This window comes from Aedoeadaptatus acetigenes (genome assembly GCF_025566985.1).
GTDB lineage: Bacteria > Bacillota > Clostridia > Tissierellales > Peptoniphilaceae > Aedoeadaptatus > Aedoeadaptatus acetigenes.
The window spans coordinates 57,672-106,009 of the sequence record NZ_JAOQJD010000009.1; the positions used below are offsets into that span (position 1 = coordinate 57,672).

The window sequence follows — 48,338 nt, forward strand, 5'->3', positions numbered from 1 at the left end:
TGAATCGCCTCGTATCTGCTGTTTCCTAAAAAGTCCACGCTGCGCTTAATCTTTCCCTCCTCCGCCAACTGATCCAAGGCACTAATGAGCCCTTCCCGCGTAAAGGGCAGGCCCCGCTTCTCCAGCTCCGGCAAGATGGAGAGAATATTGCTCGCCGCGGAAATGGGGAAGAAATCCGCCGCCGCCTTTAAGAGCCGGTCTTGGGAGGCGGTCTTCACCTTTTTCAATTCGTCGAAGGGATTTTCCGTGTGGGGCGAGGTGGTTCTCGCCATGCGAATGCGGGCGAAGGTGGTGCGGCCCAAGTGGGAGGAGGAAATAAACACGTCGCCGGTTTGCAAATAAGGCAGGCGCCGGGATTCTTCCACGCTAATGTCCGTCTCGCCCTGAATGGTGTCGATGTCCTGGGCCCGCACGGTGCGGTAGATCATCTTGCAGTTGAGCTGGGCGGTGATGGTGTCGTCCAAAAGGGTGGGCCGCTGGGTGGCCAGGATCAAAAACACGCCGTACTTCCGCCCTTCCTGGGCGATTTCACGAAGCACGCTCTTCGACGGGGCGGGGATGCCCTTCGGGGCGAAGGTGTGGCTCTCGTCGGTGACCACGAAAAAGGGCGGGAAGTAATCGCCGCCTGCGGGCTGCACGAATTGGGCGTCCTTATAGTCCCGGCGCTTTTTGTAGAGATTGCGAATGAGATAAGTGGCATACATTTGGATAAGCTTCACCGAGCCTTGAATCACGGCGAGCTTCCCTTCGAAGATCGCCTCTTCCACGGGCCTCGAGTCGCCGCGGAAAAGGCCGTCTCGCTCCACGCTCTTGAGCCGCCACAAAATCCCACGCAGGGAAGAAATGTTGGTGGCTTTACCAAAGCGCTCGTAGCGGCTTTGAATCCGCTGCCACTTTTTCTGATCCGGCGAAGGCACCATGGTCATCTCGCGAATCTTGTCCACGGATCCGGCTTCGTGGCCCTCGATTAAATCCTCGAGCACCGTCGTAAAGCCGGTGAGGCCCTTGTCGATTTTAAACAAGAGATCCACCGTGCTCTTCATGGCCTCGGAAAGTTCCGACACGGCGTTTAGGATGGTCTTTAAATCGCCGCCGGTGAGGGAGTTAAAGTCGATGCCGATGTCCACGCCGATTTGAAAGCGTCGGTGGCTTTTTTCGTAGCTCTTTCCCCCTTCCGCTGCATTGGAAAAATCCATTTCGTAGTGGGGATCCAAAACCACGCCGGGGATGTTTTTCTCCATAAGCTCTTCCAAAAGCACCCGCATGCCGAAGGATTTCCCGCTGCCGCTGCCGCCGAATATCCCCATGTGGGGATATTGGTGCATGGCCCGAAGATCCAGAACATAGGGCACGTCCTTTTGAGGAAGCTGCGCCCCGTCTTCGTAAAGCGTAAAAAGTCCCTTGAGATTGTCTTCCATGGCATCGTAAAGGTAATCCGTGTGGCGGATCGCCCCGAGCACCAAGCCTTCATCGGGGGATGTTGGCACGAGGAGGCTCTTGATCTCTGAAAATTTCGGCGGTCTTGCATCGGAGCCCGTCAGGGGCGGGTAGGGGGCCTCGTGCAAAAAGCGCACCTTGGCCACGTAAATGGTTTCGTTGTGAATGTCGTAGCCCAATTGCCGCAAAGAGGCGAGCACCCCGTCGTCCACGAAATCGCCGCCCACGTCCATGGGAATAAAGCGATTGTACGTCTCGGCTTCCACCACTTCCCCGAGGATCGCCCCCTGTACCGGATCTTCGATCATTAAAAATTCCGCCACCCGGAAATTATGATCCCGACTCCCTACGGTCACTTCTCTGGGATTGGTTAATCCCACGACTTTTATTTGCATCACACTCTCCGATCTCTTTCCGATACGAAAAATCGCTCCATCATCTCGCGGTCCATGGCCTCTTCCAAAATCAGGCGCACTTCCTTCTGCTTTACCTTCACTTCCCTGTCCACGATGTCGATCCAAAAGGGCACGCCGCGGCCGTTTTTCGGCGTCAGGGTAAAGAGAAGGCGGGCGAGAAAATTCAGCGCGTCTTTTTGTTCAGTGAGCACGTCCATCCCCACCACTTCCCAGTGACGGGTGGGGCGGTAGAAGGCTCCCACCAGGCCTGCGGCGGTCTTTCCCTTTTCCTCCTCGTCCTCATCCTCTGCGAGAATCAAGAGTTCCCCCACATCCAGCTTGCCGGCCAAGTATTCTCGGTCGTAAAAATCCCGGCCTCGGCCCATGCGCCGGGCGATGTCTCTTGTCTTTATATCTTTGATGGCGCCGACGAGAAGAGTATTTTCGGCGAGGCATAGCCCCCTCAGCTCCTCCCACTTCGCGGGGGAGTTGATGGCGTAGCGCAAAAGGCCCCCGTCCATCATGAGGACCGCCACGTCTTCCTCTTCCACCAAGGCCATAGCCGCCTCAAGCTCCACCTCGGCCAGGTAGCGGTCGTGGAGCTTTTCCGCGCTCACGGCGTCGTCTCCCGCGAGAAGGGGCGTGTAGATGCGGCGAATGCGCCGCTCTTTCTTCTGCATGCTCAAAGCCAGGCCCTGATAAAATTCCACGTAGTGGGGATAGGCGCCGCCTTGGCGAATGACCGAGCCGTCCACGCCGGCCACAGGGCCCACCTTTTGAAGCTCCGCCTCGCTTAAGGGCTCCAGCTTATGAATGATGCCCACGTCTTTCGTGAGATCCTTTTTAAATTCCGCCCCGGACTTTTGAAACAGGGGATCGTACTTCGTCTTTAATGCCTCGCTCAGCGCGTCGATTTCCCGACGAAAGGCCAGCAGATCTTCTTGATTCAAAGCTTCAAACTCTCCTTATACACCACATTCTTCGGCAGATTCCACTCCTTGGCCACCACCTTCGCCGCCTTGGAAGGGCTCATGCCTTCGTCGATCTTTTCCTTCAGAGCCGAGAGAATGTCCACGGTCTCTTCCTCCCGCCGGGGCATTAAGACCACGGCAAATTCCCCCTTGATCGTATAGTCCTCAATATTGGCGAGAAAATCTTCCACGGTGGTTTCGATGCGCTCCTCGTACATCTTTGAAATCTCCCGCACAAAAATCAGCACCCGATTACCCATGGCCTCCATGACATCTTGGGCGAATTTCTCGATGCGATGGGGCGCTTCGTAGAAAATCACCGGCACGGGGAGATCCTTTAAACTTTCCAGAGTCTTCACCCGAGCGCCGTGTTTTTGCGGCAAAAAGCCCCAAAACAGATAGCGGCCCTCCTCCAAATTGGCGATCACCGACGCGCTCACGTGGGCGCAGGCCCCGGGGAGCACCTCGTAAGGTCTTCCCTCTTTTAAAAGGGCCGTCATGAGCACGGCACCGGGATCGGACACTCCGGGCATCCCGGCGTCGGATATGACCGCCACATCTTCGCCGTTATCCAGCCGCGCCAAAATGGCGGCGATTTTTTCCGCCTCGTTAAACTTGTGGTAGCTTTCCATGGGCGTGGCAATGGCGTAGTGATTCAAAAGGGGCCGGGAATGCCGCGTGTCTTCCGCGAAAATCACGTCCGCTTCCTTCAGCACCCTGAGGGTCCTCAATGTAATATCTTCCAAATTGCCGATGGGCGTGGGACAAAAATACACCTTACCTGCCATAATAACCTGCGACCTCCTCGCTGTACGCGCCCTTCTCGTAAACATAGAGGGCGGGCTCCAGAACCATAAAACAACCGCCGCCCGAGACCCCTTCAAAGAGAATGCGCCGGGCGGCCTCGCCCTGCTTCCAATAAACGGGGCGCATGCGCTTTATCGCCACATTCGCCGCGGTGAGATCCGCCATGACTTCCTGAAAGCGGGCCACGTCCACGATGCCGTAGATCCTTCCCCCGGGTTTTAAAAAGCGGGCGGCTTCGTAAAACCAGCGCATGTCCGGATCCAAATGCTTCGCCGCGGAAATGGACGCATCCTCGTTTTTCACACTGTCTCGGTAAAATGGCGGATTCGTAAAGATCACATCACATGGCGGAAGATCCAGATTCCTGAAATCCCCTACCGCCGTTTCGATTTCGACGCCGTTTGCCGCGGCGCTTTTTTCCACCAGCTCCACGGCTTCCTGCAAGCGATCCACCGCCACCACTTCCTCGGCATCTTTCGTGGCCATTAAAGCCAAATAGCCGCTGCCGCAGCCAAGATCCAGCACGCGGCCTCGGCTCTTTCCGTAGGCTGCGAGAAGCACGGAATCCATGCTGAAGGAAAAGACGCCCTTCTTCTGAAAAATACGCATCCCGTTTGCGGGAATATAATCACTGCCCATAAGCCCTCCTTACTTGTATTATACCCTATGTTCTTTGAAGACACGGATCGCCTCCTTTTTTGCGGCAAGAAAAAAGCCGCGAGCGGCCCTTGCCGATCACAGCTTTTTGATGTCGTCGTATATTTCCGGGTCCACGCCGTGGATGCGCTCCACGTGGGCCAGCACGTCGCCGATAAAGGGAATGTCTTCGCCGAAGTATTTCCCCGTAATGGCTTCGATTTCTTTTGCGATGGCGGCCTCTTCTTCCGGTGTTTTCGCCGATCGCACCCGCTTGTAGGCTTCGTAAAGGTAGCGGGAGTCCCGTTTTTTCCGCGCCTTTTGATTCAGAATCAAGGTATATACCACGGCGATGGCGAGGATGAGGGCGTAGAGAATGATCCAAAAGGGCGTCTTAAAGCCCGCGTCCACGGCGCCGTAGAGTTTCAGGGTGCCGAAGAGGAGAAAGAGAAAGGCCGCAAAGTAATTCAGCGTCACTTGGGGAATTTTCTTTCCCACGTATTTCCCCACGAGGATGCCGAAGAGGGAGACGAGAATCATGGAGGAGACGGTAGCGAGAAAAATCACCGCCGGCCGCTCGCTGTTCATGGCCAGGGTCATGGCCATGAGTTGGGTCTTGTCGCCCAGCTCGCCGACGAAAAAGGCGGAGGCCACGGTGAGCACCGGCCCCATGGAGGAGGCCTTCACCGCTTCTTCTTCCTCTTCGTCGTAATCCATCTTCAGAGCCGAGAGGCCGAAGAATAAAAACAGAATGCCGGCGATGATCTGCAAAAAGGTGAGGTTGTTGAAGACGCCGGCGATTAAGACGGCAGCCAAGATGGCCAGACCGTGGTTTAATCCGATCCCCAAGCTCACCCCACTCAGCACCGTTCGCGTAGGGGAAGTGGTGGCGAAGGCCAGGGCCAAGAATTGCGACTTGTCTCCCATCTCGCCGATAAATACCATGACAAAGGCTTCGATGAATTCACGCAAAATAATGCTTCCCTTTCGTATTTCCGAAACTTACTCTCCTTCTTTCTCCCGAACCAAAACGCACAGGGAGATTCCCGCATCCGGATCCACTTCCCCTTGGGCGGAGAAAAACACCGTGCCCGTAATGTAGATCTTGTAAGCGCAGCGGTTCCTTTCCCCTTCCATGGTTAGGTCCTCGGGCTCGATCTCGCCCTTGGTTTGGCGCAAGATGCGGATCTTCTCGCGCACAGCTTTCAGATCCACGTTCACGGAATCCTCGTCGTTTAGATGTACGGTGACGCTACCGCGGATCCGCTCGGTCTTCAAGCCCGAGGTAGCTTCCGGTTCCCCGACGCCGTAGGTGTCGATAAAGTAGGCCTTGTCGTAGCCCGAAATGTCTACGCCTTCTCCCATATCCATGGCGTAATTTAGATCCGTCACCGGCCCGGCGTTATCCGGCGTAAAGCCGTAGATGCGCTCCATGGCCTCCGAGGAATTGGCGTCCCGCAAATAGGCCACATGGGACACGTCGTGGTGACGGGTCAGGTACTCGACGATTTCCTGAATCTCCCGCTTTTCCTTCACGGAAAGATTCCCGGAAGGCACCACTTCCCCGCCCTTTAACATGTGATTGGCGACGAGGATGCGGTCCAGGCGCTTTTTCTGGGAGCGAAAGGCCACGCTGTCGGCGCTGATGGGCCCGCCGAAGACGGAGACCAAGAGCACGGCCACCAAGGTCATGGGGAGGATCATGTGCAGCTCCCGCTTCTGAACGATGAAGTGGACCATGGCGAAGGCCACCCACAGGCCCAGGGCAAAAATCATGTAGCGATTTTCCGTGAGGCCGTATTGATGCACCCGCAAAAACCAGGCGTAGTACATGAGGCCCAGAAGAGGCAGGGCCGCCGGAGGCATGGCTTTTCTGAAGTAGTAGGCGCCGGTGCGGTCCCGGTTGTGGTCTACCATAAAGAGCACGAAGACGGCCAGGGCCATGGGCCAAAGGATGAGGTTCACGACGCTGGTGGTGGGCAGTTCGTGCAAAAACAGAATCTTCGCCATGTACAGGTAAAGGAGCAGGACGTAAAGGCCCAGAACCGGCGCGAGAATATTGTTAAACAAATTGTTGATCACGTGGATGCCCGCGCCGTAGGGGGCCCGTCCCCCTTCCACAGCGCTTAGACGGGAGAGAAAGATAGCCGCCATAAAGGGCATAAAGCAGATCGTAGCCAGATACATGACCGCCGTAGAAAAATCCACCACGCCCAATAAAACATCGGCCCCGACGAGCAAGAGGCACATGGCCGCGAAGAGCACGAAGGCGTAGAGATAGGCCACGGCGATTTCGATGGTGAGAATCAGCACGTAGGCGGGAAAGCGGCGCTCGTCGTGGATCTTTCCGCCGCAAAAGACCATGATCCCCGAGGCGGCGAAAAGGGCCCATGTGGGCATGGCGAAGTAAATGTCCACCCCTTCTTTTCCCATGGAGGCCAGGCGAAAGCCGCTGATCACGAGAAAAAGTAGCACGCCCAACCAGGTGCCCAAAAGCAGGGCGTGGAAATTTTCCTTTTCCCGCACGCTTTCAAGATACAAATAGGCCGCCGCGGTAACGAAAAAACCGATGACGGCGACGGCGGAAAAGAGAAGGGGCGAGGCATTAAACACCGTGGCTTCGTTTCTGTAGAGCCAGATGCACTGAAAGATCGCGGCCACGACGGCAAAAGCCATGGACAGAGGAAAGCGGCGAAAGGCCTCCTTCCCCTGCTTAAGCTCCTGGGCAATAAGGCGTAAAAGTTTCATAGATACCTCCTACATAATCGGGGCGAAGATGCGAAGCACGCGGCCGGCGGCCCGTTGGAAGTAGTTGAATTCCATGCACATGTCCATGGTAAAGGGCGTGCATTCTTTGAGTGTCTCCTGAAAGTCCGCTTCCACTTTCCGGGCCATGGCCTCGTCGTAAAAATAGGCGGCGCATTCGAAGTGGAGAAACAGGGAGCGGTAATCGCAGTTAATGGTGCCCACCACGGCCTTTCGGTCGTCGGAAACGAAGCTCTTCGCGTGGACAAAGCCCGGCGTGTATTCGTAGATCTCTACGCCGTTTCGAATGAGCTCCTTATAGTAGCTGCGGGTCACCCGAAAGACGATTTTCTTGTCGGGAATGTGGGGCGTAATGATTTTTACATCGGTCCCCGTGTGGGCCAGGTGGATCAAATCGCTCTTGGTTTCGTCGTCGAGAATCAAATAGGGCGTCATAATGTGCAGATAATTTACCGCCTGATTCACCATGTCGTTGTAGACCTCTTTGCCCACGCGGTTCTTGCCGTAAGGGTCGTCGCCAAAGGGGATCACGTAGCCCGTCTTCTTGCCTTTGTATTCTTCTTCCGGGGGCATAATGTAGGGCCGGAAACTTTCCGGGTCGTCGGCGTTCACATCCCACATGGCCAAAAACATATTGGTGAAGCTGCGCACCGCTGCCCCGTAGATCGTAATCCCTGTGTCCTTCCAGTGGCCGAAGGGGGCCTTCAGGTTCACGTACTCGTCGGCTAAATTGATCCCGCCGGTAAAGGCCACCTTGTTGTCGATGACCAAAATCTTTCGGTGGTCCCGGTGGTTTTGGTACAGGCTCAATATGGGCACGATGGGCTTAAATACCTTGGTCTTAATGCCCAATTCTTCCATGGCCTTCGGGTATTTGAGGGGGAGCTTCGTAAGCACCGCCGTGCCGTCGTACATAAGGCGCACTTCCACGCCCTCTTGGACTTTGCGCTTCAGTATATCTAAAATGCTGTCCCACATTTCCCCCTGTTGGACGATGAAGTATTCCATGAAGATGAATTTTTCCGCCTTTTCAAGCTCTTCCAACATGCGGCGCCAGTAGACTTCGCCAATGGGATAATAGTCGCATTCCCCGTTTCGGTAAATGGGAAAATCTTCCTGATTCCACAAAAAGCGCGCCGTATTGTAAAAGAGGGGATCTTCCATGCGGGTCTCTTCCAGAATCTCCGGATCTTGGCGGTAGTAGGTAAAGTTTTTCTTCTTGGATGTTTCGAATTTTTCCGAAAACCAGCGGCGCATAATGTCCCATTTGCTCAAGATGTAGAGAAAGGCGCCGAACATGGGCAAAACGATCATGGTAAAGAGAAAGGCCACCTTGTACACCGGGTCGTTTCGTTTGTCGTTGACGATGTGCAGGCCGACGCCCAAGTCCACGACAAAGAAGAGCCCTTGAAGCAGGTCTTCGTGCTCTTTCAGAAAATGCCCCACGGCAAAGATTAAGGCGAACTGCAGAAGAAACAGAACGCCGTAAAGAATCAACGTGGTCAACACCCCGGGCAGGGAGTTTTTTATTCTGAAGCGATTGGTAAAATCCGCGAAGTCATTCATCTTGTCCTCTTCTCTAAATCCCGTACTGAAAGCGAATCGTTTACGAATTTATTATAGCACGCCTCAAATGCCCGTACCAGAAGGGCGGCGGCGGGGATTTCTCAGAAAGTATCTGTGAATTTTCCCGTTTTCGGCAAACCCGCCTCTTCCTTTGCCGCTTCTTCTTCCACAAAAACAGCCGCCGGAGATCTCCGACGGCTCTCTTTTCAGATTTCTGCATTATTTAAGCGGTTAATGGCCCTCAGCAGGGAAAGCTTGGCTTCTTTGTAGCTTTGGCGACTGGTGTCTTCTCCCTTCGACTCAGCCTCTCGCAGCCACGCTTCGGCACGGTCCTTGGCCTTTTGCGCCCGCGTGGCGTCGATGTCGTAGGTCCACTCGAAGGCGGTGGTGGCCACGGTGGCCACATTGTCTTTCATGGACACGTAGCCGCCGTGAACGACGCCGACTTTTACGCCGCCATCCATATAGACCTTCATGGTGTTGTAGGCCAGGGGCGTGACGATGGGCGCCGTGTTTTCCATGAGCATCAAATCACCTAAGATCCCGCGGACGATGACTTTGTCCACCTGTTTTTCAAAGCCGTCGGCGTGAGGGGTCACCAGACGCAGGTCGATCATTGTTCATCCCCTTCTTCCGCTTCGTCTTTTTCCGGCGCAGCTTCCGAAGTTTCCGACGCTTCCGATTCTTTTTCGGCCGCCGCCGCTTTTTCCAAAACTTCGTCGATGCCGCCGACAAAGAGGAAGGCGGATTCGGGCACTTCGTCGTGCTTGCCTTCTAAGATTTCTTTAAAGCCGCGCACCGTCTCTTCGATGGGCACGTACTTGCCGTCGATGCCGGTGAATTGGCTGGCGACGCTGAAAGGTTGCGACAAGAACCGTTGCACCTTCCGCGCCCGGGCTACGGTGATCCGTTGATCTTCGGACAATTCTTCCAGGCCCAAAACGGCGATAATGTCTTGCAGGTCTTTGTACTCTTGAAGCACTTCCTGTACCTTGCGCGCCACGGCGTAGTGTTCTTCGCCCACCACATTGGGATCGAGAATACGGCTCGTGGAGTCCAAAGGATCCACGGCGGGGTAGAGCCCCATACCGGCGATGTTTCTCGATAAAACCGTGGTGGCGTCCAAGTGGTTAAAGGTGGTGGCAGGCGCCGGGTCGGTTAAGTCGTCGGCGGGAACGTAGACGGCTTGCACCGAGGTGATGGAGCCTTTTTTCGTGGAGGTGATCCGCTCTTGAAGGGCGCCCATTTCCGTGGCCAGAGTCGGTTGGTAGCCGACGGCGGAAGGCATGCGGCCCAAGAGGGCGGAGACTTCACTCCCCGCTTGGGTAAAGCGGTAGATATTGTCGATAAATAAGAGCACGTCTTGGCCGGCTTCGTCGCGGAAGTATTCCGCCATGGTGAGGCCCGTCAAGGCGACGCGCATCCGGCTTCCCGGCGGTTCGTTCATTTGACCGAAGACGAGGGCCGTCTTGTCGATGACGCCGGAGTCGATCATTTCGTAGTAAAGGTCGTTCCCTTCGCGGGTGCGCTCGCCGACGCCGGTGAAGACGGAAATCCCCCCGTGTTCCTGAGCGATGTTGTGGATCAGCTCTTGAATCAACACGGTTTTGCCGACGCCGGCCCCGCCGAAGAGGCCAACCTTGCCGCCCTTGGCGTAGGGGCAGAGGAGGTCGATGACCTTGATTCCCGTTTCGTAGACTTCATTGGACGTGTCCTGATCTTCGAAAGTGGGGGCCTTTCTGTGAATGGGCATGGTTTCATCGCCCTTTAAGGCGTCTTTGCCGTCGATGGGCTGGCCGAGGACGTTGAACATGCGGCCCAAGGTTTCGTTTCCTACGGGAACGGAAATCGCCGCGCCGGTATCTTTCGCATCCATGCCCCGCTTCAGGCCGTCGGTGGCGCCCAGGGCGATGCAACGCACCACGTCGTCGCCGATGTGTTGGGCCACTTCCACGGTGAGGACTTCCTCGTCGTTTTGAATTTTAATGGCGTTTAACAGATCCGGCAGGTGATCCTGCTCGAATTGGATGTCTACAACAGGCCCGATGACCTGGCAGATGGTTCCTATATTCTCATGCATACCGATACCTCTTCCTATTGCACAGCATCCGCAGCCGAGACGATTTCGGTGATTTCATTGGTAATCGCCGCTTGTCTGGCGCGGTTGTAATTGGTTTGCAGTTCGTCGATCATGTCGTGGGCATTGTCCGACGCATTTTCCATGGATACCCGTCGGGATCCCTGTTCCGAGGCCGCCGCCTCGATGAGGGCACCGAAGATCGCCGTCTCCACATACATGGGGATCAGGTAGTCCAGTACCGATTCGGGCGAGGGCTCGAATTCGATTTGCGTCCGAGGGGCGGGAGAATCTTCCTTGGCCTTTAAGTCCTCGGAGGGCAAAATGGAGGTGACGCCGGCTTGGTAGCTGATGGTGGAGATAAATTTCGTGTAGACGATGCGAATGGCGTCCACTTCTTTCTCTTCGTAAAGCTCCATGGCTACGGCAGCCAGATCCCGGGCGTTGGAATAGCTCGGATTTTCGCTGAGGCCCGTGTAGGCTTTCACGATGTCGTAATCGCGACGATCGAAATAGTCCTTGGCCTTGTTGCCCACCACCAACAGTTTTGATCGGCAGCCGTCCGCTTTAATGGTGCTTTCGGTCAGGCGCAGCACATTGGCGTTGTAGCCGCCGGCCAGCCCCTTGTCCGAGGTGAGCACGATGTAGAGGACGGTTTCTTTTTCCCGCTTCGCCAGAAGGGGATGGTCCTCTCCCATAATGGAGAGAATGCCTTGAATGTCGTCGACGACGGTTTGGAAGTAAGGTCTGGTTTTGGCAAGTCGAATGCGGGCGCGACGAAGCTTGGCCGTGGAGACCATCTCCATGGCCTTGGTGATTTGCAAAATGCTGTTTATGCCTCGAATGCGCCGTTTAATTTCTCTCGTAGATGCCATAAAAACCTCCTATCGCGTCTGTTTAAACTCGACGAGGCTTGCTTTTATCGCGTCTTCGATGGCATCGGTCATGGTCTTTTGCTCGCGCAAGTCTTTAATGAGTTCGGGATGGTGATTTTCCACATAGAGCAGGTACTCTTCTTCGAAATTCAACACATCGTCCACTTCCACATCCAAGAGATAACCCTTGGTGACGGCGTAGAGGATCAAGACTTGATGCTCCAGCTTCATGGGACGGTATTGGGGTTGACGCAAAATGCGCATCATCCGCTCCCCTTGAGCCAGTGTCCGTTGGGTTTCCTTGTCCAGTTCGCTGCCGAATTGAGCGAAGGAGGCCAGGTCTCTGTATTGGGCCAGATCCAATTTCATGGTGGAGGACACGTTTTTAATGGCCTTCGTTTGGGCGGCGCCCCCGACCCGGGAGACGGAAAGGCCCGTGTTAATGGCCGGCCGTTGCCCCGCGAAGAACAGGTCCGTTTCCAGGAAGATTTGGCCGTCGGTAATGGAGATGACATTGGTGGGAATGTAGGCGGAAATGTCCCCGGCTTGGGTTTCGATAATGGGCAGGGCCGTAATGGATCCGCCGCCGTATTCGTCGCTCATGCGGGCCGCCCGCTCCAATAATCTGGAGTGGAGGTAGAAGACGTCGCCGGGGAATGCTTCACGTCCCGGCGGACGACGCAAAAGAAGACTCATGGTCCGGTAGGCGACGGCGTGTTTCGACAGGTCGTCGTAGACGATGAGCACGTCTTTTCCCTGAGCCATAAATTCTTCCGCCATGGTGACCCCGGCGTAGGGGGCGATGTATTGGATCGGCGAAAGTTCCGCCGCCGTGGCCGCCACGACGATGGTGTGATCCATGGCTCCGTGTTGTTCCAATGTGTCGACGATTTGTGCCACGGTGGAGGTCTTTTGACCGATGGCCACGTAGATACAAATGACGTCGGTGTCTTTTTGATTAATGATGGCATCGATGGCAATGGCGGTTTTGCCCGTTTGCCTGTCGCCGATGATCAGTTCCCGTTGGCCGCGGCCGATGGGGAACAGGGCGTCGATGGCCTTGGTGCCCGTTTGCAGGGGCTCGGTGACGGATTGTCTCGTAATAACCCCGGGGGCGATTTTTTCGATGGGCATGGTTTTTTCGTAGGGGTAGTCGCCTTTGCCGTCGATGGGCGCGCCCAGGGCGTTGACGACGCGGCCCAAGAGGCCTTCGCCGACGGGTACCTGCACGACTTTGCCCGTGGCCTTGACTTCGTCCCCTTCTTTAATGTCGCCGTCGCCGAGTAAGACGACGCCCACATTGTTAACTTCCAGGTTTTGGACCATGCCGTAAATGCCGCCGGGAAATTCGATTAATTCGCCGGCCTTGGCGTCTTCCAGGCCCCAGATGCGGGCGATTCCGTCGCCGACCTCGATGACGGTGCCCACATCTTCCATGACCAAGTCGACATTATAGTTTTTGATCTGCTCCCGTATGACGGCGCCGATCTCTTTTGATCTTAGATTCATGTCTCACCTCTCTATGCGTTTCTTCTCAAGCTGCGCCCTAAATCCTCAAGCTGCCTCGACAGGCTGCGGTCGATGACGCCGTCTTCGGTGATGATTTTCACGCCGCCGATTAAGCTCGGATCGATTTCGACCTTTACCTCCACTTGGCCCGGGCGGTTTTTCCCGTAGGCCTTTCGGATGGCTTCCACTTTTCCGTCGGACAGGGGCATGGGCGCGACGACGACGATCCGCTCGATGTTTTTGGCCTCGTAGCACATGTCTTCGTAGGCGTCTAAAATGCGCACCAGGCGATTCGAGCGGCCGTGATCGGCCACGACGTAGAGCAAATTAAACAAGGGCTCGGGCAATGTGTCGCCAAACACTTTTTTAATTAGCGCGTGTTTTTGTTCCGGGCGAAGCTTCGGATGGGACAGGGCGGTGAGAAAGGCTTTGTCTTTGTATGCCTCCCGCACATCGTCCAGATAATCCAACAGATCGTCGCCGGATGCTTTCTGCACTTCATAGAGAGCGATGCTGTATTTGCTCAGGCCTTCATCATACATGGTTCTTCTCCAAGTCTTCGATGAGGCCGTCTACCAATGCGTCTTGATTTTTTGCGTCAATATTGTCTTGCAGCAGTTTTTCCGCGATCATCACGGCGAGATCGGCGGTTTCTTCGCGCACGTCTTTTAAGGCTTGGGCCTTTTCCAGGGCGATGTCTTTTTCCGCCTTGTCGATGATCTTTGCCGCGTGGGCCTTGGCTTCTTCCTCGGCGGATTTTTCCAGATCGCGGCCCCGTTCTCTGGAGGCTTCGATGATTTCAGCCCCCTCTTTGCGGGCCTGCTGTAATTTATCCTTGTATTTGTCGCGAAGCGCTTCCGCTTCATGCAACAGTTCCTCCGCCTCTTCAATTTCGGAGACGACACTGTTTTGCCTTTTTGTCAAAAATTCGTTCATCGGCTTATAGACAAAGTGGCGAATGACGAGAAACAGGATAAGTGTGGCGCCCCATTGTGCCAACACATTCCACATGTCCGGCACGACAAAAATTTCCATAGGGACAACTCCTTTCGGTTCTCTGCGCCTTTAATCAGCCTAATAAGGGTTTTACGAATAATAAGATAATAGCGATAACCAGACCGTAAATACCCGTGGTTTCCGCAACGGCTTGACCGAGGAGCATGGTTTGTACGATGTCCGCTTTCGCTTCCGGTTGACGTCCTACGGCAGCTGCCGCCTGACCTGCCGCATACCCTTGACCGATCCCGGGGCCGATCCCTGCGATAACTGCTAAACCGGCGCCGATGGCCGAGCAACCTAAGATGAACGCTTCACTGGTGATTTGCATAGTGTTTTCCTCCCTATACACTTTCTATGGTTACGACTGCTTTTTTGCTTTTCTCTCTGCGATTTCTTCCGGAGACGCCATGTCCGAGTTAATGTAGGTCATGGACAGCATGAGGAAGATAAAGGTTTGCAACACGCCGCTGAATACGTCGAAATAGCCGTGTAGGGGCCACGCGACGAGGGGAATGATGAATTTTGAGATCAAACCTAATCCCTGATAGACCAGACTCATGATTAACATGCCGCTTAATATGTTGCCGAACAAACGGAAACTGAGAGAGACGGGATTGGCCAGCTCTCCTAAAATATTAATGGGCGTTAAGATGGCGATGGGCTCGGCGTATTGCTTTAAGTAGCCTCCGATCCCCTTGGTCTTGACGGAGAAGAAGTGGATCATGGCAAAGGTAATTAAAGCGAGTGCCAGGGTGACATTGTAGTCGCTTGTCGGCGGTACAAAGCCCAAAAGCCCGGACAGATTGGCGCATACTAAAAACGCGCCCAAGGAGAGCATGTAGGGCGCAAACCCCATGTTGTGCTCGCCCATGGTCTGCACGGTCAGATTGTTGATCGCCTCGACAGCGATCTCGACGATGTGCAGAAGTCCCGTGGGCTTTTCCTTGAAATCGGCTTTTTTGATTTTCGAGTGAATATACAAGCTGAGAATCCCGAGCACGATCACGATGACGAAGGTCGTGAACAGGGATTCGTGGAGCCATATGGTCTTATCACCTGCGTGAAAGACGATGCCTCGTTTCAAAAGCCCCCTCCTTTCTTACTGCGAAGATAGTCGAACATGTTTCTAAAGAGTATCACGTACTTGACGGATAATAGACCGAAAAACGTCCCCACAAGGCTCAAATACTCCGCCTTGGCCGCCACCACCAAGACGGTAGCGTAGAGGGCGAAGCGAAACAGGTAGTGCATACCCGCGTAGCGCGACGCCTGCGCCTCGGATTTGTCCACGGCGCGGAGCAAGGTAAAGTACATGAGCTTAAACATGGCCATGGCAATCAGCGAGCCGAAGATCCAGCCCAAAACAGCGGGCTTCGGGTCTTTTAAGGCCATAAGAAGCACCCCCGAGACCACGAGCGTAAGCCCTGCGGTGAGGGCGATGTATTCGTTGGTGAAACGATCTTTCATAGCTTCTTGCCCAAGCGAAGGATGTTCATGACGCCGGCGGCGATGCCCAGAAGGGTGAGAAGCAGAAGAAACAATCCGCTTCCGCCCGTTTTTTTGTCTAACCACGCACCGAGCAGCATGCACCCCAATATGGGCAGAAGGACATTCAGTCCCACCTGCGTAATTAAGGCCAAGCCGGTGTAAGGCGACTTTTTCACGGACACCACCTCCCTTTTCTGTCTATTCCCTATTTTATCGGATCCCCATGTTCTATTCAATCTATTTACCCCGTTTGCGGGAATTTTTAAACGATTATCGAAAGACCGGATGGGGCAAAGTGATCACATCTTGGGTATGAATGGGCATTTTCGTATCGTTCAGGAGCCCTAAAAAAGTTATTGCCTCTTCCCCGTAGCGCCGACGAATTGTATAAATGGCCCGGTCCAAATCCTCTTCTTTTTTCTTTTTTTCGTAATCTGAGAAAAAATCCGTCTGCACCGCCGCCTTGCTCGGCACGAGATTCGTGGCCCGAAGGGTCACGGCGCGAATGAGGCGAGCGGGATCCACCTTCTCCGTGTAAAGATCGAAGGCGCTGTCTCGAAGCAAAAAAGAAGAGGCGCCGTCGGTGGGGAGCATGCGCCGAAAGGTCATGCTTCTTAAATCTTTATCCCGCAAATGGATCTCGATGCCCCGGGCCATGAGCTCCCCTTCCCTGAGCCTGCGCGCCACGTTCAGAGCGAGAATCTGAAAGATCCGCCGCACCTCCACGGGGCTCTTTAAATCTTCCCGAAGGGTAATGCCGTTGCCCACGCTCTTTACGGGCAGAAGGTCGTCTCGGTCCCGCACCGGATCTTCCTCCATGCCCCGGGCCTTTTTCCAAAGCTTCTCGCCGTTGATCCCGAGGCGGCTTTTCAAAAGGGCGACATCCGCCTGAGCCAAATCCCCCAAGGTGTGGATCCCCACGGCCCGCAGCTTCTCCTTCGTCTTGCTGCCGATGCCGATCATGGCGTCGGTGGGAAGGGGATAGACCTTCCTCGCCACGTCTTCCTCGGCGATGACCGTCACGGCATCGGGCTTTTTCATGTCGCTTCCCAGCTTCGCGAAAGTCTTTGTAAAGCTCACGCCTACGGAAACCGTAATGCCCAGTTCTTTTTTCATGCGCCGGCGAATGGCGTGGGCGATGGCCTCGCCTGTGCCGAAGAGATGCACGCTCCCCGTCACATCCAGCCAACACTCGTCCAGGCCGAAGGGCTCCACCTGATTGGTGTAGTCGTAGTAAATGGCCCGGGCCCTTCTGGAAAAATCCAAATACACCTCGTAGTGGGGCGCCACCACGACGAGGTTCGGGCATTTGTTTTTCGCCTGCCACAAAGCCTCGCCGGTTTTGATGCCCATGGCCTTGGCCTCCATGGACTTGGCCAGGACGATGCCGTGGCGATCTTCCACGGAGCCCCCCACGACCAGGGCCTTGCCCCGGAGGTCCGGGTTTCTCTGAATTTCAATGGAGGCATAGCAATTGTTCATATCCGAATGTAAAATAACCCGTTTCATGGCGATCCTTTCTTGACAAAAGGCGCAATTCATTTTATGATTTACGCAATTCGATTTCCTATTTGTCTCCATAATACGAAATTCGATTGCATATTTCAAGGTTGTTTTTCCATATACACGCAATTTAATTGCGCACAAACCATTCGAGGTGACCCATGACATTCGGAAAAAAAATAAAAACCCTGCGCAAGGAGCGAGGCATGACACAAAAAGATTTGGCCGAGGCTCTAGGCCTTTCTTTGCGCACCATATCCAATTACGAAACCGGCGGCCTGCGCCCCCGCCACGACGCCACCTACGACGCCCTGGCCGCCCTCTTCCACGTGCCCAAAACCTATTTCTTTACGGAAGAAGACGCCTTTATCTCTGCGGCCGAGGCCCGCTGGGGAAAAAGCGGCGCCGACGACGCCCGTGAATTGGTGGACGGGGTCATCGGGCTCTTTGCCGGCGGCCGCTTGGACGAAGAGGACAAGCAGGCGGTGTTTGAGGCCATACAGGAAGCCTATTTCCGCGCGAAGCTGGAGAACGAATCGAAGAAGGCGGGCGACCCTTATGAACAAGACGAGTAATCGCTACCGCCACCTTTACGACGATGCCAATCGCCTGCGGGCCCGCTACGGCGCAGATCCCAAGGCGGTGCTGGAGGCCCTGGGCGTAGGCCTCGTGGCCATGGCCACCTCCACAAAGCTCCTCGGGATGTACAAAACGGTGTTGAACAAGCCCTTCGTCTTTTACAACGACCGCATGCCGACGCCGATTCAGCGCATGGTCCTGGCCCACGAGCTGGGCCACCACCTCTACCACAGAAACCACGCCGAGGCCGATGCCCTCATCGAATACACCCTCTTCCACTTAACCGACGCCATGGAGCTTGAGGCCAATATCTTCTCCGCCCACTTCCTCCTGGAAGACGAGGCCGTTTACGCCATGGCGCGGGCGGGCTACTCCTACATGGACATGGCCCGAGCCTTTTCCGTGGACGTGAACCTCATGATCTTTAAGCTCAACGAAATGCAGCGCATGGGCTACGATCTGCCGCCCCTGGATCCGGCAGACAATCAGTTTTACAGAAAAATCGACGGACGCAAGCTTCCCGACGATTTGTAACGGGATTAACACCCACAGAAAATCCCTTTTCCAGTACAATGGAAGAAAGAAAGAGGTGTTTCCTTTGAACGTATTTAAAAGGCAATTTGTATTTTTATGGGTCTTGGCCCTCGTGCTTCTCGTGCCCAAAGGCGCCGAGGCCGTCTCCCTAAAAGAAAACGGCCGCACCACCGTCTCCCCCGGCGTCGTGCGCCGCGAGCTTTCCGCAAAAATCGGCGGAAGAAACCACATCGTCGATGTGATCCAAGTGGATCTGAACAATCCCGGGGCGGATCTTCAGGTCATGGCCGGGGCGGGCAACTACACCCGCAAAGACACGGTGAGCCACATGGCCGATCGCACCGACGCCTACGCCGGCATTAACGGCGACTTCTTCAATATGTCCAAGCAAGGCGCCCCCTTCGGCCCCTCTGTCGTGGACGGCAAGCTTCAGTCTTCGCCCCTGGAATCCGTGGGCCTTTTCGCCTTCGGCATCGACAGCGGGAAAAACGCCTACATCGAAAGCTTCACCTTCAACGGCCGCGCCACCGCCCAAGACGGCGCCCACTACAAGATCAGCGGCCTGAACAAAACCGACTACATCATTAACCACACCCAAGTCCCTTCCCACAAAGACAGCATCCAATTGTACAACGACTTTTGGACCGCCCCCTCCCGCGGGCTCAAAGGGAGCGGCGAAGTGTTGGTCGACGGCAATTTCGTCGTGGAGCGGATTTCTTTAGATAAGCCCATTCCCATGGTCACCCCCAAGGGCAAATACATTTTGCAGGTCAACGGACGGGCCAAAGACTTTATTCGAAACCACGTGAAGCCCGGGCAAAAACTGCGCCTGGATTACCGCGTGAGCCCGGACAGAAACTGGCGCTTTTTAATCGGCGGCCACGCCCTCTTAGTCAACGGCGGCCGGCCCCAGCCCTACATTATGGACGCGGCTTCCATCGACGGCTACCGGGCCCGAAGCGCCGCGGCCATTTCAAAAGACCGCAAAACCGTCTACCTCGTGGCCACGGAAGGCCGCACAAAAAAAAGCCGCGGCATGAAGCTGGACGAGTGGGCAGCCACCGTGGCCGCTCTCGGCGTAGAAAAAGCCATTAACTTAGACGGGGGCGGCTCCACCACCTTGGTGGCCCGAGGCCACGGGGATTTTAAAAACACGAAAATCACCCGCCCCGAAAGAAACGGCGCCGAGCGGCGCATCGTCAACGGCATCGGCGTCATGAACAAGGCGCCGAAAACCGCCCTCGCAGCCGGCGAAATCGCAGGCCCCCGCCACGTGGTCTTAGGCGAAGTGGCCACCTACAAGCTGAACAAGGCTTGGGACAGCAACTACCACCCCATTAAAGTCGAAAACGTGGGTTACAGCTTAACGGACAGCACCTTCGGCGAAGGCGCCTGGATCTACAGCCGCTTCCTCTCGCCGAAGATGGGCAAGACCAACATCGTCCTGACCACTACAGGCGGCGTCAAGATCACCCTGCCCGTGGACATTCAAAGCCCCGCCGCATTAAAAAGCTTCACCCTCGTCGCCAAAGACAGCGGCAACACCATTACCCTGGCCCCGAAAGGCGTCACCAAAGCCGGCAGAAGCATCGCCATCGACCCGGCTCAAATCACCTGGACCGTGGAAAAAGGTGCGGCAAAAACGGACACAAGCAGCTGGAAAGCCCCCGGCGCCGGCGTAAAAGAGCCCGCCGCCATCTTCCGCCAAGAAAAGGTGGACGGCGCCTACGTGGCCTACAAGGCAAGCTTCGGCCCCAACACGGCGAGCTATGTGAAGGAATCGCCGGGCTATGCAAAAGTGCGCATGACCGTGGGCAAGAAAAACTTTACCTTCGCCGGCGAAAACCGCACCATGGACACGACGCCGGTGATCAAAAACAACCGCACCCTCGTGCCCCTGCGCTTCTTAATGGAATCCTACGGCGCCGAAGTCACCTGGGACAATGAGGCCCGCACGGCCATGGTAAACTACAAGGGCCACACCATTGCCCTTCCCGCGAACAAAAACGAAGCCACAATCGACGGCAACACCGTCTCCCTGGATGTGGGCGCCACGATCCAAAACAACCGCACCATGGTTCCCCTGCGCTTTATCGTGGAAAACATGGGCATGGAAGTGTACTACGAAAATTCCGATCGCTCCATCTCCATCTTCCAAAAAATCAATTAAAAGAAGCACCCCGATCAGGTGCTTCAAACTGCAAACAAGCCTCGACCATCGGGGCTTGTTTTTTATTTTCACAGACGAAACAACGTCATTGCCACGGAAAACATCCCCCAACGCAAAAACACCGCCACAAAACCATGGCGGTGTTTTTCTGTTCGATTTATTGAATTAGTCTCTTTTTCTTCTCTTTAAGCGTTCCAAACCGACGAGGAGGCCCGATGCAAGGGCGGCCAGTCCCGTGGGAGCGGCGATGCCGGCATCGAAGGTTTGCGGCGCTTTTGCGTCGTCCTTCGCCACTTCAGCGGCAGCTTGATCAGCTTTCGTCCGGTCGACCGTATCGTCGGCGTCCGTCCTCCTGCTCGGCGCCGAACTTTCCGATTCAGTCGGCGTGTTCGGATTCGGGCTTGCCGGATTACTCGAGGTGCTCGGATTCGGGTTTGCCGAACTCTTCGGCGTACTCGAATTCGGGTTTACCGGACTCTCCGGCGTACTCGGATTCGGGGTTATCGGACTCTTCGGCGTGCTCGGATTCGGGTTTACCGAATTGTTCGGCTCACTCGGATTCGAGTTTGCCGGACTATTCGGCGTACTTGGATTCGGGTTCACCGGATTGTTCGGCGTACTTGGATTCGGGTTCACCGGATTGTTCGGCGTACTTGGATTCGGGTTCACCGGACTCTCCGGCGTGCTCGGATTCGGATTTACCGGATTATTCGGCGTGCTCGGCCCTTCCGGAACCGGACACATCTTTTCTGTCGGTTTTGTGCCGACTCTGATAATCTTTTTAACGGCTTCTTTCGTGGTCTTGTCCGACCTTGATTTTTCAACGCTATTTTCAATTACAAGAGTCGTTTCTTTTTCACCGACTACCCCTTCTTGGGTAACCTTGTGGGTTCCTGCGTCCATTGTAGGATCTTCGATGATCTCAACTTCGTAAGGAATTTCAGATTTAACTTTCACTTCCCCTGTCGTCTTGGAGCCATATTCATATTCAGCATTGGTCGGCTCCGTTCGTACGACCTTGGATTCAAGCTTGCCTGTCTCCTTGTTGAAAGTGGTGGTGATAGTAACCTTGCCCGGAGTACCCTCAGAAATTTTATTGATTGTACCGGCTTCAAGGTTTGGATTGTGTTTATAGGTTGAGTCTTGCGGAATAGCCTCTTCCTTAACAACCGGTTTGATGCCGACACGAACGACTCTGTCTTCTTTCGGCGTCAGCACTTTTCCTTCAGAATTGACTTCTATATTGCCATCAATCGAGGTGATGGTCGTGGTCACTCTTTCCTTACCATCTTTTCCTTCATTGTCTACGACTCGATTACCCGCTTCAAGGTTTTCGTCGTAGATGACTTTTGTTTCGTAGGGAATGGCTTTATCGACAACTTTTTCGTTAGTTCCTGTAAGTGCTTTAGTACCTACACGAACGATGTGCTTCGTCGGATTTACAGTTACCTCTTCACCGATCTTAGTCGCTTCACCGACCGCTTCACCGTTTCTAATATCTTGCTTGTAGCTCGTGGTCTTGGATCCGGCCACGCCTTTTTGATCTACGACCGTTTCACCTTTGGATAGAGTCGGGTCTTCGATCACTTCCACTTCAAAGGGAAGAGGGCATGTCTTCTTGTACTCGTAGGTCCCTGTGAAGTCCTTGGTGCCGACGATGACTTTTTGCTTCGCCTTGGTCACAACTTCTTCGGTGCTTTGTTCCACCTTGCCGGTTTCCGGATTGTATTTGTCGACGACTTTGGTTTCTACCTTGCCCGGGGTCAGTTCGCCGGTTTCGACGACGCCTTTGTCCTTGGTATCGTCGTAAACGTATTCGATATCAACTTCAACATTCTTTGTATAGTTGTTTTCAGGCGTTTCAACCTTGGTGCCGACTTCGACGATGTGTTTTTTCGCTTCGACCTTGTTCGATTCCGTATTCGTCATTTCGCCGGTGGCTTCGCCGTTTTTAATGGCTTGTTTGTACTCTACATCATAGGAGCCTTTAACGCCCTTTTGGATTTCATTGCTCGTACCGGCGGGAAGTTCACTGTTATATCTGACTTCCACTTCAAAGGGGATTTCGAAGGTTTCTTTGTGACTTACTTCACCTGTAAAGTCTGCGGAGCCCACTTCGATGATGGCGTCCACCGCTTTATCTTCGGTTACTTTCTTCTCGTCTTGAACAACAGAATTTATAATGGTCCACTCCGTGGTTCTGGAGCCGAGTTTGCCCTTTTGTTCCACGCCGTCGACAGTCTTGTATCTCCACTCGCCCTTCTTAAGGTCCAGATTGACTTCGACCTTGGTTTCAAAGGGAAGCACTTCCGTGTGGGAGTGGGTTCCGTCAGTCATGGTACCGACTTTGATGATTTGTTTTACGGCTTCTTTATTTACTTCCGTAACCGGGTCGCCACTGCTTTCAACTGCTCCATTAACTATCTTATGCTTCGTTGTCGTAGTTTTCAGACCGTTTTCTCCGGCTTGCGTAATTTCTTTTTCACCGGCCTTAAGGGTATTGTCAAAGACAATTTCTGTTTCATAAGGAATAATGACCTTATTGACTTGATCAAATTCTCCATTATAGGCCCTTGTGCCTGCCACAACTTTTCTCTTTCCTTTTTCAACAACTGTTTCTTGAGTGGTTTCAATTTCACCGGTTTCGGGATTGTATTTGTTTACGGTTTTGGTCGTTACCTTGCCGGGGATCAGATCGCCGACTTCGATGACGCCGATGTCTTTGTTCGGATCAAATACCCACTCAACATCTACGCCAACTGTACTTTCAACTGATTTCTCATTTTCAACGGGCTTCGTCCCGATTTCAATAATGTGTTCCGTCGGTTCGACATATTTGTCCGTCAGTTCTTTTTCGGTGAAATTGGTGCCGTCTTTTAATTGACCGTTTACGATCTCGCCGCTGTATTCATAGGTTCTGGAACCGGCCTTACCTTCTTGCTTCGCATTGGTTTTGCCTACATCCAGGTTCGGATTTTGAACGACTTTTACGGTGTAGGGTACGTCTTTCGTCACGGTGTTGGTCACCGTTCCCGTATAGTCTTTTTGTCCTACCTTGATGACGGCATTGATGGGCTCGGTTTTTTCAAGTACATAGTCTCCGACGATCTTGGAATTTACAATGGTCCACGTTTTCTTATTAGTACCGGCTACGCCGTCTTTGACGATTTTGTAGTTGTCCGTCGCATCCGGATAGTTTTTGTAGAAGTCCGGATCGAATTCCACGGTGTAGCCAAAGGGAATCTCGTCTGTATCGACAACAGTGCCTTCTGTTTTTGCCGGAATGCTCAATTTTCTATTGGTCGGAGCCTTGCTTACTTCCTGAGTGACGGTGATTTCGCCGGTTTCCGGGTCTCTCGTCGTCGTGATGGTGACTTCGCCCTTTTGACCTGCCGTAATTTCCGTCGGCGCTTCGCCTTGTTTCTTCGTGTAGTCCAGCTCGTATTCCGTGTCGAAGGGAATTTCCACCGTGGTTTTCGCCGGCTTGGTGCCGATTCGGATCACGGCGTCTTGTTTTTCCGTTACGGTAGTTACTACAACGGATTCTTGATTCTTAATAAATTCGCCGGCATCATTGATGATTCCCTTTTCGCCGTTGATGACCACTTGCTTGAAGGTGGTCTTCGTTTCGCCGACGACGCCTTCCGTTGTTACAACTTTTCCGGCTTCCAGCGTATCGTCATAGACGACCTCGGTCTCGAAGGGAACCTTGCTCGTAAATTCTTTCGTTACTTCTTGCTTGTATTTCGGTCTGGCGATGAACTGCGCCTTGACGGTTTCTTCTTTTTCGATGCCGTTCTCGTCTCTATAGTTGACCTTGACGTCGACATAAAGATTTTCGCCGCCTTTGATCTCGGCGCTTTCAGGGACGACTGCAGTGACGACACCGGTATCTTTGTCTACTGTAATATTGTCCCAAACATTGCCCGAGCTGTCCTTGTAAGTTCCCGGGACAATTTCATAGGTCTTCGGTTGATTTTTCTTTTGGCTGGCTTCGTCATCCGGAATAGTTGGAGTACTTGTTAATGTATCCCCCTTGAAACCAATTTGTGCGAAGTATTCCGGTCTGTTGTTGTCCGATTCTTGGACCACAAAGTGGAACCAATGGACGTCCTTTGAGCCGTTGGTGTAGGTGTATTCCACCGGCACGGCCACAAAGTCCCCGGCCTTGGCGGATTTCGGCGGCGTAATGGTAAATTTGCTGATATCTCCGTCGGTTAAGGTGACCTTCCATTGGTCCTTGTCTTCCTTGCCCTGATTTTCACGGTTGATAAAGTCTAAAATTACTTTTCCTGCAGCTTCTCCTCTATCTTCAGCACCATTCATTTCAGATGAGGACTTATTAATCTCGCCGGATCCTTCCGGCTCGTAAATTTTTACCTCAAAAGGTTCTCCGGGTTTAACAGCTGACGACGTGTTTTTTGAAGTATCTTCATTATTTCCGTCAATAAAGTTTTGGTCGTAGTACCTTGTGTCGTCCAGGTTAAGCTTGAAGTCGCCGATGAGGTTGTAGTGGTCGTAGCGGTCGATGCCTTGTTTGTCGATTGTGATATTTTTTCCCTTATGGTTGATGTCGGCAGTACCTGCACCTGTTTCTGTATAAGTTCCTGTTTCACCAAATTCGTCTGGTGTTTCTGCTATATTTTTAAATTCTTCTGCTGTTCTCGGACGGGCAAAGAATTTGACATCCAGATTTTGAAGAGCCTTGTAGTCAGGTGTATTGAAGATGGAGTCTTCATTGATGACAGTCTTGCCATTTTCGTCTTTTTTTAGGGCTCCTTCCGGCATCTTAATGTGGATATTACCATCTTCTCCTATATAGGCACTGGCTCCCGGAACAATTTTCCCGGTAATCGGGTTATAAACTTGGCCGACCAGTCTTTCCTTGGCATTTTCGTCCACATTGTCCACCTTAATACCGGTGTCTATGTCTTGACCTTGAACAAAGTACTTAGATGTTGGATCATAATTGTTTTTATTAAGTTTTAACTCTTCAAGTTTGTCATTTTCATTTGGCCATGGGTTAACCTTGTAGCCTAAGGCAAAACTATCTCCAAAAAACTTAACTCCCGGATTATCTTTTGTGTAATGATCCTTCATTCCGAAAGACGTCGTGTCGTTATCCTTGCTGTTAATATGCTTCAGGGTTTCTTCGCCGGCTTCATAGTTTAAGTTTCTTTGGGCTCTGGAAGCACTTATATTTGAATCCTCTGTCGGTTTGTAGTTCACATCGGGAGACTCGGGAGTCAGTTTGTCTCCTTCATCCATCATCGATTTGTTCTTCGGATCCACAGGCACAAGACCGGAATCGGTGACATAGACCTTGGTATAGGTGCGTTGGCCGGTCTTTTTATCGATGGTAATTTCATAACCATATTCCGTCTTGCTTGGAGAATCTGCGGACGGGTTTTTCGTGTTAAATTTAAAGCCGTCCTTTTCTGTCCCTTCGTCGGTAATTAAATTCTCCTGATTGGTGTCTCCCTGTTGTAAATCCGTTGTCTTATAACGTTCGCTGTCGTTATAGTCTTTGATCTTTGCTTCATCATCGCCATAGTTCGGCTCATTAGCTTCTTCCGGAGCTTTTTGAGCTTCCGGCGATTGTTCTTTGCCGATTTCCAGGCCCTCTTTCGACGTAGTAGCGGGTTCGGCCGGTGCTTGTGCCGCTTCAGCCGGTGCTTGTGCCCCGTTCGTTGCGGGGGCTTCCGATGCGCTTGCAGAAGTTGCTTCCGTTACGCTCGCAGAGGTCGCTTCCGGTGCACTCGCAGAAGACGCCTCCGGCGCACTTACAGAAGTCGTTTCCGATACACTTGCAGGGCTCGCTTCCGTTGCGCTCGCAGAAGACGCCTCGGACGCGCTTGCAGAGGGTGCATCCGATTCGCTCGCAGAGGTTGTCTCCGTTGCGCTTGCAGAGGGCGCTTCAGTTGCGCTTGCGGAGGGCGCGGCTACGGCTTCTCTCTGCACGACGGCCGACGGCTGTTGTGCGACCTGAGCAAAACCGGCCTGAGGCATCATAACGAGGCCGGTGGCGATTACCGACGCCCCGACCATGGATTTCAGCAGATTGTTTCTCTTTTTCTTGGCATTTTCGTTGGATAAGGGCAACGCCACGTGATTTGTCGCTTCCCGAACATTTTTATTGCTTACCAATTGGATTCCTCCCTTTTCAAAGCATCTGATCTATATGAATATATTTCATAATATATACTACCAATATAGTCTTAATTAAACAGAGTTCATCATACCCTGAATCCCTCGTCGCTGTCAATTTTTTCTTCCGGAAAGAAAAAACCGCACATTCCTTTTCTTTTCATCAAAAAACGTCTCCTCTTTAGAGTGACGTTTTCTGGTTTCTATCTTTTCTTTTCCCTCGGTCTTTTCCCCCGAAGGTTCGCCTCTTCCGGTGCATTTTCCAAGGCGGCTTTTTCTTTCTCCTGCGCTTTTTCCGCGCGTTGGCGTTCTCTTTCCAATTCTTCCCACCGCGCCTTTCGCCCTTCGCCCTCTAAGTAAAACGCCGCTGTAAAGGGCGGCCGCTGTTTTATGGCGATGACTTTTTTTATATACCCGAGCAGTAGATATTCTAATCGCTTTTCTTCTTTCAGCAGACGCTCGGGCGGCGACTGGCTCGCTTCTCTTTTTGCTTCATTTAAAAGCTCCTTTAGGGCTTTTTCATCCCCCTCCCGAAAGGCCTCCACGGCTTTTTCCATGAATTTTTCGTCGCCATGCTCGGGATTCAGATCCGGATGCCGGGCCTTTATGATTAAAATCATGAGACCATTGAGTTCTTTCTCCTTCGCCGCGGGCCATGCTTTCCAAGTGCGGGCTTCCGCCAGGAGGGCTTTCTTTCGGGCCAGTTCCCCTTCCCATTGGGCCAGGATTTCGTCCATTTGGGCTTCCGCGATTTTTCCCGCCGTGGTTTTTCCCGCCAAAATCCGCTCTCGTTCTCGAGCGAGGACGAGGGTGCGGTAGCGGGCTTCGAGGATGGCGATTTCTTGATCGTAAAAGGCCAGGCAATAGTTCATCTCTATGGCTCGCCCCTTCACGTGAAGGAGGTATTCTTTTGTGCAAATGGCTTCGGCCACGGATTGCCTCAATCTTTCGATGGACGCTTTTAATTCTTTCACCCGCGGCAATTCGATCATCTCTCCCACGGCGCACCCCCTTTCGCGCCCATTATAACAGGAAGGTCCTAAGGATACAAAAACGAGGCACCCCACGGCGCCTCGCACATAATTTTTATTCGAAATCTTTCAGCCAATCGTTTAAGACCTTGAAGTAGCGTTTTTCTTCCTCCACAAAGGCCATGTGGCGGGAGTCGCGGAAGAGTTCCCAGCGGGAATTCGGCAGCTCGTCGGCCATGCTCTTGGCGATGTAGGGGCTGCACAGATCCATCTGGCCGCTTGTTACCAAAGTAGGCACGGTGATTTCTCCCAATTTCCCTCGGTAGTCGTAGCTAGCCAAGGTGCCCGTAGGACCGAATTCGTTGGCGCCCCAGGCGGTGATGTAGACTTCCCCGGCGTTTTTCTTTTTGCGCTTCAGGTACTCGGGGCTGTTCTCATCCAGCGTGGGGCCGCAGTACAGATCCATAAAGCGGTCCAAGGCCTTCAGGTAATCGGGATCGTCGTATCTGTCCGATGCTTCGGCCTGATTAAATATCGCCCGCTCTTTTTTCGTCATGACGCGGTCGATGCGCCGCCACTGCTCTTCCCGCCACAGGGCGGCGGAGTGGAGGGTGGAGGCCAAAATCAGGGAGAGGACGCCTTTCGGCTCCCGCTCCATCATGTAGGAAATGGCGAGCATCCCGCCCCAGGATTGGCCGAGAATATGCACTTCCTTAAGGTCCAAATGCTCTCTCAAAGATTCCAGCTCCTCCATCCACACCTCGGCATTGTAGAGCTCGGTGTGGCCCGGGGTGGCGGATTCGCCGCAGCCGATTTGATCGTACATAATAATGGGTCGATCCAGCGCCTCGGCGAGCTTGTCGAAGCCTTCAAAGTAATTGTGGGTGCTCCCCGGCCCGCCGTGGAGAAGGAGGAGGGGGGCTTTTTTCCCCTCGGGATGCGTAATGCGGTAATAGGTTTCGAAGCCTTTAAAGGCCATGCGTCCTTCTTTAATGGCGACCATCGTCTTCCTCCTCTACGACGATGAGATCCTTCGTCACTTGATTTAACACTTCGCAGCCGTCTTCGGTGATGAGAACCAAATCCTCGATGCGCACGCCGATGCCTTCATCGAGAAGGTAGATCCCCGGTTCCACGGAAAAGACTTGCCCCGGCTGAATCACGGCGTCGTTGGCCGAGGACACGTCGCCCACTTCGTGATCTTCCAGGCCGATGGAGTGGCCGGTGCGGTGGGTGAAGTAGTCGCCGTAGCCTTTGGATTCGATGTAGTCGCGGCAGGCTTTGTCCACGTCGCACATGCGGTTGCCGGGCTTGGCGGCGGCGATGCCCCGCAGATTGGCTTCCTTTACGATCTCATAGACTTCCCTCGCCTTGTCGGAGACCTCGCCGATAAAGACCGTGCGGGTCATGTCGCTTGCGTAGTTTTTATACATGCCGCCGATGTCCAGGACCACGGAGTCGCCCCGCTTGCCCTTGGAATCGTCAGTGGCGTGATGGGGATCGGCGCCGCCCCGTCCGTAGGCCGTAATGGGATCGAAGGAAAGCTCCACTACGCCTCGTTCGGCGAAAAGCTGCCGCACTTTGGCGTCCAGCTCTTTTTCCGTAAGCCCCTTTACCACCCGGGGGATGAGCGCTTCCATGACTTCGTCGCAGATTTTTGAGGATTCACGCATAATCCCTTGTTCTTCCTCGTCTTTCATGCGGCGCACGTCGTCGACGAGAAGGGAGCCGTTCACGTAGCGCTTCTCAGGGAAAATTTCCTGAAGGCGCAAGAGGAAGTGGCTGGGCCAATTCTTGTCGATGCCCACAGTGTCGCCCTCTTCCATAACATCGGTGAGAATTTCTACGCCATCGTCCACGTCGTTGTACCAAATTAAATCCGCGCCCACGTCTCCCTCTTGGGGAAAGAGTTCGTTGATCACAAGCTTCGCCGCGCCGTTAACGTGGAGGTAGAGGACGAGCATGCGCTCGCCGGGAGCGATCTTCCGCCCCAGCAGGTAGAAAATGGCCACGGGATCGGTAATAAGCAGGTGATCCAAGCCCCGTTCTTTCATGCCCTGTACGATTCGATGGATTCGTTCTTGATTCATGGATGGCTCCTTTCAGTTTTACTTCTCATCCTCCACCAATCGGTTCAGCTTCGGGCTGAAAGCCGCGAGGAGGATGCCGCCGAAGGTGATGACGGCTGCGATAATGAAATAGGTTTTTGCGAAGGGAAATTGCAAAGTAAATTCGTAGAGGTAGCCGTAGGTTTTCGCGGAGATAAAGATGGCGAAGACCCACACGCTCATCAAGGTGGAGAGGAGATGGGCCGGGGCGTATTTGGAAATAAAGGCATTGCCCAAGGGCGCGAAGACCATTTCGCCGAGGGACAAGACGATGCCGAAGGCCACGATCCACGTGAGGCCCGCTTGACTTTCTCCGCGTGCCACGTCGGCCACGGCGAAGATTCCGTAGGCGATGCCTAAAAGGAGCAGGCCGAAGGCGGTCTTTTGAAACATGTTAAAGTCGCCTTTTTCGCTCCGCGCCCGCTTCGCCCAGTACATGCCGAGAGCCGGCCCCATCACAATGCAGCATAGGGAGTTCAGGGCGTCGAACCAAGAGGATGGGACGGTAAAGCTGCCCACCATCCAATTGGCGGCGGGATTCTCCCCTGCCCAGTGGAAATACACGGGCAAGTAGGCAAGGTGCCAAAACACCCGAAACAGAATGGAGAAGAAAGAGACGAGAACGATGGCTCCCACCCGCTTCTTTTCCCCGGACGTCAGGGGCCGCTTGACTTTCTCTTCTTTTTCTTTTTTCTCGTCGTATTTAAAGGGCTTCTTTCCCGTGTCCCCGAGGCATTTTCCTCCGAGGACAAAGACGATGGCCGCCGCAAACAAGACCAGAGCGCAGACCAAAAAGCCGAAGGCGTAGCCCCGGCCCATGACCAAGACGCCGATGATGGCCGTGCCTAAAAAGGAGCCGACATTGGCGATGGCGTATTGGGTGGAAAAAGCCTTGTCCAGAAGCTTTTGGTCTTTGAAAAGCCGGCCGGTGACGGCGTGGATTTGGGATTTAAAGAGGCCGTTTCCCAAAGACACCACGAGGATCATGGCGTTGATCATGGCGATGGAGTCGGCCTTGTAGCCGAGAAAATAGCCCGCTCCCATGATCGCCATGCCCACGGGAATCAAATACCTTGCGCCGATGAAGCGATCGGAGAGGATGGAGCCGAAGAGGGGCGTAATGTAGGTCATGGCCACTAAATTGGCGCTCACTTTCGCCGCGTCGGCCTTTCCCATGCCCAGGCCTCCTTTTGCCACGGCGGCGGCCACCATAATGGTCATGAGCCACTTCACGGCGTAAAAGGCGAAGCGCTCCACGGCCAGTGTGGCGGAAGCCAGGTAAAAGCCCCCGCCCATGGTATTTTTGCCCTTTATTAAATTTCTCTCGTGTATTTCTTCAGCCATTGGGCCTCCTCGCTCGTTAAGTGGGGGGATATGGTGTCGTAAACCCGGCGGTTGTACGCGTTCAAATAGGCGATTTCTTTTTCATCCAATAGGGAGAAGTCCACGGCGTCCAAATCGTAGGGCACCAGGGTCATGGATTCGAAACAGAGCCATTTGCCGTATTCGTTTTCGCCGTCTTCTTTAACCACCAAGCAGTTTTCCGTGCGAATGCCGTGTTTTCCGGCGATGTAAAGGCCGGGCTCGTCGGTAATAATCATGCCGGGCTCGATTTGGTGGTGTTCGTTCTTCGCCACATTCACCCGGTGGCGAATGCCCGCCGGGCCTTCGTGCACGTTTAAAAGCTGGCCGATGCCGTGGCCCGTGCCGTGATTGAAGTTCAGATGGGCGTCCCAGAAGGGCTTTCTCGCCGCGTAATCCAGGCCGTAGCCACAGGTGCCGTAGGGGAATTTTGCCATGGCCAGATCCAAATGGCTCTTTAAGACCAGGGTAAAGTGGTACACTTCTTCCTCCGTCAATTCGCCTAAGGCGATGGTGCGGGTAATGTCCGTAGAGCCCTCAGCGAAATTGCTACCCGTGTCGGAGAGATAGAGTCCCTTGGGCTCAAGGGGAATGTCGCTCTCTTCGTCGGCGGCGTAGTGGACGATGGCGGCGTATTTGCCGTAGCCGCTGATCGGAGCGAAGGAGGGCCACATATAGCCTTCCTGCTCTTTGCGGAAGGATTCCAATTTATCCGAGGCACCGATTTCGGTGATTTCTTCCTTTCCGATGGCGTGCTTCAGCCAATACATGAATTTCACCCAGGCGATGCCGTCTTTCACATGGGCGATGGCCATGTTCTTTACTTCCACGGGGTTTTTCATGGCCTTCATGAGAATGGAGGGATTGGCCCCTTCCACCAAGGTGTTGTCCGCTGGAATGCTTTCGTAGAGGGCGTAGTTCATCTTCGCGGGATCAAGAAGAACGGTCTTTTGCGACAATGCCTTCACGTCCTCGTAAATGCTGTTGTAGGGCCGGAGGCGCACATTCAGTTCCTTTAATTCGGCCTTGATTTCATCGCTCAGCTTGTTCTCGTCTATATAGAGCACCATCTCGTCAAGGGTGATCACGGCGTAGCAGAGCAGAATCGGCGAGTACATAATGTCGTCGCCCCGCAGGTTCAGCGTCCAGCACACGTCGTCTAAAGAGGCGACGATGTGGGTGTCTGCGCCTTTTTTCTTCATGACGCCCCTGATGCGGGAAAGCTTCGATGCCGCGCTCTCCCCGGTAATGGATTCGTCCAATTTAAAGGCGGGCTTTTCCGAAAGAGCCGGGCGATGGGGCCAAATTTCGCCCACGAGATCCATATTGTAGGTAATGGAGGCGCATTTCTTTTCGCAAATGGCCTCGTAATCGGCGCCGTCGGCCACGGATATGGTGCGCCCGTCGAAGCCCAAAGTGCCCCCGACCGGCAGTTTGTCTTCAATGTATTCTTTTATCGTGGGGACCTTGGGCTCGCCCATTTTTTGTAGGCGAATGCCGCTGCCCTTTAATTGTTCCTCCCCTTGGAGGAAGTAGCGGCCGTCGGTCCAGAGGCACACCTCATCCGCCGTGGCCACCAAGGTGCCGGCGCTTCCCGTAAAGCCCGATACATAGGCTCGGGCCTTGAAGTATTCCCCCACGTATTCACTTTGGTGGAAATCTTCCGAGGGTACGACGTATAAATCTATATCTCTCTTCCGCATGAGGGAAAATAATTCTTCTACTTGTTTTCTCAACGCTGTCTCCTTTCAAACACCTCTCTATAACAGATTTATTATATAGCTTGCCCTATGCCTTGTAAATGAACGGTCGGCGGCGGCAAAGGGGCGTTTCTTTCGTGTCTACACAAAAAAACGCGGATCGCTCCGCGTTCTTTTCATCATGGCTTTTTAAATACCGCTACCGGCCGGCCATCCGCCTCGTGCAAGGTGCAGGGCGTGGAATAAAGGGCCTCGATCATGGCCGGTGTCACATTTTCCGGGGCTTCATCGAAGAGCAGCTTTCCTTCTTTTAAAGCCACAATGCGGTCCCCGTAGGCCAGGGCCAAGTTCATATCGTGCAGAGCCGCCACCACGGTAAGCTTTGTGTCCTTCACCATGGAGAGCAGCTTCAGCTGGTAGTAAATGTCCAAATGATTGGTGGCTTCGTCGAGAAGCAGGTGATCGGTTTTTTGCACCAAGGCCCGGGCCAGCACGGCCCGCTGCCTTTCTCCCCCGGAGAGGGCGCGAAGGGAGCGGGCGCCGTAGCTTTCCATGCCCACAGCGGCGAGGGCCTCCCCGGCCATGGCGCGGTCATCTTCCGTGTCCCTTTCCAAAAGGCCCTTGTAGGGCGTGCGGCCCATAAGCACCATGTCCATCACCGTCATGTCGAAGGCCATGTCGTTAAACTGGCCCACGACGGCCAACCGCTTGGCGTAGTCTTTTCTGCTCATGTCCCGGGCCTCCACCTCGTCGAGAAAAATTTTTCCCTCGTAGGGCAAAATCCGCGCCACTGCTTTTAACAGGCTGCTCTTCCCCGAGCCGTTGGGCCCGATTAAGGCCACGAGCTCTTTGTCGCGAATCGTAAGGGAAAAGTCTTGAAGCACCTGTTTTTTTCCGTAGGCGACCGAAAGATGTTCCACGCGAATCATGGCTGCACCTCCCGGGAATTTTTCACGATTAAATAGACGAAAAAGGGCGCCCCCACTACGGACACGACGACGCCGGTGGGCAGTTCCCCGGCGGGCAGAGCGTTTCTCGCCGCCACGTCCGCCCAGAGGAGGAGACTCGCCCCCAAAAGAATCACGCCGGGAAGGAGGTGGCGGTGATTGGTCCCCAAGAGAAAGCGGGCCATGTGGGGCACGATCAGGCCCACGAAGCCGATGGTGCCCGAGGTGTAGACCACGAGACCCACGAGAAGGGACACCGCCACGATGTAGGCGCTCCGAAGCTTGGCGAGATCCTTGCCCAGGGTGTAGGCCACCTCGTCGCCCAAGAGTAGCAGATTTAAATTGCGGCTTTGGGTGGCGAGAAAGATACAAAGGGCGAGGATCACCGGCCCGATGAAGGCGATCTGATTCATCTTCGCGCCGGATAAGGAGCCCATGAGCCAGAAATTCACTTCCCGAATGGCGTCGCGGTTTTTCGCCGTGTAGACCAAAAGGGTGGCGATGCTGGATGTGGCGGCGGAAAGGGCCAGGCCCGAGAGGATGAGCCGCTCCGAGGTGGCGCGCCCACCGATGCGGGAGAGAATCATGACCCCCACGGAAGTTAAGAGGGCGAAGAGAAAGGCGCTGATCCCCACGGCCACATTGCCCAAGGCGCTCATAAGGCCGAGGACGATGGCCAAGGTGGCGCCTAAAGACGCCCCGGAGGAAATCCCCAAAATGTAGGGATCGGCGATGGGATTTCCCACCACCGCCTGCATAATGAGCCCGGAGACGGCGAGAGCCACGCCGGTTAAGATGGCGAGGAGCACCCGTGGCAGGCGAATGTCCATGACAATGGCATAGGCCACGTCGTCGCCGCCCTTCCCCGCAAGGCCGCGGGACAAAGCATTAAGAATCTCCCCGAGACTTAGATCCGCATAGCCCAGATACAAGCCGCCGATCACCGATGCGATGAATAAAAGCGTAAGCCCCGCGAAAATCACCGAGCGCTTCATGATTCGGGATAGAGGCCCTTGATCATGGTGTCGATGCCGTCGGCGGTGCGCACGCCGGAGGCGTAAACTTCCGACAAGCTAATGGGATAGACCCGATCGTTTTTAATGGCGGAAAGGCCTTTTAAAGCAGGCATGGATTTAAAGCGCTCCAATTCCTGATCTTCGACCTTGTTTTCGCCGAAGTAAACGACGAAAATCACGTCGGGATCCTTTGTAAGGAGGGCTTCGGAGCCGAAGCGATCTTCGTCCATGACCAGCTTCGCGCCGGCTTTTTCGGCGATTTCGCCGCCCACGGTTTTCGCACCGTAGTTTCTGAAGAGATTATCGTCTTCGATTTCCAGAATCGCCGCCTTCACCGGCTCCTTGCCTTCCCGGAGTTTTTCCGTTTCGGCCAGGCGATCCTTCATGGACTGCACGATGGCTTGGGCTTCTTTTTGTTTATTGAAAATCTTTCCTAAATTTAAAATGTCGTCGTATTCATTTTCCAAGCTGTCCACCTTTACGGCGCCGCTGTTTTTCAGAATATAGGTGTTGACACCCTTATCCTGCCAGTCCTTTACATCCCCCAGGGTTTTGTCTCCGAAGTAAGAAGCCCAGGAAATAATGAAATCCGGCTTGGCGGCGAGAACCGCTTCCTTCGACGGCGCGTCCTTTACATATTCCACCTTGCTGAAGGCGTCTTTGTACTCGTCCTTGACGTCGATGTCCAATTGGGCGGCGAGGACCATTTTGTCCTCGAGGCCGAGGGCCAGCATGTTTTCAATGGCCGATTGATACACGGCCACGACGCGTTCCGGTTCCTTTTCAAAGGTTTCCTGAACGGGATTGCCCTGGGCATCCACCGTGTCGATGGTCACCGGATAATAAGCATCCTTTGTTTCCGCCGCAGCATTGGTATTGGCATTCGCCTGATTGTTTTCGTTCGTAGCGACTTTATCTCCCCCGCCGCAGGCGGTTAAGAGGAGCAAAGACGCGAGCAACAAGACGTTCAGAATCTTTTTCATAAAGACCTCCTATCTTGTATGGACAACTCCATACCTCGTGAAGAAATTTTTTCCATAGGCAGGTATCCTGACTTCTGACCTCAGGCGACGTTCCATCCTTCCCGTTAAGTGAATGGGCGTCTCGGCCGTTACAGTGGCGGGACCGCGTGCCGCAAGCAACTTCCCTTTTAATCCGAAGAACCTATGCCTCTATTATACCTGGGGTAGGAGAAAAAAGCAGGAAAGCATACAAGGAATTTGGGGAAATAAAAAATCCCAAGACGGGCTTGGGATGGTGTTGGTTTTTGGAATTAAATAGATTGCTTATTTGTTTTCGCCGGGATTGAAATTATGCCACGAGGATCGCCTATGCTCTTTCACTGTCGGGAATCCGCGCCTTTACGCGGCCGAAGACCTCGTCGGTGTCGTAGCGAACCGTCGTCTCCTTCGCCATGCGATCCGCCTCATCCAATTTCGTTTCTACATCTCCAGAGAGAGCCGCATTATGGGCCATGCACGGTACGCTATCGTAACCACTTTTCGTTAAATAATCGGGATGTGTCGTAACCATAGCAAATCCTCCTTATGGCGTCATTTTATCTTATTTGTTCATCGGATCAATAATTTGCTTCCTCCCCTAAATATTCAGCGCCACGCGAAGGAGGCCCAAGATCAAAATGTGCACCGGGTAAAAGGCGTAGTTGAGCCACTTATACTGCTTGCCCCGCTCGCCGTTGTAGGTAAGGGTGGCGGCAAAGCCCAGGATGGAATAAAGCTCTTTTATAATGGAGAGATAACCCAGGGCCGCGCCGTAGACGGGCTTTTCGTAAAAGAGATAGAACAAATAGGCCACGATAATGGCGTGGTAATCGTAATCCAGGCTGAAGAACATGGCCACGGCACACATAACCGCCACCACGACGATGGACGCTCCGTACCAAAGGGCCGCGGACTTTTTCGACAGCCGCCCCTTGAGCTCATCCACGATCCAAATGGTGACGAGAGACAGAGCGAGAGTGAACATCATATTGTTCCAGTTGTTATTGAAGAGCTCCCGGGAGGTAAAGAGATCGAAGGGCACTTCCGACACAATGGCGAAGAGCAAGAGATTCATGAGATACTTTTTCCGGGAGCGGGTCTTGAAAAAGCCCTCCACGAGAAAATACATAAAGAGAGGAAAGGCGATTCGCCCCAAAATGCTCAGAAGATTGCTTACATGGAGCAAAGGCCCCTTTCCGTCTAAATAAGGCGTAATCAAGGCGTTGTTGACGTGGTCCAAAAGCATGGACAAAAAGGCGATGTATTTTAATTGAGCGCCGTTTAATACCCGCCAAGACGTCGGCGGCCGGCCCGTTTTTATGGCTTCCATAGGCATCCTCCTTTTTAGGATTTTAAGAAGGTTTTATTTTATCCTACCGACGAAAATCTGTCTATCTTTTTGTCGATTCAATGGCTTCTCACAAAGAAAAAAGGGAGGGCAAATCGAATGATTCTCCCTCTCTTTTTATTACTCCGACCCGAGATACTCCTCGGGTTTTTCTTTTTTCACAACTATTGACGGCGCAAAATTTCCGGGATTTGGCCGTTGCCTTTGTTTTTGTCCGTGTTGTAGCGGACGAATTCTTTGTTGAAGCGGCGGCCGATTTCGCGGTTCATTTCCCTGCAGTCGCCGACAAAGATGCCGTTTTTCAGCGTGGCGTGGACGTAGATGTCCCGTCCGTTGTTTTTGCCCATGTACAGGCCCACGTGGTTGTAGCCTAAATAGAAGTTCGGGCTGTAGTTAAAGATAATGTCGCCGGGCCATGCGTTGGCAAAGTTGGCCGGATAGCGCATGCCGCCGAATTTGTAGGCGGCTTCGTATTGCACGCGGGGCAATTCGTAGCCTCTGTGCTTGCGAATGTTAGCGTCGTTGGGCCCGGGAATGTGGATGCCGAAGGCCTTGTGGGTGGCGTAGGTGAGGCCGACGCAGTAGACGCCTTTGCCGCTGTCGAATTCAAAGCCGTACCAACGGAAGGGTTGACCTTCGAAGGCGGCGGCGTAGTTGGCCATTTCCTGTCCTCTGAAGCGAAGTTCCTGATTGGGGCCGGTGAGCCAGCCGTTTTCCAATTCCTTGGCCGAGGGGCCTGCCCAGTAAACGAGGCGGCCGTGTTGCCCGCCGGGGCGCTTGCCGATTTTAAGCTTGCCATCTTGGCCGAACCAGTAAACGCCTTCGCCGGTGGAGAACATGCCGTTTCTGTACATGCGGTAATTGGCCGGCGAGAAGTAGTAGAGTCCGTCGCCGATTTGTTTCCAGCCGCGGACCTTTCCTTTTTCGCGGTCGATGTAGTAGGTTTTGTTGTCTCTGCGAATGAAGCCCGAAGTGAGGGCGTCGTCCGGGCCGAGCAAATAGGCTTGATCGCCGATGGTGACGTAGCCGTCTTTAAAGGCGTCGCGGCTGAAGCGGGCGCCGTTTTCTACATTGACGATGTAATACTTGCCGCCTTCCTGTACAACTTTGCCCTTCAGTTCCGTCGCCGGCTTCGGTTGCGGTGCAGGTTGCGGCGCGGGTTGGGGCGCAGGTTGCGGCGCGGGTTTTTCAACGGGAGCCGGGGCTTGGCCCGTGGCGCGGAGGATCAGGGTCATGGCCTCGGCGCGGGTCAGCTTGCCTTGGGGCTTAAAGACGTTGTTTTCGTAGCCGGTAATAATTTTCCCGTCGGTTAATTGGCCGACGGCCCACACGTAGCGCGGCATCACTTCGGCCTTGTCCGAATAGCTCAGGGCGTCGGGGTTGTTGTTTCTTTCCGTCAGCGTGGCGGCGAAATTATGAATGGTCTCTACATTCTCTTTCGTCAAGCCGGATTGTGCGTCCATATTTTTGAGCATGGTGCCCAAATTCAGAACGGCCGCCGCTTCTTCACGGGTGATGGGGGCGTTGGGGCGCAGGTTCGGTCCCATGAAGACCAAATCCAAGAGCTGCGCCTCTTCCGCTTGGCGAATGGTCCCGTCGGCCCAAGCTGCCTGATTCAAATCGCCGTAGGCCGATTGCTCTTTCGCGCCCACTTTTTCCAGGCCCGCCATGCGGTGGACCATGGCGATGTATTCCGCCCGGGTCACCGATTGATTCGGGCGCATGGTGCCATCGTCATAACCTTTGATCCAGCCGAGATCTGCGGCCTTAATCATGGTGCCTTCCGACCAGTGCCCCGCCAGGTCCGGGTAGCTCGCGGCGAATACGCTGAAGCCCGTGGCCAGGGTCATGACCAGGGCCAGGAGAAGCACGGTCCATTGTCTCTTCATGTGTCCTTTCATCATTGCCTCCTTCATGTTTATATAAGTAATTATAGCATTCTTTTAATAAAATATGTTTTTATTTAGGTAAACTCTTTCTTCTCCTTTTATTCAGCCTTAACTCTTTTTTCCATGAAAAAAGCCAAGGCCCCGAATGAGGCTTTGGCTTTTCAAAGGATTTATTTTTTCAGGAAGGGCAGATTTTTCGCCCAGGTTCCGTTGTAGATCATGTGAAAGGCGTTGCCCCGATTGGCGGCATCCGCGGGATCCTGATCTTTCAGGGGCTTTTCGTCCTCTTCGTTGGTCTTGGGCTTTTCTTCATTGGCCTTGGGTTTTTCCGCCGGCGCCGCGGGCTTCACCTTGGCATTGTAGACCATGACGAAGACGTCGCCGCGGGTGGCGGATTTGTCGGGATCCAATCCGTCGACGCCTGCATCCGCGCCCACGATGTTCATCTCCCGGGCCCAATTGATCCAGCTTGCGGGCCAGTCGGCCTTGGCCTCGTCGGCCGGGGTGAGGTCGGTTTTGGCGCCGGCCACGAGAATTTTCATCATTTCCGCATTAGAGATGTTTTTTTCCGGGCGGAAGGTGCCGTCGGGGTAGCCGACGATGGCGCTGACGCCGCCGGGATTTTTCATTTGGCTCGCCACGCGAATAAAGCCGTTGGCCCAGTGGCTCGTGGGAACGTCTTTAAAGACAGCGGCTTTTTCGGCGGCTTCAGCTTGTTTGCCGTCGATTTTTACGAGCAATGTGGCGATTTCCGAACGCTTAATGGGCGCATCCAGGCCCAAGGTGCCGTCGGGATAGCCGGTCACCACGCCGGCTTTTTGTAAGTAGGCGATTTTTTCGTCTCGACTTGCGGCAAAGGCGCCGCGGGCGGGCAAGATCAGCCCCGTGGCGAGAAATAGGACCGCCAACAATCGACAAATACGTTTCATGATATCCTCCGTTCTTCATTTCTTTGTTTTAGCCTATCACAGGCCGGGGAAAAGCACAATGTTCAAGGGCGCCCCTACGCCTTTCGCCGACCTTCCCTGTCGAAGGTGCGGCGCAGGTCCATTTCCGTTGCGGCCACGGAGGCCAAGAGATAGGCGGTTTCAAAAGCGGTGTAGATACCCAACGCATCGGCAAAGTCCGGGCGACGAAGGGCGAAAATCAACACGACGAGGGTGATCAGGGCGAGGACGCGGCCCCATCTCCGCCACCTTTCGGCGCAGGCGGCCTGTGCGTAGTCCCAAGTGTCTTGATTAAGCATGGACATGGCGGTGCGGTAGCCGTAAGCTGCGTTAATGGTTTTCGGCGGATGGTCCAGCATAAGGCCGCCGAAAAAGACCATGATTCCCGGAATGACATAGACGGCAAGCGCCATTGCCACTTTAAATCCCATAGGCCCTCCTTTCTCTCCCATGTGTTTTACAAAACTATTTTATCAACAATGAGGGCAAAATAAAACGAGGCCCGAAAGCCTCGCTCGTTACATTTTTATGACACATTACGACACGGAAAGTTTCTTGTCGTGGCTGTGGACGCTTCTCAGGAAGAGCACCACGGCGGCGATCAGCATAAGCCCGCTCAACACGAGAGACGTTCTGAAAAACAGTTGGGAAGCGACCTGATTAAAATATTCTTCGCTTACAATCTGTCTTTGGCTTCCCATGGTATCGATCACCACTTTCGTTACCACATTTATGGCCACTTGCAGGCCGATGTAGAGCATAATGGGCCCGCCGATGCCGAAGCGGCGGAAGGGCTTTTCGCTCCCCACGCTGGTGACAAAGACCCAGGCCGCAATCCCGAAAAGTATGCTGGCAATTACAAGTAGGATAAATCCCGTAAGGTACTTTACGCCGATGGGCGTCGTGACCAAATACATTAACTCTCGGCCTCCTTCATACAGTTCGACATTGCGGTAAGCCGGAGGGCCGATGAAGATGGCGGTCCCTAAAAAAGCGACGAACTGCACGATCAGAAACCAAAGGAACCGGCCGCCCATCACATCTTTTCCCGTCAAGGGAAGGGCGGCGAAGAAACTGCCGTAGGCGCCGTACATGCGCTTGTAATCCCTAATGCAAAGCCACAAGGGAATGATGCTTACGCCGATGAAAAAAGCCGCGACGCCGACAAACACACTGATGGCGCCAAACGCGTTCTCTACTTCCGTGTAGCCCCACAAGAGAAAGCTGCCGAGAAGCCCCAATCCCACCATGGCGAGAAGAATCCATTTGTCTCGCTTGAAATAATAGCTAATGAGTTTAGACATCGTACACCTCCCTGAAAATCGCTTCCAAATCCTTGCCGTAGCGGCCGCGCAGGGCCTCCACATCTTCATTTAAAAGCACCTTGCCGTCTCTTAAAAACACCGCCGTGTCGATAATGGGCTCGATGGCTTCCACCATGTGGGTGGAGATGATCAAGGTCGCCTCCGTATCGAAGCCGTCCAAAATTCCGTCGATGACGTTTTTCCGCGCCAGGGGATCCACGCCGCCGATAGGCTCATCCATTAAATAGAGCCGCGCCTTTCTGGAAAGCGTCAGCGCCACCTGGAGCTTGTCCTGCATGCCCTTGCTCATTTCCCGAATGCGGCGGGAAGGCTCGAGATCAAAAGATTTCAGCATGTAAAAGGCCTTTTGCCGATCGAAGTCGTCGAAGAAATGGCCATAAAGATCCACGCAGGCCTCGGCGCTTAAATCCTTGGGCAGAGGCAGGTGATCCGGCTGGTAGCTCACCATGTTTTTCGTGGCCTTGCCGATTTCTTCGCCGAAGATTTTTACCTCGCCCTTGTAGCTCATCTCGAGGCCGGCCAAAATGCGAAGGAGCGTCGTCTTCCCCACGCCATTGGACCCCATAAGCCCCACGATGTGGCCCGGCTCCAAGGATAAATCCAGTTTGTCCAAGACGTATTTGCCTCGGTAGTCGATGTCGATTTGTTTGCACTCAACGGCCTTCATGAGACCCTCCTTTCTCCCAACGCTTGTTCAGTAATTTTACCGCTGTCTCCTGTGTCATGGACAGATCCGCCGCCACGCCGATCAATTGATCGCAGGCGTCGAAAAAGGCGTCCTTGCCCAACGTGTCGATGGTGTCTTTATTTTCCGTCACAAATTTCCCCCGCGTTCGATCCGTTTCAATGAGCGCTTCCCGCTCCAGCTCCTGTAATGCCCGCTGCACGGTGTTTGGATTCACACCGTAGATCTTCGCCAAATTTCGTACCGATTCCAATTTCTCTCCGGGAATCAGCTCCCCGGCGGCGATTTGCTTTCGAATGGTTTCGTAAAGCTGCAGATAAATCGGTCGATTGCCGTCAAATTCCATGGGCCCTCCTTTCAGTTTTCGTTTCCTATATCACTTCGTTTAAATTTTCTGTTTCCTACCCAATTGAAAACGTACACCATCCCCCAGTTCAACGCCATAAACCTCAGAAAGTCCATGATGCTTCCCGAATCGATGAGTTTATATAAATAATGTACGGGTACGAAGGGCTGAAACAAGGTAAACGACTTTAAATAAAGTCCTATCGCGTAGAATAGAATAAAGACGCCGACTGATACGTAGGATTTGAAATACATACTTAAACATTGCACGAGGCTGATGCCAAGAATGTAAAATGACCCGATGCCTATTATGATCAATAGATTATTTAACCAATTCTCGCCTACGACTGTGCCGGTTGCAATCGCCATTTTTGAAAGGAATAAATAGTAACAAGCGATAGAAAATAAAACAAACGCGAAAGACACAATCCCCCAAGAAAAAGATTGAGCATAAAACTTGGCGTAATAGATTCTGCTTCGTTTGTTGACACGCGTGAGCATCATAGACAAACTATTGTTTTCTATCTCTCCTTTTAAAGTAGTCGCACTATTAATGGCGAGAAATAAGAAGATAATAAAAACCATATAGACTAAGGTGTACATATTATCGGCAAAGCTCAATCCGCTGATCAATTCAGTACTGGTATAAGTGATAATTTCAGAATGGCTCCATACCCCCATACTATAAAACAAGGGTAAGACGAACATGAAGAGTATCATAAGATTTTCTTTTCGCTTTAATTGTTTATAAAGCTCAAATCGGATTAGACGCATCATGTTACCTCTCCTCTAAAAAAGTTTCCAAGGGATTCATTATTTTTTCAATGTTTCTAATTCTGGTCACGGAACCGATATAGAGTAATTTTTCATTGAGCTTATCTTCCGTCACCAGAATCCGATGATCGTCTACTATTTCCGCATAACTGCTATCCACCGCCGCCGCACAATCTACCTGTAACAAGACCGGGCTTTTGATGTGAATATCGCCGTCATAACGTTTGGTTCCATCTTGAATGACAACCAACCGATTGCACAATGACTTCACCTCGTCTAAATTATGATCGGAAAAAATGACCGCCATGTTTCGTTTCTTGACCATCTCTCTGATAAAGTCCTTCACCATGGCGCGGCCGTGAATATCCAAACCGACGAAGGGCTCATCTAAAAGCATGACTGTCTCTGAATTCAAAATGGCCTGAGCAAAACCCAATCTCTGTTTCATGCCGAAAGAATAGGACTTTACTTTTTTATGTTCCGAGCCTTCTAATCCCACAATGTTCAGAACAGATTTAATATCATCCTCCATTTTTTTGCGGTTTGTGACGCCATTTAAATAGAAAACGGCTTCCAAATTTTCATACGCGCTGAGGTAGGGATAAAAATCAGGATTAACCGACACCCCAAACTTTTTTCTACACGCTGAATCGATGTGCACCGCCTCACCTTCATAAAATACGGTCCCAGAATTTGGATGAATCTTTCCGGATAGGATATTGAGCAAGGTTGTCTTTCCCGCTCCATTGACGCCGATCAACCCGACGATATCTCCCTTTTGAAGATTCATGGAAAAATTAAAAAGCCCTTTTCCGCTACCGTAATCCTTCGTTACGGACTGTATATCTAATAACTGCAAAACTTACCTCCTTTCATCTGTACTACTTCCTTAATACAGTCATATTGTATCGCCGTCTTAATACAGTGTCAACTCTTTTTTTGAAATTCTTCTTCGTTTTAAAGGCGTCTCCCGATTATTTTTCCAAAATTTTTCAAAATCATCCGCCGCAACCGAAAGTTGCGCCCCCGTTGCTTGTGCCATGTTCTTCTTTTTGTTACAGTAAATTCAGAAAATGACACAGAGAAAGAAGGTATTTCTTATGTATGGTGAAAAAATAAAAGCAAAACGAAAGGCCATGGGGCTTTCGCAAGAAGACTTAGCGGAAAGACTCGGCGTCACCCGCCAAGCCGTATCCAAATGGGAAATGGACCGCGCCCAGCCCACCACGTCTAATCTCAGGGAGTTGGCCCGGGTGTTTTCCGTGGACATGGCCTATTTCATCGGCGAAGATGATTCGAAGAAAGAGCCCGCTCCCCTCAGCTCCACCGTTGTTTCCATTCTTGCCTATGCCATCGGCCTGTTCTTTTTTCTCGTCTACTATTTTGTCCTTGCCGACACCCTTTTCCATAAAAGCCCCACCTCCGCGGCCCTCATGCCCCTCACCCTTTACTTTATCCTCGCCACTGTGGCCTTTCCTCAAGCCTATAAACACGCCGGCGACCGACTGGATCATTTAGATCTTACTTTCTTTCGCCTGGTGGCCCTCCCGGCCCTCTATGTCGTCGGCCCCGTGGTGGTTCTCTATTCTCTTTTCAAAAAGAAAAATTAATTCTCCCGCGCCCGGCGCGGGTTTTTTTGCACAAAAAACGGACGCCTCAGCGTCCGCTTTCATTCAGAATATAGGAAGGTGTCATTATTTTAGTATTCTTGTATTGCTTTGTTCATGACAAAGTATTTCGCTAAGTCAAATAAGAAAAAGCGCACTTTCGACAACAAGATGTTTTCGTAGCATTTCCAGTAACCGACGAATCGATGGTGTCGCCTCTGGCTGAAGGCTTCCACGTCGGAGACCGGATAGCCGAGAAAGATGCCGATTTCGTCGGGACAGCCAATTAAAAACCGTGTTTTTAATTCCGCAATGGCTTCGTCCGCGTTGGCGTAATCATAGCCGCGATTCTTTAAAAAAGCTCGGCATCTTCTGTCTGTAAGTCTGTGTTCAAGTCGTTTTCGATCGTAAAAGTAGAGAAGCAAACTGCCTTTGGGATTGATCAGCTCCGCATACGCAAGGGGTATGGCATGCTTGATGCTTTCGTCCTGCGCCCAACACCGGGTTAGATCTCTTGAAGGATTGACTAAGTTAACCAGAGTTCCGGTCTTTCCGCAAAAAACCGTGGGCGCCGTGTAGGCTTTTAAAATCGCTTCCAGGTAGTCTCGATCGTTGCATGTATCGCATTGGTTTAGGTAACGAACCGTGGAGTCATTGAGCTTACGCTTCACATAATGCGCGAGCACTGTCTTGGCACTCCTTCACGCCGTCTTCGTCCGGCTCACCTTTACAGATCACGGTGGCGAGATACGCGGGGCCGAGTCCTCGAACTTCGTCTTCCCAGGTTTCCATCCATTCGCCGTCCGCCCAATCGTAGGAGCCGAAAAGCAGCACATACTTTCCTTTTAACAGGGGATTCACATCGTCCATGAAGGGTCGCATGGTGGTTTCTTCCAGCTCTTCTGCACCCATAGCCGGACAACCGAACGCGATCCTGTCTGCATCTTTTACCATGGCCTCTGTTGCGTCGGCAGCTTCAATTAAAGAAGCTTCTTGACCGGCGGCTTCGATGCCTTTGGCGACTGCCTTCGCCATGGCTTCTGTGTTGCCGGTTCCCGACCAGTAAATTACAGGAATCAAAATTCCCTCCTTTCTACCTTGCGGCACGTTCACGCTGCACGCATTGGCATAAACGACAGAATCACCTGATATGTACCGCAAAGAATGATTTGATAATTCATATCGTTTACATTGATTATTATAGCGACCTTTTGGAATGATTGCAAGGGTTTTTTGAAACTTTTTGAGATTTATTTTCAACTGATTCTTCGTTCCCTTGTTTCCGCGGTTTTTTCGCCTTTCATTCGTTGTGCCAAACCCGATTTTTCATGTCTTCTCGTTTGTTCATCGAAATATCTTCCCCGTGATTCGATTTTCACATCTTTTCGACGAGATTCGATTTTCACATCTTTTCGAATTGATCGAAAGCTATTCGGACGCGATCCGATTTTCCGCCGTCATCGCGCTTTTTTCTTTTCGATTATCGACTTTCCCTTTCCGCAACGCCTCTGTGTTAATTTCCCTTCGGCTCCTTTTCCCCTCCATTTTTTTCTTCTTCCCTTTATCTTTCCCCTTTTTTCCACACATCGGCGATTTCTTTTCCGATTCTTTACGTTTTTCGCTAATTATTTATTGTTTATCGTTAAATTGCGAGTATAATGAAAATAGGAGGTGGATATGAAACGATTACAAACCACTTTTATTGCCGTCACGTTGGCGGCGGCCATGCTTTCGACGAGTGCCTTCTTCGCCCTCATCGGCTCCATTTTAGGCAAAGCATGGGTTTTGAAAGACAGCACATTTACCATTTACCTGCCCTTGATTCCCGCGACCCTCGCCTTTTGGGGCGCGAGCGGCGCCTTTCTTCTCGCGGGGCTGGCCTTCGGCCTGTACACCACCTATTTGTACGCCAAGAGCCGCCTTTTTACTCCGGCCATGGTTCGCGGCCTGGAGCGGGTGGGATTGTGCTTTTTAGGCGCCTGCCTGAGCTTTTTGCTTCTCGCCATTTACCTGGCCGTGAATGTGCAGCTCGCCGCCCTCTTTCTGCTCTTTTTCCTTGTCGCCGCCCTTCTCGCGGCAGCAGCCCTCTTTTTCTTCCTTTTGGCCGATGCGGTGGACGAAGGCCGTATGCTCCGGGAAGAAAATGATCTGACGATTTGAGGTGCGCCATGATTTGTGTGGATTTAGATCTCATGCTCGCCAAACGAAAAATGACCCTCACGGAATTGTCTCAGGCGGTGAATGTAAGCCTGCCCAATCTCTCCATCTTAAAGACGGGAAAGGCCAAGGCCATTCGCTTTTCCACCCTTTCGGCCATTTGCGAAGCCCTGGATTGTCAGCCGGGAGATATTTTGCGCTACGAAGGAGATGATGAGCATGACGCGGACTAAAGGCCTTACGGTTTTAGGGGCGCTCTTTCTTGTGGGGCTCGCGGCGATTTTGATTATCTCCGACGCCACGCCCCGGACAATCAAGGCCATGAACCTTGCCTTTTCTACCCACGTCACCGGACGAGCCGTCTGCGTGGACGATGTAAAAAAGCCGCCGGATTTTCTCGGCGACGGCGTGAGCTATACGATTTATAAATTAGATGACGAGGACATGGCGCAGCTGAAGAAGGATTTGAAAAAGACGAGAGCTTTTTCCGCAGACAGCGCGATCGGAAGGAAGGTGGACTCGGCGTTGAAATGGGCGAAACAGGTGCAACCCGAAATCAACGATCCCGCCCTGTCATTTCCTAATTGTCGCTACTACTTTGTGGACCGCTCCCCGAGCGGGGCAGGGGATTCTATCTCCAATTATGACGCCCTGGTGGTGGATGAGGAGAATCTGCTGATTCTATATTTGGTCTACGATACTTAAAAGAGATCGATCGCCGGAATACCTGAAAAGAGGGCTACCGTTTTAAGCACGGTAGCCCTCTTTTTCTTTTTACGCGCACAAAAAAACACACGCCGTCATAAGATCAGCGTGCGTTTTTTGTGTGACCGGCAATTTCCTACTCTCCCGGGTCGTTACCAACCAAGTACCATCGGCGTTTAGAGACCTAACCCCATTTTGCGGACCGAAGGGACGAAAATGGATGGTAGGTCCTATGTCAGGATGGCCCGGCGGGACGAGCGAAGCGCGCGGTTGCCATCTACGGCCAGAGACCTAACCCCATTTTGCGGACCGAAGGGACGAAAATGGATGGTAGGTCCTATGTCAGGATGGCCCGGCGGAACGTGCGAAGCGCGCGGTTGCCATCGACGGCGAGAGACCTAACCCCATTTTGCGGACCGAAGGGACGAAAAATGGATGGTAGGTCCTATGTCAGGATGGCCCGACGGGACGTGCGAAGCGCGTCGCCCGGTTGCCATCTACGACCAGAGGCTTGCCTCTTCTGCACTATCACACTTCTTTTTCTTTTTACACGCACAAAAAAACACACGCCGTCATAAGATCAGCGTGCGTTTTTTGTGTGACCGGCAATTTCCTACTCTCCCAGGTCGTTACCAACCAAGTACCATCGGCGTTTAGAGACCTAACCCCATTTTGCGGACCGAAGGGACGAAAAATGGATGGTAGGTCCTATGTCAGGATGGCCCGGCGGGACGTGCGAAGCGCGCGGTTGCCATCTACGACCAGAGGCTTGCCTTTTCTGCACTATCACACTTCTTTTTCTTTTTACACGCACAAAAAAACACACGCCGTCATAAGATCAGCGTGCGTTTTTTGTGTGACCGGCAATTTCCTACTCTCCCGGGTCGTTACCAACCAAGTACCATCGGCGTTAAGAGGCTTAACTTCTGTGTTCGGCATGGGTACAGGTGTGTCCCTCTTGCTATCGTCACCGGACGAACCAAGTGCATATA

General features: G+C 53.0%; 47 protein-coding genes, 1 rRNA gene and 1 riboswitch (1 of these 49 only partly in view). Of the genes, 7 read left to right on the forward strand and 41 right to left on the reverse strand.

Annotated elements, in window-relative coordinates; genetic code table 11:
- From OCV31_RS06195 to OCV31_RS06280, 18 genes are all read right to left on the reverse strand, one after another.
- Nucleotides 1-1,832: the 5' portion of an ATP-binding protein gene (locus OCV31_RS06195; RefSeq protein ID WP_267303847.1), read on the reverse strand. 4 nt of this gene lie to the left of the window's left edge; only the first 1,832 of its 1,836 coding nucleotides appear in the window; its start codon is at nt 1,830-1,832; its stop codon lies beyond the left edge, outside the window.
- Nucleotides 1,832-2,782, reverse strand: a complete 951-nt coding sequence (locus tag OCV31_RS06200; RefSeq protein ID WP_148473491.1) for a DNA double-strand break repair nuclease NurA — start codon at nt 2,780-2,782, stop codon at nt 1,832-1,834. Before OCV31_RS06200 ends, OCV31_RS06195 begins: the two co-directional genes overlap by 1 nt.
- Nucleotides 2,779-3,591: a 16S rRNA (cytidine(1402)-2'-O)-methyltransferase gene (gene rsmI / locus OCV31_RS06205; protein WP_267303838.1), complete on the reverse strand. Its 813-nt coding sequence runs from the start codon at nt 3,589-3,591 to the stop codon at nt 2,779-2,781. The genes OCV31_RS06200 and rsmI overlap by 4 nt, the downstream gene beginning before the upstream one ends.
- Nucleotides 3,581-4,249 carry a tRNA1(Val) (adenine(37)-N6)-methyltransferase gene (locus OCV31_RS06210; protein ID WP_148473495.1) on the reverse strand — a complete coding sequence of 223 codons (669 nt, stop codon included), beginning with the start codon at nt 4,247-4,249 and terminating at the stop codon, nt 3,581-3,583. Before OCV31_RS06210 ends, rsmI begins: the two co-directional genes overlap by 11 nt.
- Before the next feature lie 96 nt (nt 4,250-4,345).
- Entirely contained in the window at nt 4,346-5,218 is an 873-nt protein-coding gene (locus OCV31_RS06215) for a TMEM165/GDT1 family protein (protein WP_148473497.1), read from the reverse strand.
- 30 nt (nt 5,219-5,248) lie between these two features.
- On the reverse strand, nt 5,249-6,994 hold the full coding sequence (locus OCV31_RS06220; RefSeq protein ID WP_148473499.1) for a DUF4153 domain-containing protein: 1,746 nt from the start codon (nt 6,992-6,994) through the stop codon (nt 5,249-5,251).
- A gap of 9 nt (nt 6,995-7,003) precedes the next feature.
- Nucleotides 7,004-8,578: a cardiolipin synthase gene (cls, locus tag OCV31_RS06225; protein ID WP_148473501.1), complete on the reverse strand. Its 1,575-nt coding sequence runs from the start codon at nt 8,576-8,578 to the stop codon at nt 7,004-7,006.
- A 206-nt stretch (nt 8,579-8,784) separates the two neighbouring features.
- Entirely contained in the window at nt 8,785-9,195 is a 411-nt protein-coding gene (locus tag OCV31_RS06230; RefSeq protein ID WP_148473503.1) for a F0F1 ATP synthase subunit epsilon, read from the reverse strand.
- Nucleotides 9,192-10,658 carry a F0F1 ATP synthase subunit beta gene (atpD, locus tag OCV31_RS06235; RefSeq protein ID WP_148473505.1) on the reverse strand — a complete coding sequence of 489 codons (1,467 nt, stop codon included), beginning with the start codon at nt 10,656-10,658 and terminating at the stop codon, nt 9,192-9,194. Before atpD ends, OCV31_RS06230 begins: the two co-directional genes overlap by 4 nt.
- Nucleotides 10,659-10,672: 14 nt before the next feature.
- The gene (gene atpG / locus OCV31_RS06240; RefSeq protein ID WP_148473507.1) at nt 10,673-11,530 is read right to left on the reverse strand and encodes an ATP synthase F1 subunit gamma; all 858 of its coding nucleotides are present in this window, start codon (nt 11,528-11,530) and stop codon (nt 10,673-10,675) included.
- Nucleotides 11,531-11,539: 9 nt separating this feature from the next.
- Nucleotides 11,540-13,039, reverse strand: a complete 1,500-nt coding sequence (atpA, locus tag OCV31_RS06245) for a F0F1 ATP synthase subunit alpha (RefSeq protein ID WP_148473509.1) — start codon at nt 13,037-13,039, stop codon at nt 11,540-11,542.
- An 11-nt stretch (nt 13,040-13,050) separates the two neighbouring features.
- Nucleotides 13,051-13,581, reverse strand: a complete 531-nt coding sequence (gene atpH / locus OCV31_RS06250; RefSeq protein WP_148473511.1) for an ATP synthase F1 subunit delta — start codon at nt 13,579-13,581, stop codon at nt 13,051-13,053.
- Nucleotides 13,574-14,074, reverse strand: coding sequence for a F0F1 ATP synthase subunit B (gene atpF / locus OCV31_RS06255; RefSeq protein ID WP_148473513.1), 501 nt, complete (start codon nt 14,072-14,074; stop codon nt 13,574-13,576). The genes atpH and atpF overlap by 8 nt, the downstream gene beginning before the upstream one ends.
- Before the next feature lie 34 nt (nt 14,075-14,108).
- Nucleotides 14,109-14,366 carry an ATP synthase F0 subunit C gene (gene atpE / locus OCV31_RS06260; RefSeq protein WP_077074688.1) on the reverse strand — a complete coding sequence of 86 codons (258 nt, stop codon included), beginning with the start codon at nt 14,364-14,366 and terminating at the stop codon, nt 14,109-14,111.
- A 30-nt stretch (nt 14,367-14,396) separates the two neighbouring features.
- A complete protein-coding gene (gene atpB, locus OCV31_RS06265) occupies nt 14,397-15,122 on the reverse strand; it encodes a F0F1 ATP synthase subunit A (RefSeq protein ID WP_108831997.1) in 726 nt (241 codons plus the stop codon).
- Nucleotides 15,119-15,505, reverse strand: a complete 387-nt coding sequence (locus OCV31_RS06270) for an ATP synthase subunit I (RefSeq protein ID WP_148473515.1) — start codon at nt 15,503-15,505, stop codon at nt 15,119-15,121. Before OCV31_RS06270 ends, atpB begins: the two co-directional genes overlap by 4 nt.
- Nucleotides 15,502-15,702: an AtpZ/AtpI family protein gene (locus tag OCV31_RS06275; RefSeq protein WP_267303839.1), complete on the reverse strand. Its 201-nt coding sequence runs from the start codon at nt 15,700-15,702 to the stop codon at nt 15,502-15,504. The genes OCV31_RS06270 and OCV31_RS06275 overlap by 4 nt, the downstream gene beginning before the upstream one ends.
- Nucleotides 15,703-15,796: 94 nt before the next feature.
- Nucleotides 15,797-17,035, reverse strand: coding sequence for a DNA polymerase Y family protein (locus tag OCV31_RS06280; protein ID WP_148473517.1), 1,239 nt, complete (start codon nt 17,033-17,035; stop codon nt 15,797-15,799).
- Between the two features lie 155 nt (nt 17,036-17,190).
- Here OCV31_RS06280 and OCV31_RS06285 point away from each other — a divergent pair, with 155 nt between their 5' ends.
- The 3 genes from OCV31_RS06285 (at nt 17,191) to OCV31_RS06295 (ending at nt 20,312) form a co-directional block, all read left to right on the forward strand.
- Complete coding sequence (locus tag OCV31_RS06285; protein ID WP_148473519.1) at nt 17,191-17,604, forward strand: helix-turn-helix domain-containing protein; 414 nt, start codon at nt 17,191-17,193, stop codon at nt 17,602-17,604.
- A complete protein-coding gene (locus OCV31_RS06290) occupies nt 17,588-18,142 on the forward strand; it encodes an ImmA/IrrE family metallo-endopeptidase (protein WP_148473521.1) in 555 nt (184 codons plus the stop codon). Before OCV31_RS06285 ends, OCV31_RS06290 begins: the two co-directional genes overlap by 17 nt.
- 64 nt (nt 18,143-18,206) lie before the next feature.
- Entirely contained in the window at nt 18,207-20,312 is a 2,106-nt protein-coding gene (locus tag OCV31_RS06295) for a stalk domain-containing protein (protein ID WP_148473523.1), read from the forward strand.
- A gap of 165 nt (nt 20,313-20,477) precedes the next feature.
- On the opposite strand, the gene OCV31_RS06300 is transcribed toward OCV31_RS06295, so the two are convergent.
- From OCV31_RS06300 to OCV31_RS06395, 20 genes are all read right to left on the reverse strand, one after another.
- On the reverse strand, nt 20,478-26,459 hold the full coding sequence (locus tag OCV31_RS06300; protein ID WP_148473525.1) for a G5 domain-containing protein: 5,982 nt from the start codon (nt 26,457-26,459) through the stop codon (nt 20,478-20,480).
- Nucleotides 26,460-26,662: 203 nt separating this feature from the next.
- The gene (locus OCV31_RS06305; RefSeq protein ID WP_148473528.1) at nt 26,663-27,460 is read right to left on the reverse strand and encodes a hypothetical protein; all 798 of its coding nucleotides are present in this window, start codon (nt 27,458-27,460) and stop codon (nt 26,663-26,665) included.
- 85 nt (nt 27,461-27,545) lie between these two features.
- On the reverse strand, nt 27,546-28,433 hold the full coding sequence (gene pepI, locus OCV31_RS06310; RefSeq protein WP_148473530.1) for a proline iminopeptidase: 888 nt from the start codon (nt 28,431-28,433) through the stop codon (nt 27,546-27,548).
- A complete protein-coding gene (locus OCV31_RS06315) occupies nt 28,420-29,520 on the reverse strand; it encodes a M24 family metallopeptidase (protein ID WP_148473532.1) in 1,101 nt (366 codons plus the stop codon). The genes pepI and OCV31_RS06315 overlap by 14 nt, the downstream gene beginning before the upstream one ends.
- A gap of 18 nt (nt 29,521-29,538) precedes the next feature.
- The gene (locus OCV31_RS06320) at nt 29,539-30,882 is read right to left on the reverse strand and encodes a peptide MFS transporter (RefSeq protein WP_267303840.1); all 1,344 of its coding nucleotides are present in this window, start codon (nt 30,880-30,882) and stop codon (nt 29,539-29,541) included.
- Entirely contained in the window at nt 30,852-32,636 is a 1,785-nt protein-coding gene (locus OCV31_RS06325) for an aminopeptidase P family protein (RefSeq protein WP_267303841.1), read from the reverse strand. The genes OCV31_RS06320 and OCV31_RS06325 overlap by 31 nt, the downstream gene beginning before the upstream one ends.
- A gap of 143 nt (nt 32,637-32,779) precedes the next feature.
- A complete protein-coding gene (locus tag OCV31_RS06330; protein ID WP_148473534.1) occupies nt 32,780-33,529 on the reverse strand; it encodes an ABC transporter ATP-binding protein in 750 nt (249 codons plus the stop codon).
- Nucleotides 33,526-34,542, reverse strand: coding sequence for a FecCD family ABC transporter permease (locus OCV31_RS06335; RefSeq protein ID WP_148473536.1), 1,017 nt, complete (start codon nt 34,540-34,542; stop codon nt 33,526-33,528). The genes OCV31_RS06330 and OCV31_RS06335 overlap by 4 nt, the downstream gene beginning before the upstream one ends.
- The gene (locus OCV31_RS06340) at nt 34,539-35,546 is read right to left on the reverse strand and encodes an ABC transporter substrate-binding protein (RefSeq protein WP_148473538.1); all 1,008 of its coding nucleotides are present in this window, start codon (nt 35,544-35,546) and stop codon (nt 34,539-34,541) included. Before OCV31_RS06340 ends, OCV31_RS06335 begins: the two co-directional genes overlap by 4 nt.
- A 40-nt stretch (nt 35,547-35,586) precedes the next feature.
- Nucleotides 35,587-35,746: riboswitch (cobalamin riboswitch) on the reverse strand.
- Between the two features lie 146 nt (nt 35,747-35,892).
- Nucleotides 35,893-36,096, reverse strand: a complete 204-nt coding sequence (locus OCV31_RS06345) for a type II toxin-antitoxin system Phd/YefM family antitoxin (protein ID WP_148473540.1) — start codon at nt 36,094-36,096, stop codon at nt 35,893-35,895.
- Nucleotides 36,097-36,162: 66 nt separating this feature from the next.
- Nucleotides 36,163-36,894 (reverse strand): TraX family protein, encoded by a 732-nt coding sequence (locus OCV31_RS06350; RefSeq protein WP_148473542.1) that lies wholly within the window; start codon nt 36,892-36,894, stop codon nt 36,163-36,165.
- Nucleotides 36,895-37,076: 182 nt separating this feature from the next.
- Nucleotides 37,077-38,813 carry an S-layer homology domain-containing protein gene (locus OCV31_RS06355; protein WP_148473585.1) on the reverse strand — a complete coding sequence of 579 codons (1,737 nt, stop codon included), beginning with the start codon at nt 38,811-38,813 and terminating at the stop codon, nt 37,077-37,079.
- Nucleotides 38,814-38,971: 158 nt separating this feature from the next.
- Complete coding sequence (locus tag OCV31_RS06360) at nt 38,972-39,730, reverse strand: S-layer homology domain-containing protein (RefSeq protein ID WP_148473544.1); 759 nt, start codon at nt 39,728-39,730, stop codon at nt 38,972-38,974.
- Nucleotides 39,731-39,804: 74 nt separating this feature from the next.
- Complete coding sequence (locus tag OCV31_RS06365; protein WP_267303842.1) at nt 39,805-40,179, reverse strand: SdpI family protein; 375 nt, start codon at nt 40,177-40,179, stop codon at nt 39,805-39,807.
- A gap of 105 nt (nt 40,180-40,284) precedes the next feature.
- Complete coding sequence (locus OCV31_RS06370; RefSeq protein WP_148473548.1) at nt 40,285-41,052, reverse strand: hypothetical protein; 768 nt, start codon at nt 41,050-41,052, stop codon at nt 40,285-40,287.
- Nucleotides 41,045-41,740 (reverse strand): ATP-binding cassette domain-containing protein, encoded by a 696-nt coding sequence (locus tag OCV31_RS06375; protein WP_148473550.1) that lies wholly within the window; start codon nt 41,738-41,740, stop codon nt 41,045-41,047. Before OCV31_RS06375 ends, OCV31_RS06370 begins: the two co-directional genes overlap by 8 nt.
- Complete coding sequence (locus OCV31_RS06380; protein ID WP_148473552.1) at nt 41,727-42,104, reverse strand: GntR family transcriptional regulator; 378 nt, start codon at nt 42,102-42,104, stop codon at nt 41,727-41,729. The genes OCV31_RS06375 and OCV31_RS06380 overlap by 14 nt, the downstream gene beginning before the upstream one ends.
- Before the next feature lie 11 nt (nt 42,105-42,115).
- Nucleotides 42,116-42,880 carry a hypothetical protein gene (locus OCV31_RS06385; protein ID WP_148473554.1) on the reverse strand — a complete coding sequence of 255 codons (765 nt, stop codon included), beginning with the start codon at nt 42,878-42,880 and terminating at the stop codon, nt 42,116-42,118.
- 1 nt (nt 42,881) lies between these two features.
- Nucleotides 42,882-43,736: an ABC transporter ATP-binding protein gene (locus tag OCV31_RS06390; protein WP_148473556.1), complete on the reverse strand. Its 855-nt coding sequence runs from the start codon at nt 43,734-43,736 to the stop codon at nt 42,882-42,884.
- A 57-nt stretch (nt 43,737-43,793) separates the two neighbouring features.
- Nucleotides 43,794-43,919, reverse strand: a complete 126-nt coding sequence (locus OCV31_RS06395; protein ID WP_267303843.1) for a hypothetical protein — start codon at nt 43,917-43,919, stop codon at nt 43,794-43,796.
- Between the two features lie 58 nt (nt 43,920-43,977).
- Between OCV31_RS06395 and OCV31_RS06400 the strand changes: the two genes are divergently transcribed.
- A complete protein-coding gene (locus tag OCV31_RS06400) occupies nt 43,978-44,487 on the forward strand; it encodes a helix-turn-helix domain-containing protein (RefSeq protein WP_148473558.1) in 510 nt (169 codons plus the stop codon).
- Nucleotides 44,488-44,576: 89 nt separating this feature from the next.
- Here the strand turns inward: OCV31_RS06400 and OCV31_RS06405 are convergent, their stop codons facing one another.
- Nucleotides 44,577-45,170, reverse strand: a complete 594-nt coding sequence (locus OCV31_RS06405; RefSeq protein WP_148473561.1) for a DUF3793 family protein — start codon at nt 45,168-45,170, stop codon at nt 44,577-44,579.
- Nucleotides 45,145-45,564, reverse strand: a complete 420-nt coding sequence (locus OCV31_RS06410; protein WP_394800645.1) for a flavodoxin — start codon at nt 45,562-45,564, stop codon at nt 45,145-45,147. Before OCV31_RS06410 ends, OCV31_RS06405 begins: the two co-directional genes overlap by 26 nt.
- A 597-nt stretch (nt 45,565-46,161) precedes the next feature.
- Between OCV31_RS06410 and OCV31_RS06415 the strand changes: the two genes are divergently transcribed.
- From OCV31_RS06415 to OCV31_RS06425, 3 genes are read left to right on the forward strand one after another with little or no spacing between them, the layout of a single operon-like run.
- A complete protein-coding gene (locus tag OCV31_RS06415; protein WP_148473563.1) occupies nt 46,162-46,644 on the forward strand; it encodes a DUF2975 domain-containing protein in 483 nt (160 codons plus the stop codon).
- An 8-nt stretch (nt 46,645-46,652) separates the two neighbouring features.
- A complete protein-coding gene (locus tag OCV31_RS06420) occupies nt 46,653-46,874 on the forward strand; it encodes a helix-turn-helix domain-containing protein (protein ID WP_148473565.1) in 222 nt (73 codons plus the stop codon).
- Nucleotides 46,861-47,346: a hypothetical protein gene (locus OCV31_RS06425; protein ID WP_148473567.1), complete on the forward strand. Its 486-nt coding sequence runs from the start codon at nt 46,861-46,863 to the stop codon at nt 47,344-47,346. The genes OCV31_RS06420 and OCV31_RS06425 overlap by 14 nt, the downstream gene beginning before the upstream one ends.
- A gap of 858 nt (nt 47,347-48,204) precedes the next feature.
- On the opposite strand, the gene rrf is transcribed toward OCV31_RS06425, so the two are convergent.
- Nucleotides 48,205-48,321 (reverse strand): 5S ribosomal RNA (gene rrf / locus OCV31_RS06430).
- Nucleotides 48,322-48,338 lie beyond the last annotated feature (17 nt).

Coding starts and splice junctions, on each gene's coding strand:
- OCV31_RS06355 (WP_148473585.1), bottom strand. CDS start 38,813: ATGAAAGGACACATGAAGAGACAATGGACCGTGCTTCTCCTGGCCCTG.
- OCV31_RS06380 (WP_148473552.1), bottom strand. CDS start 42,104: ATGGAATTTGACGGCAATCGACCGATTTATCTGCAGCTTTACGAAACC.
- OCV31_RS06425 (WP_148473567.1), top strand. CDS start 46,861: ATGACGCGGACTAAAGGCCTTACGGTTTTAGGGGCGCTCTTTCTTGTG.
- OCV31_RS06315 (WP_148473532.1), bottom strand. CDS start 29,520: ATGAATCAAGAACGAATCCATCGAATCGTACAGGGCATGAAAGAACGG.
- OCV31_RS06345 (WP_148473540.1), bottom strand. CDS start 36,096: ATGGTTACGACACATCCCGATTATTTAACGAAAAGTGGTTACGATAGC.
- atpH (WP_148473511.1), bottom strand. CDS start 13,581: ATGTATGATGAAGGCCTGAGCAAATACAGCATCGCTCTCTATGAAGTG.
- atpD (WP_148473505.1), bottom strand. CDS start 10,658: ATGCATGAGAATATAGGAACCATCTGCCAGGTCATCGGGCCTGTTGTA.
- OCV31_RS06395 (WP_267303843.1), bottom strand. CDS start 43,919: ATGGCACAAGCAACGGGGGCGCAACTTTCGGTTGCGGCGGATGATTTT.
- atpE (WP_077074688.1), bottom strand. CDS start 14,366: ATGCAAATCACCAGTGAAGCGTTCATCTTAGGTTGCTCGGCCATCGGC.
- OCV31_RS06320 (WP_267303840.1), bottom strand. CDS start 30,882: ATGGCTGAAGAAATACACGAGAGAAATTTAATAAAGGGCAAAAATACC.
- OCV31_RS06330 (WP_148473534.1), bottom strand. CDS start 33,529: ATGATTCGCGTGGAACATCTTTCGGTCGCCTACGGAAAAAAACAGGTG.
- rsmI (WP_267303838.1), bottom strand. CDS start 3,591: ATGGCAGGTAAGGTGTATTTTTGTCCCACGCCCATCGGCAATTTGGAA.
- atpG (WP_148473507.1), bottom strand. CDS start 11,530: ATGGCATCTACGAGAGAAATTAAACGGCGCATTCGAGGCATAAACAGC.
- OCV31_RS06335 (WP_148473536.1), bottom strand. CDS start 34,542: ATGAAGCGCTCGGTGATTTTCGCGGGGCTTACGCTTTTATTCATCGCA.
- OCV31_RS06420 (WP_148473565.1), top strand. CDS start 46,653: ATGATTTGTGTGGATTTAGATCTCATGCTCGCCAAACGAAAAATGACC.
- OCV31_RS06360 (WP_148473544.1), bottom strand. CDS start 39,730: ATGAAACGTATTTGTCGATTGTTGGCGGTCCTATTTCTCGCCACGGGG.
- OCV31_RS06365 (WP_267303842.1), bottom strand. CDS start 40,179: ATGGGATTTAAAGTGGCAATGGCGCTTGCCGTCTATGTCATTCCGGGA.
- OCV31_RS06400 (WP_148473558.1), top strand. CDS start 43,978: ATGTATGGTGAAAAAATAAAAGCAAAACGAAAGGCCATGGGGCTTTCG.
- OCV31_RS06340 (WP_148473538.1), bottom strand. CDS start 35,546: ATGAAAAAGATTCTGAACGTCTTGTTGCTCGCGTCTTTGCTCCTCTTA.
- OCV31_RS06370 (WP_148473548.1), bottom strand. CDS start 41,052: ATGTCTAAACTCATTAGCTATTATTTCAAGCGAGACAAATGGATTCTT.
- OCV31_RS06280 (WP_148473517.1), bottom strand. CDS start 17,035: ATGAAACGGGTTATTTTACATTCGGATATGAACAATTGCTATGCCTCC.
- OCV31_RS06210 (WP_148473495.1), bottom strand. CDS start 4,249: ATGGGCAGTGATTATATTCCCGCAAACGGGATGCGTATTTTTCAGAAG.
- atpF (WP_148473513.1), bottom strand. CDS start 14,074: ATGGAAATTTTTGTCGTGCCGGACATGTGGAATGTGTTGGCACAATGG.
- OCV31_RS06375 (WP_148473550.1), bottom strand. CDS start 41,740: ATGAAGGCCGTTGAGTGCAAACAAATCGACATCGACTACCGAGGCAAA.
- OCV31_RS06290 (WP_148473521.1), top strand. CDS start 17,588: ATGAACAAGACGAGTAATCGCTACCGCCACCTTTACGACGATGCCAAT.
- OCV31_RS06415 (WP_148473563.1), top strand. CDS start 46,162: ATGAAACGATTACAAACCACTTTTATTGCCGTCACGTTGGCGGCGGCC.
- cls (WP_148473501.1), bottom strand. CDS start 8,578: ATGAATGACTTCGCGGATTTTACCAATCGCTTCAGAATAAAAAACTCC.
- OCV31_RS06350 (WP_148473542.1), bottom strand. CDS start 36,894: ATGGAAGCCATAAAAACGGGCCGGCCGCCGACGTCTTGGCGGGTATTA.
- OCV31_RS06270 (WP_148473515.1), bottom strand. CDS start 15,505: ATGAAAGATCGTTTCACCAACGAATACATCGCCCTCACCGCAGGGCTT.
- OCV31_RS06285 (WP_148473519.1), top strand. CDS start 17,191: ATGACATTCGGAAAAAAAATAAAAACCCTGCGCAAGGAGCGAGGCATG.
- OCV31_RS06220 (WP_148473499.1), bottom strand. CDS start 6,994: ATGAAACTTTTACGCCTTATTGCCCAGGAGCTTAAGCAGGGGAAGGAG.
- atpA (WP_148473509.1), bottom strand. CDS start 13,039: ATGAATCTAAGATCAAAAGAGATCGGCGCCGTCATACGGGAGCAGATC.
- pepI (WP_148473530.1), bottom strand. CDS start 28,433: ATGGTCGCCATTAAAGAAGGACGCATGGCCTTTAAAGGCTTCGAAACC.
- OCV31_RS06230 (WP_148473503.1), bottom strand. CDS start 9,195: ATGATCGACCTGCGTCTGGTGACCCCTCACGCCGACGGCTTTGAAAAA.
- OCV31_RS06385 (WP_148473554.1), bottom strand. CDS start 42,880: ATGATGCGTCTAATCCGATTTGAGCTTTATAAACAATTAAAGCGAAAA.